The sequence below is a fragment of the Pseudomonas sp. rhizo66 genome, from assembly GCF_031931925.1.
In the GTDB taxonomy this organism is placed as follows: Bacteria; Pseudomonadota; Gammaproteobacteria; order Pseudomonadales; family Pseudomonadaceae; genus Aquipseudomonas.
Map to the genome: position 1 here is coordinate 230,687 of NZ_JAUJWZ010000008.1, position 41,590 is coordinate 272,276.

Sequence of the window (41,590 nt, forward strand, 5' to 3'; positions counted from 1 at the left end):
TTGCGGCGGGGCTGAACATTGCGCACTTCAAGGAATACCCGCATTCGAATCGGGAAGAGGTGTATGACCGGTATCTGAATCGAGAGGCGCAGATGCCGATGTGTTTTACCCTCATCGCCACCAAGGCCTGATATTTATCGTTGCTGCCACTGGCCTCATCGCTGGCAAGCCAGCTCCCACAGGATTTTGTGTCGTACACAAATAAGCGGTACACCGCAAAACCCTGTGGGAGCTGGCTTGCCAGCGATGGCGGCCTTAAACACGCCACACATCTCAGAACTGGATCAAGCCTGCGCCGCCGCGCTCACCACCGGCCGCCCCGGTTTACGCAGCGGCTCCAGCCGTGACCCGTCATAGCGTGTTTCCCGGAAAAACTTCCAGCGGCCAAACAGGCAATACACGTGCATCACACGCCCCTGCTCGTGATAACCCATGCGGATATGCAGCTTCAGCGCCGGAATATTGTGCGTCTCGCACACGTCCACCACCTTGTCGCAGCCCTGCGCTGCCATGGCTTCCCACAGCGCCACCTGCACATCCACGGACAGGCTGCTGCCGAAATAAGCGCGGGTCATCTCACCGCCAAACTCAAAGAACTCACCGGGTTTGACCGGGAAGGTGCAGCCGTAATAGTGGCGGTCGTGATAATCACGAATGCTGCCCCAGATAAACCCGACCGCATGCCCGTCAGCATCGAGGTACATGTGCCCGGTGTGGCCCTCGGTCGCCAGCTCCGCCATGGTCTCCACGCGGTCACCAAAATGCTTGGCGAAGGCAATGGCGTTCTCCGGCGTGATGTCGACTTTGCGCAATCCGTCGTAAGGCCGCAGCTTGTGCGGCGGCACCGGGCTGACCAGGTCGCGCTCCATCCACAGCAGCTCCCAGTGGAAGAACACGTAGCGTTTCCACAACGTGCCGAAGGTGCGGCCGAGGCCTTTTTGCCGGATGCGTTCTTGTAGTTTTTCGATGATGCTCATACTGCCCTCCGTGGCCGAAGCCCGGGTGTTGTGGATGGTGCTTTTGTGGGTATAGATCAGCCTTGCCAATTCATTTCAAAGTGCCATCTTGGAAAGTATTGCAAGGTATGTAAGTCAATCGAGCGCCGTGGCACCGCGTAGAAAATCCTTGTTCAGATCAGCGTATGAAACCCGAGCGATGCCCATCAGCCGCTGCTCTAGTACGCGGCTCAGGGACTCATCCGGATTGAGATAGGCGTCACCAAAGTCGGCGCCGAGTTGCGTCGGGTGGGCGACGATTTCCAGCACGCCGTCGGTCGGCGCGCTATCGTTGCGCAGGTCTATCGGCGTGCACACATAGTCAGCGGTAACCCCCGCCAGACGCTGCAAACGCCAATTGAGCAAACCCTTGAACACGCGCTTGGGCAGATTGAGGTTTTGCCCCAGATTGCGCGCCAACCGAATCGGCACCCCTTGATGCGCGGCAAATCGCGCGACGATCTCGCCGATCGGCCAGATGTTGTGCACGTGCTGATGCGAATCGATGTGGCTGGGACGCAGGCCGTGATCGACGCAGCCCTGCCACTGCGCCTGCAACTCTTCGCGCACCGCCTCGCGATCCTCGCGGCCCAGCCAGAAACTGTGGCGCGGCAGGCTGAGGTCGAACACGCCGAAGTCATCGCAGAAAGTACGGCGGGCCAGAATTGCCTGGCTCAGCGGTCGTCCGTAAGTCAGGTTGAAGTGCAGGCCCACCCGGCCTTGCAGGGTCGCATGCCGCGCCATGGCACACGCCGCTTCAAACGCCGGCATGTTGGCCATCGCCGTGGCAGAACTGATGACCCCAGCCTGAAACGCGGCGAAGATCACCGAATTTTCGTTCGGGCTGAGGCCGAAATCGTCAGCGTTGACTATGACTTGGCGAGGCATGTTCGCCCTCCGTGGTGATCGCGACAGGTTTCAGTGGTGGTTTCGCTGGCTCGGCACGTCGTGCCCGCCATGCTTGCACATGCGGTTTGAGTCGATGCCACAGACGCAAACCCAGACCGAGGAGGAGGCCACTCGGGCGCCAGGAATAAAAACTCCAGCGCCAGTGCTCCAGTTGTCCGGTCATGCGTTCGTGCAATTGATGGCTGGAGTTTTCCAGACTGACCCGCGAGGCATCGATCCAGCGCCAGTTGTCGTCCAGGCCCCAGCGAATCCATTCCTCCAGCAACACCCGGCCGCTGCCCAGATCGGCGTATTGCGGCAGGAACGCGAGGTTGTAATCGTAGAGCCGACCCTGTTCGAGCAGGCCGAGGCGATAGCTGATGCAGCGGCCGTTCAGTTCCAGCGTCACCACCCGCACCAGGCCTTGGCCGGCGAGGGCAGTGAAGGCACGTTCGATCAACTGGCGGCTGCGTTCGCCGGCGAAAATCCCCACACCTTCATCACCTTTCCAGCTCACCGCTTCGACTTCGCTGATGACCTGCAGCAGCGGCCCCATGCTCAGCGCATCGGGAATGATCCGCCGCACTTCGGCACCGCACGCGGCAATCCGTTTTCGCGCCCGGCGCAGCTTGTAACGCGGATCGCCGGAGACTTCCTGATGATCCGCCTCGCTGATCAGATGCACCGGCACCCGACAACTCAAGCGTCGCTCACCGGTGGAGCTGCGCGCAATCCATTCGGTCAGCGTGCTTTCTTCACCGGTAGTTTCGGACAATTCATTGAGTTGCAGCAGCGCATGGGGCACTCGTTGACGAATCAGTAGCAAGGCTTTGCGCATGTCTTCGCCGCCAAGCAAAGACAACAGCGCCAAGCGATCCGCCAGCGGATAACCCAAGTGATGCAACACCCGAAAGGGCACACCGGCAAAGCGCTCGTGACTCGCCACCAATGGCAGGCACAGACGCAATTCGTCCGCCTCCCACCCCAGCAGGATGTGCAAATGCTCACTCTCGCCAAGGGCCTGCTCGGCCGCGCACAACCAACCAAGGTGGTTGAACGGCGTGTGATCCGTCACCCGCAGGCGCAGCGTTTCATAGGCTGCTTCCGGGAAATTGGCGGCGCACAATGAAGTGCGCCATTCAAATCGCGTCACCATAGGCTCAGGTCGCCGTTGCTGTTACGGGTGGACGGGAAGGTTTGCGCAGCGCTTCCAGACGCGAACCGCTGTAACGGCTTTCGCGATAGAAACGCCAGCGACCGAACAGGGTGTACACATTCATGATTCGGTTTTGCTCGGTGTAGCCCATGCGCAGGTGCAGTTTGAGCGCCGGGATATTGTGGAACTCGCAGACGTCGACAACCTTGTCGCAGCCTTGCGCAGCCATGGCTTTCCACAGCTCCAGTTGCAGATCCACCGACAGTTCGGTGCCCCAATAGGCGCGGGTCAGTTCGCCGCCGAACTCGAAGAACTCGCCGGGTTTCACCGGGAACAGGCAGCCGTAATAGTGCCGGTCGAAATAGTCCCGCGAACTGCCCCAGATAAACGCCACCGCGTCGCCCTGATCGTCCAGGTGCATGTGCCCGGTGTGACCCTCATTGGCGAGTTCGGCCATGGTGCCGACGCGATCGCCGAAGTAGCGGGCGAAGGCGCTGGCGTTGTCCGCCGTGATCTTCACCACCCGCAGCAGCGGGTAGGGCTTGAGACTGTGTGGCGGTACCGGGCTGACGAGGTCGCGCTCCATCCACAGCAGTTCCTGATGGGAAAAGATGTAGTGCTTCCATGCCTTCTTGACGGTGGCAGTGAGTCCTTTCTGCCGCAGGTGTCCAGTCAGTTTATTGAGCATGTTCATGGTGTTCACTCCTGATGACGAGGCATCGCGCGGCCACAGGCCTGCGCGGCTGAACATCAACGGACGGTTCATGAAGCGCTCCAGCTAAGGGAGAAGAGGGTCTGCCCCGGCAGCTCGAAACGCACGCGCCCGTTCTCGCAGGCAAACGGCGCGTCGCGGCTGCGGTTGTCGGCACCGAAGTAGCGCAGGGCGCCGTTGTTCAGCGGGCACTTGGCACCGGCCAGGTCCACATGTTGTAGCCGGTTGCCTTTGTTTACCCCAAGCAGGCCGCGCTGATCGTCGCCGGCCATCGCCAGCACATCGACTTCAAAGGCATCGTTCTCGAGCCACAGCACCCGATGCAGCCAGTGTTGGGCTATGAATTGCTGGGCCAGGCCCACCGGTTTCAATTCGAAGCGTTGCTCATCCGCCGAGACGCGCAGCATGCCCTTGGGATACTGCGGTTCATCGGCCGCCTGGAACCAGTTGAGCATGCTCAGCAAACCGTCCTGCGAGGCGTTGATCACCACCGACGCCCACCACAGCGAAGCGTAGTGGGTTTCCTGATCGTAGGGGCTGAGGCTGGACCCGCTGGACAGGTTGGTCTGGTCGAGCAGCAAGGCCTTGCGTGGCTGACCCTTATCGTCGAAGCCGACCAGCTCGGCCGCGCGCCGCACGCTGTCGCGATACACGCGGGTGGCGAGCAAATCGCGGATCATCCATTCGTGCCACGCCAGCGCGTCGACCTGATCGCCCGATTCGCTGAGCAGACGCCGTGCCCAATCGATGCCGCGCTTGTCCGCCGCGTTATTGGCGAATGGCCCGTTGACCAGTCGCGAACTGGCCGGCATGGCAATGCGTACGCCAGCCTTGGCATTCTCCGGATCACTGAGCACCTGGCGGGCCATGCTGGCGAAAATCGCCTGATACTGCGCGTAACTGGAGTAGTTGAGGTTCGGCTCGTCGGCAAAACCGATGTAGTGCGTGCCTTTGCCACCGAGCGCGCGGGTGCCGGCCAGCCACGCATCAAGCCCACCGTTGCTTTGCACATCGGCGCGCAGATCGGCCTGGCGCTGACTGCCGGCCAGCAGGGTGATGTCCTGCCTGATGCCGAAACGCTCCTGATACACCTGACGGAAAGCATCTTCGAACTGCGGATTCTTCGCCGTCACGTCGACAAAACTGTAGTAACTCGCCGCCGTCGGTTTCAGCGCATCCAGCGCGGCATGACTGGCGGGCGGCGGCATCACGTAGGGCAGGGCGATACCAAGATCCGGCGTGCGTCCGAGGACTTTGTCGTGCAACACCAGACGCGTCTGGCCAGCGTCTTCACGCAGCGGTTTCAATTGCTGTGGTGTCTGGGCGAAAAGATTGGCCGTGCCATCGAGCCAGAAAGCTGCCTTGCCGCTGCCTTGCAGAAGCAAGCGCCAGACTTGCTCGCGCTCGCTGACCGGCAGGGCAACCTGATCGAACTGCCAATAGGCACGATAGGGTTTCAGCGCCAGCGTCAGTTGCTGCTCATCACTGACCCGCTGCGCCTGCAAGCCGCTGACGCCGCCATGAAACTTGCCGGCCAGCACCGCGTGTTCACCCGGCGCGACTTTGAAATACAACTCGTCGCCATTGCGGGTGTCGACGCTGAAATGCACTTTCGCTGGGGCGAATAAAGCGACCGTGCGCTCGTCATGTTCGACGCGATAATTGCGAAAGCTGTAGCCGGGAATTTCCAGCCGATAACTGCTCGCGCCGGGCAGCAATGGCCAGCTCTGACTGCCGCGAATTTCGCTGGCCGTGATGAACCGATCGCCCGCCAGTTTGCCTTTACCGTCGAGCAGGTACAGATGTTCTTCGTTGGCATCGGCCTGCCACGCCGGCGTCCAGCGCACAGTCACCGTATCCGAGCGATCGGCTTGCAGATACAGACTGCCGTCGCGGATCTCGCCCCAACGCATGGACGCGGCAAAGGCGTCCAGCGACAGGCCGAGACCGAGCAGCATGGCCAGGCCTTTCATGCGGTTTTCCGGCGTTGCAACATCAGCCACATCGGCGTGAAGTCGCGGGGCAAGATGATCAGCGTTTGCCAGAACGGCACGCCGCTCAAACGGCAGTAAAGCACCAGCATCGCCACAGTCACTGCCAGATAGGCAATCGACGACGCCGCCGCTGCGCCGACGATGCCGTAGGCGGGAATCATCACCAGGTTCAATGCCAGATTGAGCAGCGCACCCAGGCCCATCAGTAACGACACCGTGCCGGGACGATTCTTGCCGAGCAGATCCAGGCGCAAGATACTCGCGTAGCACAGGCCCAACAGCCCCGGCAGCAATGCCAGCAGCGCCGGATACGCCGGTTGGTACACCGCACCAAACAAGGTGACGATCAGCCATTCGCCAATCACCGCCATGGTCAGGCACGCGCCGAGCATCACCGTGGCGGTCAGGCGCAGGGCCAGCGGTGTGACCTTGTCCATGCCTTCGTCTTGCTGCAGCAGACGTTTCATCAGCGGTGTGGTGACCGCTTCCGGGACGATCAGCAGCAGTTCGGCGGCAGCACTGGCCATCGCGTAATGACCGAGCGCGGTACTGCCGAGCAGGGCGCCGATAAACAGGTAATCCGAGCGCAGAATCACTTGCTGGAACAGCAAATCCGGATGACTGCGCGCACTGTAGCGCAGCAGTTCTTTCTGGCTGGCGCGGTCCCATTGCAACTGTAACGGTTGCGCACGTTTGAGCCAGACCCAACCGACCAGCACCACCAGACTGATACCGGCCAGCCAACTGATCAGCGCCGCTTCGAGGGCGGCGCTTTGCCACATCCAGAACAATGCGAGAAACAGCAACAGCGGAGCCAACGACTCGACCAGACGCAAGGCGTTGAACGCGACCACGCCACCGGAGGCGTTGTGCAGCGTTAGCAAGCCACTTTTCAGTACGGTCAGCGGCACCGCCAGCAGCAACAACCAGGCAAGCAAACCGAGCTGCATCGTCACATCCAGTTCACTGCCAAACTCACGCACCAGCGCCACCACCAGCAAGGTCAACAACGCTGCGAGTAAACAGCCGAACACCAACACCTGACTGAGCAGCAAGCCCATCGGCCGTTGCTTGGCAGCCTGATAACCCACCGCCGAATTCAAGCCGCCGCTGGTCGCCGCGCTGATCAAGTCCGGCAGGGTGCTGAGCAACGCAAACAGCCCGCGCTCACTGGGTCCGAGAATCCGCGCCAGCAGCACATTGCGCAGCAAACGCAGGGCGATCATCGCCAGCTTGGTGCCCATGCTCAGCGCTAGATGCTTGATGTAGTTGCTTCGGCTCATGGCCGTGCCCCGCGATAGATCCGCCACGACAGCAGTTCTGGATTGCGCGCGCTGCGCTGACTGACGCCGAAACGTGGCAGGTTCAGCGGATCACCTTCGCCGCGATAAATACCGGTGCCGGTGCCGAGCGCGAAAGGGTAATCATGATTGGCAATCTGTTCGCGCACGCGCTCATCGTTGTCGCCATTGGGGTAGCAATACACCGGCAGGGGGCGGTTGCAGCCGTTGTGCAGGGCATCGCGACTGCGGCTGATTTCTTCGCTCAGGCGCACATCGTCCAAGCCAGTGAGGATCGCGTGACTGGCGCCGTGGGGGCCGAAACGCACCAGCCCGGAAGCCTCGAGTGCGCGCACCTGATGCCAGTCCAGCGCTTGCGGTAGCGAGTCTTGCGGACACTCATCGGTCAGGCGCTCCAGCTCCTGCGGGTCAATCGACTTCAGCCCTTGCAGGTAATGCAGCAGCGCCAGGCTGCGGCGCTCGACATCGATGTCATCCAGCAGCACCGGCAACGGGTGACGCATGGCGTGCAGACATTCGATCAAATGCATCCGCGCCTTGTCGCCGTGGCTGCCCCACAGGGTTTCGCCGAGGCTTTCCCACCAGAAGCGCTGACGGCTGCCGATGAAATCGGTTGAGAGGAAAATGCTCGCCGGCACCTGATGTTTCTGCAGCAACGGGAAGGCGTTGACCGCGTTGTCGCGCCAACCGTCATCGAAGGTCAGCGCCACCCGTGGGCGCTCTGTGCGCAGCGAGTTGGGCTGGAGGATTTCCATCAGCGGTACGCAATCGAAATGTTTGCGCAGCCATACCAGCAAATGCTCGAAAGCTTTCGGCCCGACGCACAGTTCGTTGCGGTGCGGCAGATCGGCGGCGCGGTCGTTCGACAGCACCCGGTGCAGCATCAGAATCACCCCGGCGCCGTGCAGCTGGTTGCGGCCCATGGACGAGTTGAGATAGAGCCAGCCACTGGTGCGTTTGAATAATTGTTTGATCGCCATGGCTTCAGTCCTCTTAACGGTTCTGTTCAGGATTCCACTGGGCATACCGCTGACCGCGCAGGAACTGCCACAGGCCGAGACTCATTCCGGCGAGGGTGACCAGCAGAAACGCGGCGAGGCGAAAGGGCTTGGGCAAGCGGTGTTGCGAATCGAGCAGGCCGGCGATCGCGATGGCGTAGCCGAACAACTGCGCTATCAAGGCCAGGCGATAGAAACCATGGTCGTCCCACAGCCAGAAATTGCTCAGCAACAACGGCAGCAACAGGATCGGCGCGAGACGGCGGATCAGTTTGTGGCTGATCAACGCGATCGAATACAGGCCATATTTCAGCGGATTGAGCAGTTCGCGGCGCTGGGCGAGGCTTTGCAGACCGCCGACGGTGACGCGCTGACGGCGGCGGAACTGCTTGTCCGCCTCATCGACCCCGTGGTCGATCACTTGCGCTTGCGGCACGTAAACGATGCGTTTGTGCGCCACCGGCGCGCAGGTGCTGATAAAGAAATCGTCATTGACCTCGGCCGGCACGTTCTGGAACAACTCGCGACGCAGGGCGAGCAGGGCGCCGTCGGCGGAAACCATGCAGCCGGTGCGGTTTTCCACGCGGCGCAGCCAGCCTTCGTAATGCCGATAGAGGCTGTCGCCAACGCTCAACCCGCCGCCGGTGACCGGAATCACCATGTGCCCGGCACAGCCGCCGACTTGCGGATCATTCAGCGGCGCAAGCAAGTAGCCGAGGGTTTCGCGCGACCATTGGTTGTCGGCATCGGTGAACACCAGAATGTCACCGGTACTCAGCGCCACGCCGGCATTCAGCGTCGCCGCTTTGCCTTGACGTGGCAGGTCGAGCACGGTGATGCGCGGGTCAACGATTTTGTGCGCACAGGCCACGGTGTCATCGGTCGAACCGTCACTGGCCAGAATGATCTGCAGAGAGGCCGGCTGATAATCCTGGGCCAGCAGCGTGCGCAATTTGTGCTCGATGTGCCGCGCCTCGTTGTGCGCGGCAATCACGATGCTGACGTTCAACGGCGGTGCTGGCGTGTGCCGCCAGGCTGGAAACAGTGGCGCCACGATCGTTAATAGCAGCGGGTAGCCCACGTAGGCGTAGACCGGCAGCAACAGGCACATCCAGAAAATGAATTCAGCCACGGGCAGGCCTCCTGGCGTTCCAATGACACAGACTCAAAATGAACGCGGCCCCGGCCAGGTGCAGACGCACCCAGTGCAGGCCCCACAGTTGCAGGGTCAGACCGATGTTCCGATGTTTGAAGCTTTGGCGCAGGCTGAGCACCAGCCCTGGCAGCAATGTCAGGCTGACCATGATGATCGCGTGATGCGGAAAGCCGTCGAGCAGCGCTGAAATCGCCAGAAAATCCAGCAACCACACCAGCAGCGACAGCATCGGAAAACGCAGCAGGCGAAGGCTGAAACCGTGGGTGCGCAGCAATTGCAGATGGCTGCCCTGACGCCACAGTTCCTTACCCATCCACTCGCGCCAGTTCATTTCGTAACCCCAGTGCAGGGCGACGTTGTCATTGATCGACAGCAACCGCGCACCCTGTTCGTGCAGGCGCAGGGTGAATTCCTTGTCCTCGCCGGTGCGCAGGCTTTCGTTGAAACCGCCGACCTTGTCGAACCAGCGTCGGCGCATCAGCAGGTTGGCACTGGGCAGCCAGTCAACGACGTGTGAGGTCTGCGACGACACGCGCAAGGTGCGGCGTTGCCAGGCGGTGGCGTACCACGGCGCTTCGGTAGGAGTGTGCAGATCAAGGCCGAAGACATCGGCCTGGCCGCTGCCTTCAATGTCGAATAACGGCTTGAGCCAGCTCTCCGGCAGTTCAATGTCGGCATCGATAAACGCCAGCCATTCACCCGTGGCGACGGCCGTGCCGCGATTGCGCAACGCGCCGATCAATAACCCCGGCAGCACCAACACCTGCGCGCCGAACTGGCGGGCGATCTGCGGACCCTGATCGCTCGAGCCGTTGTCGACCACAATCAGTTCGCACTCGACATTGGCCGCGTGTGCCGCTTTTTGCGCGGCGAGCAAGGTGCGGCCAATGTGCCGGGCCTCGTTGAACATCGGAATGACGATACTGATGCGACTCATGCCCTGGCCTCCGTGGTCAGTGGCGCCTGCTCGGCTTTCAGGCGCAGGACGCTGGTCATGGCAAGCATGATCCACACGTATTTCTGGTTCGGTGCACTGAGGAACATCAGGAACAGCGTCAGCGACAGAAAGCTCACACCGAGGTGGGTCATCATGTCGGCCTGATGCCATTCGCGACGCAGCATCCACGCCGCCCGTGCGCGGATCAGGTTATACAGGCCGAGGCCGAGCATACCGACGAACAACAGCCCGGCAGGCACGCCAAGTTCACTGAATATTTCCAGATACGTGTTGTGCGCCCGGCGATAGAGGTCGCCGATCTTGCGGTTGGCCGAAAACGCCTTGGCGTAACCGGTGGTTGCGTAGTGCAGCGGGAAGGTGCCGGGACCGGAGCCGAGCAGCGGGTTCTCGCGGATCATCTGGCTGCCAACCACGATGTACGAAGCGCGGCGGCCGAGGGATTCGTCCTGAGCCTTGGAACCGGCGCTGAGGATACTCAGGGACTGGATGCGCGCCATATAACCGGCCGGCATTGCGTAGATCGCCAGCGGAATCACGATCGCCGCGCCGAGCATGGCGAAGCCCAGATGCCGAGGGCGAATCCGTGTCAGTTGCGTGCGGTAATGCCAGCAGCCGATCAGCAGGCTCAGCGCCAATACCACCAGACCGGAGCGCGATTCGGTTTTGGTCATGCCGCCCAACAGCAGCAGACAGCAACCGCCCCAGAACAACCGGTGCAGCAGGTTCGGGCTGCGGATCACCAGTAGCAGCCCCATCGGAATGGCAAAGGCTATCAGCATGGCGAACGCGTTGGGGTCTTCGAGCAGACCGGCGGCGCGCCCCTGATCCTGGAATTTGGCCGAGAACATCGCCATCGCACAGGTGGTGCTGACGGCGAGGGTGACGAGGCGGGCGAACAGGTCAAGGTTCAGCTCACGGCCGATCAGCAAGGTGATGACAAACAGGATCAAACCGACGCTCAGTTCGCGCAGATGGCCGAGCGACATGCCCAGGTCATCGGTATTGAGCAGGCTCAGAAAGTACAGAACCATGAACCACACGAGGTAGCGCCAGATATTACTGCGCAGGCGCTCCGAGGGAATCTGGTGCAACGCCAGTTGCAGCATCAGGATCACCGCCAGCGAAGCACCGATCAGCTTGCTGCCGGAGAACGACGTGTCCTTGAAAAAACCTTCGAACGGCACCAGTGCGGCAATGCCGAGCAGGCCCCAGGTCGGTTTGCGGTACAACACCGCAAAACCCACCAGGCCCAGCACCGCCCCCGGCGCCAGAAACGGATAAGGGCTGGCCAGCAAACCGATGCAGACCAGACCGAGCAGACTGACGATCGAGAGCGGGAAAATCATACGCGTGCCTCCCGTGCAGTGCGGATGTACAGCTGCGACCAGCGTTCGGCCAAAGCCTTGAGGTCGTAGCGATCCTGTTGCGTGCGTTTTGCGTTGTCGCGCAGTTGTCGGGCCAGTTTCGGCTCGCTCAGCAACGTGTCGAGCTGACGTGCGAGGGCGGCGCAGTCGGCCGGTGTGGCGAGTAAGCCGTTGTGCCGGTGTTCGAGCACATCGGGAATGCCGCCAACGCCGAACGCCACCACCGGCACCCCGGCCTGCATTGCTTCGAGCAAAATCATTGGTGTCCCTTCGGTGCGCGAGCTGATCACCAGCGCATCGAGTTGCTGCCACCACGGTTGCATGGCGATCTGGTAACCGGGCAAACGGATGCGTTGCGACAAACCGGCGTTGTCGATCCGCGCCTGCAACGCCTCGCGTTCCGGGCCATCGCCGAGCATCACCGCATCCAGTTGCGGATGCTGATGACACAGGGGGATCAAGGCATCGAGAAACAGATCCGGGCCTTTCTCGCTGCTCAACCGGCCGACATAACCAGCCAGCCAGCGTTGCCGATCCGCGTCCGGCACCAGCGACGCAGCGGCCGGCAAACCGTTAGGGATCACTTGCAATTTATCTGCCCGTACGCTGGCCTGACGGTGCAGCGTGGCGATGCTTTCCGCCACGCATACCACCCGGTCCACCGACGCCGTGCGGCACAGTTGCAGGCTCAGCCAGGTGTAGAACTTCTGCTTGCGACTGCGCGGCGTGAAACCGTGCTGGGTGATCACCAGCGGCAGGCGCAACAGGGTTGCGCTGACCCAACCGAACAACAGCCCTTTGAAGTTGTGCGTATTGATCAGCGGTTTGTCCCCGCGACGCTGACGCAAGTGGCGCAGCAACTCCCCAAGCCCGGCACAACCGCGACAGTCGACCCCGGCCGCGCGAAAGCGTTGGATCAGTTCTGGCGGCGCGTCGAGAAACAGCACCTGATGCTGCCCCGGCGTCGCCAGACAATGATCCAGCAACATGCGCTCGGCCCCATAGAAGCCGCCGCTGCTGAGCAAATGAATGATCGGCAGCGCGGCAGTCGGGGAGGATGCGGTGCTCAATTGCGCACCCAGTGCAGGAAGCTTGGCACTGTCCAGTTCTTGTGCGGATTGCTCGGCAGCGCGTTCTGGTCGTTGATCACCAACAGCACCGGCAGACCCAGTTCGTGGCTGATTTGCGCCGGGTGTTTGAAGCGATGATCGAAGAACTCACGTACGTAGACCAGAGCAATCGCCAGCAGCAACCCGGTGAACAAACCGAACGGAATGATCAGGCCCGGTTTCGGGAACGCCGCTTCGGTCGGTTCGAACGGCGGGCTGAGCACCCGGGCATTGGACAGATCGTCGTTGAGCGCGCCGGTGGTGCTGCTTTCGGCGAAACGCTGGGCGTAGGTCGAGAACGCGGCATGCAGCGCATCGATTTCGGTGTCCATCTGCCGCAGCTTGCTTTGGGTCTGCTGCAACTCGTGGATGCGGTTCTTGAACTCGGCAATGCGCGCGGTTTTCTGCTCGATCACCTGCTTGACCACGGCCAGATCGGCGGTGCGTTCCTGGATGCGGTTGCTCACCACTTTGAGGAACTGCTGACGGGTGCGGGCGATCTGCTCGCGGGTCAGCAGCATCGGTTCGCTGCCGGGCTGGAACACCGCCAGGTCATTCATGTAGCGGCTGACCTGAGTGGTCAGTTGCTCGCCCATCTGTTTGATTTCCCGATCCTCGAACGCCACGTTGTCGACGGTGGTGGTGAAGGTGAATGGGAAGGTGTAGTCGTTGAGCTTGCTGTTGGTGGCCGCCGCCATCGCGGTTTTCAGGTATTCGAGCCAGCGCTGGCTCTGCAACAGGCGATCCTGATACAGGTTCAGGGCTTGCTCTTCGGTGTTGATCGCGTTGAGGCGGAAGGTGATTTCTTCTTTCGGATCCGACGAGCCGACGCTTTCCAGCAATGCCTGACGGTTACCTTCCAGGCCATCGAGGCGCACTTGATAGAGGTGCTTCTTCGACTCGTAGAAGGACTGCGGGAGGTCGATCGACTGCAAGGCCTGACGGCTGACAAGATAGTTCTGCAGCAAGGCTGCGACAAACGTCGTGCCTTGGTGCGGATCGGGGAAGCTGTAGACGATCGAGATCACGTTGGAACCGGGCAACGTCTCGATTTTCAGGCTGTCGATGGCTTGCTGGGTGAAGGCGTCGAGCGCGGTGTCACGCACCGGATCGGTTTCCAGTCCGAGCACGTTGCGCACCGGGTTGATCACGTACTGACGCAGCGGCGAGCTGATGTAGCGCTTGAACGGCTCGGCCACCAGTTTGCTGAAGATGCCCGGCGAAGGTGTGTATTCACCTTTATCGCGCAGTTCGCTGATGGTCTGGCGGATCAGTGCCGGCGAACGGAGGATGTTGCTTTCCGTTTCCATATCCGCCAGCGACGGCGGAATGAACGTGGCGTTGTCCACCGTGAGCGACGTGGTGGCGTCACCCTGGGAGAGTTTTTTCGACTGCACGATCACCTGCGCGGTGATATCGAAGCTCTGTTTGAGCACCAGCGGCAGGAGCAGGGCGATGACTGCAAAGATCAGGAAGACCCGTTTCACCAGTTGCTTGTTGGCGAAGAAGATCCTGAAGAACTCATGCAGGTAGTTTTCCTTTGGATTCATGTCGGTCACCTGAGAGTCAGTTGTTGTTGCTGTCTTTGTTGTCGACGCGGTAGCCGAAGCTGAACCCGACGCCCTGGAACAGCACCACGTCAGCCAATTGGCGGGCGAGTTCGCCGGCGCTGGCCAGTTTGGTTTTCGGCACGTAGAGCATGTCGTCCGGTTGCAGATACGCGATCTGCGAAGCATCGCCGGACAAGGCCTTCTCGACGTCGTAGCGCACTGCCTGCACCTGATTGCCGTTGCGGCGCATGATCACCACCGAATCCAGGCGAGCCTTGACGTTGGTACCACGGGCCAGGGTCAGTGCTTCAAGCACCGATACCGGCCGGCGGATCGGGTAGGAACCCGGCTGGCCGACTTCGCCGAGCACGTAGATCTCGTTGCCGGCGGTGGATTTCAGCAGTACGTCCACGGTCATGCGGCCGGGCAGTTGCGCGTACTTCTTGTTGAGGAAGGTTTCCAGTTGATTGACGGTCATGCCTTGCAGCGGCACGGCGCCGATTTCCGGGAAACTCGCGTAGCCGTCGGTGCCGACAGTGATCTCACGGCTCATGCCGGTGGCCGGGTGGTTCAGCGCGCTTTTCAGATTCTGCTCGTTGGTCAGCGGGCTGATGATCTGCACGGTCAACTGATTGCGGTTTGGCTGGAACAGCTGCTTGCGTTGATAGGCACGCTGGATTTCTTCGCGCGCCTGATCACTGGTCAGCCCGGCGATTTTCACCGAGGTGTTGGCGCCCGGCAGTTCGATGGTGCCGTCGGGCAGCACCAGCTGATTGCCGTTGAGCTGGCTGGCGGCGGTGAAGTTCAGACCGATCTGGTCACCCGATTGCACGCGGTAGGCGTCCGAGCCGCTGGTGCTGATATGGAAGATCACGTCGAGCACATCCTGCGGGCGCAGAGTCTGCTCGATCTTCGGCATATCAGTCGCCTGGGCGTTGGCCGGGGTGGCGGTGAGGATATTCACCGGCATGTTCTGGGTTTCGGAGGTGCTCGAGCAGCCTGCAAGCGGCAGCATCAGCAGCACAAGAATCTTGGCGTTCATGGCGTCATCCTTCGCGTTCGCTTAGAGGTTTTGGTAAAGCCATTTGGGCATGTAGTACTTGCGTCGGTTGAACACGCTGCCAACCACTTTTGCCCCGGCCTGGGTCAGGCGTTGCACGGCGGCCTGGGCGACTTCCCAGCGGGTGTCTTCGGCGCGCACGACAAACACCACGCCATCGACCTGAGTGCTGATGACCAGGGTGTCGGCGGCGGAATACACCGCGTCGCCGTCGATCACCACGAAGCGGTACTGACTGCCCAATTGATCGAGCAACGGGCTCAGGCGCTCGGCGGTCAGGTGTTCCATGGTGCGGATTGGCCGGCCATTGGGCAGCACGTGGAACGGCAGGCTCGACACCTGCACCACACAGTCCTGCAACAGCGGCGGGTTGTCCGGGTTGAACAGCAAGTCGCGCAGGCCGCGTTCCTTGCTCAGGTTCAGTTGCTGCGTGAGGTTGCTCGCCGACTGGCTGGCGTCGACCAGCAGCACCTGGCCGCTGCTCATTTGCGCCAGTTGGCTGGCCAGCGCCAGCGCACTGGTGGTGGTGCCGGCGCCGGGGTTGGCGGCGGTCAGGAACAGGATCCGCAGATCGAGATCCAGCACGGTCGAGGTCAGGTTCGATTCGCTGGGGTTGGCGATGCTCAGGCTTTTGTTGGTTGAACCGTCCATTAGCTTGCTCCGTGGCCGCTGAATACTTTGAAGGGGGTTTTCAACAGAATCTTCAGATCAAGCAGAAGGCTCTGCTCGGCGATGTAGCTGAGGTCCAACTCAACGCGCTGGTCGAAGTCGATATTGCTGCGTCCGGAGATCTGCCACAGGCCGGTCATGCCGGGGTAGATCGCCAGACGGGCAAGGTGGTTGTCCTTGTAGCGGTAGGCGTTGAACGAGGTCGGACGCGGGCCGACCAGGCGCATGTCGCCGGTCACTACGTTGATCAGGTTGGGCAATTCATCGAGGCTGGTGCGCCGCAGGAAACCGCCAATGCGGGTGATGCGCGGGTCCCGGTCAATCTTGAAGTCGATGGCGTCGGCACCGTGTTTGTTCAGGTGACGCAGCGACTCTTTCAATTCTTCGGCGTTGGCCACCATGGTGCGAAATTTGTACATGCCGAACTTGCGGCCGCGATAGCCGGTGCGTTTCTGCACGAACATCACCGGCCCGGGGCTGCTGAACTTGATGGCCAGTGCCAGCCCCAGCAACAGCGGCGAGATCAGCACGAGGATCAGCAACGCGCCAAGGCAGGCGACCACGCGGTTGGTGCGTGACAGTTGCCAAGGACGACCGCCATCGCGGCCGGTGAACCAACCGCGACCCTGGCGATGGATCGCCGCGTCGAGACGCATTCGGTGCTCGGGGTCAACGCGCTTGTCACGGCGCATTTCCTGGATCGGCACACCTTTCTCATGTCCAGTCATGGAGTCCTCCGCATTAATTCAGCCGCGAGCGGCGCGTGGGCGATAGGCAGTGGGGTAGTAGTCGCGGAACCAGGCGATGAAACGTCCCAGTCCCTCATCCAACTCAATCCGGGGCTGAAATCCGGTGGCCTGGGCCAGATCGCTGGCCTCGGCGCAGGTGTTGAGCACGTCGCCCGGTTGCAGCGGCAGCAGCTCGACAATGGCTTTCTGGCCAAGGTGTTTTTCCATCAGCGCCAGATAGGTTTTCAGCGCCACCGGGTGCTGCCCGCCGATGTTGAACAGGCGCCACGGCGCCATGCTGCTGGCCGGGTCGGGCTGCTCGCGATCCCAGTGCGGGTCGGCGTGCGGTGGGCGTTCGGTGAGGCGGGCGATGCTTTCGATGATGTCGTCGATGTAGGTGAAATCGCGCTGGTGCTCGCCATAATTGAACAGCTTCAGCGGCTCGCCTTCGCTGATCGCCCGGGCAAACTGGATCGGCGACATGTCCGGCCGCCCCCATGGCCCGTACACAGTGAAAAAACGCAGGCCGGTGCAGGGAATGCCGAACAGGTGGCTGTAACTGTGCGCCATCAGCTCGTTGGCTTTCTTGGTTGCGGCGTACAGCGACAGCGGGTGATTGACGCCGTCTTTCACGGAGTAGGGCGTGTGCTGATTAGCGCCGTACACCGAACTCGATGACGCGTAGATCAGATGCTCGACCGGGTGATGCCGGCAGCTCTCGAGAATGTTGAGGAAACCGTTGAGGTTGCTGTCCAGATACGCCTTGGGATTGTCCAGCGAGTAACGCACCCCGGCTTGCGCGGCGAGGTGGATCACCACTTGCGGGCGTTCGCGGACAAACAGCGCGTCGATGGCCGCTGCATCGGCCAGGTCAACCGTGGCGACCTGGAAATCGCCGGCCTGCTCGCGCACCCACTGCACGCGGTCGCGCTTGAGTTGCGGGTCGTAGTAGGCGTTGAAATTGTCCAGACCGACCACCGAATGCCCGTCACGCATTAACCGCAACACGCAATGGGCACCAATGAAACCGGCCGCACCGGTGACCAGGACCTTCACGGCCGCAGTCCTTCGGGAGCGATGTGACGCAGACCGATGCCGCTGTAGTGCAGGCCGGCGGCCGCCACTTGTTCCGGGTTGTACAGATTGCGACCGTCGATGATCACCTTGGAGCGCAGCTTATCGGCGAGCAGTTCGAAATCGACCACGCGGAAGTTTTTCCACTCGGTGCAGATCACCAGCGCATCGGCGTCTTCCAGGGTGTCGTCGCGAGTGGCGCACAGGTGCAGATCGTTGCGGTAACCATAGAGGCGACGGCATTCGGACATCGCTTCCGGGTCGTAGGCCTGCACGCTGGCGCCTTCGGCCCACAGTGCATCCATCAGATAACGGCTCGGTGCTTCACGCATGTCATCGGTATTGGGCTTGAAGGCCAGGCCCCAGATCGCGATGGATTTGCCAGCCAGACCTTGCGGGAACTGTGCTTTGAGTTTGCTGAAGAGGATGTGCCGCTGCAGGTCGTTGACGTCGGTGACGCTGCGCAACAATTTCAACGGCATGCCGTTGTGTTCGGCGGTGTGCAGCAGGGCGCGCAGATCCTTGGGAAAGCACGAGCCACCGAAGCCGCAGCCCGGATAGATGAAGTGGTAACCGATGCGCGGATCAGAACCGATGCCTTTGCGCACCGCTTCGATGTCGGCGCCGAGCAGTTCAGTGAGATTGGCCAGTTCGTTCATGAAGCTGATGCGCGTGGCGAGCATCGCGTTGGCGGCGTACTTGGTCAGTTCGGCGCTGCGGTTGTCCATGAACATCAGTTTTTCGTGGTTGCGGCAGAATGGCGCGTACAGCTCGCTCATTTGTTCGCGGGCGGCGTCGTCGCGAGTGCCGACGATGATCCGGTCCGGGCGCATGCAGTCGGCGAGGGCGCTGCCTTCCTTGAGGAATTCCGGGTTGGAGACCACCCGTACGGTCAGCCCGGTCTTGTCGCGGCGCTGCAATTCGCTGTTGGCGGTCGCCAGCACCTGATCCGCCGTGCCCACCGGCACCGTGGATTTGATGATCAGCGTGCGGTCGGCCTCCATGTGCGAGGCGATTTGCCGGGCGACGTTGAGCACGTGGCTGAGATCGGCAGAGCCGTCCTCATCGGCGGGGGTGCCGACGGCGATGAAGATCAGCTCGGCATGCTCGACCGCATCACTGGCTTGGGTGCTGAACAGCAGACGGCCGGCCTTGATGTTCTCTTCAAGAGTACTGGACAAACCTGGCTCGCTAATTGGCGGCACCGCTTGTTGCAGTTGTTTAATCTTGTTTGGGTCAATATCTACGCATAAAACGCGATGACCTACATCTGCAAGTGCGGCGGCTTGTATTAATCCAACATAGCCCGTGCCAAATACGCTCACGTCCATCTGCGCACCCTCGATAGAGCGAAAAGAAGAAGTTCGGAAGAAAACTGTAAATGGGGTATAGCGCAGGGTTCGCAAAGCGTGTCAGCAAAATGACATGTTGCATCTGTATAACACTTGAGCATTTTTTGGCGATTGGCCATCAAGTCATTGCTACCATTGAGATTGTTGCTTCTTTGCAGATTTGTTCAGATTCAAAATAAGCGATAAGCGGTCGTAAGCCTTTAATTTAAAGGCTTCTGGCGGCGCAGGTGTGTCAGATTTGAGTCACCGTTTTTTTGACGCTTTATCCAAAAAGCAGTCAATTCTTGCGCTTTGATAGCCGGGTGCTAGTGTCAGGTTCTGACTGACAAACCTTTGACTTCCAGCCGTTTTGCACGACCGGTATCGCCATGTTCAGATATGCGAAAGAATTGTTTTTAATTATTTATTTACTGCTTTATGCCCAATATTACATAGAGCGGTTAAATGCTATCGGCCTCGGTTTTGCTGTACTTCTTTTTGGCGCGATGTTTTTGGCGCTTACTTTAGCGTTATATCTAACAGCGTATATACGGCAGACTCTCATCCGGCATGCATTCGCATTGGTGATGTTCGCCTCTGCGGTGTTTTTCGATGTCTACACCCGGGTCACGGCGGATTACCTGAGCTACAGCAGCTTCGTCTCGCTGGTGTATTCCGGCGGTTTCATCCAGGAAGCGGCGTACCAGTACCGGGACGCCATCCTGCATGGCGTGCTTAGCGGTTTACTGTTGTTGTTCGGCATCGGTCTGAAACCCCGCCACGGCCTGGCGATTCCCAACGCGTTGCGTGTGGCGGCGCCGCTGTGCGGCGTGTTGCTGCTCAGTGCGGTGTTGTTTTTGCGTGCGGGTGAGGGCGCCCGGGGTTTGCCGATCATGTACACGCCGCTGGCCTACCTCAACCTGTTTGCCTACGAAGCGCTGCACAACACCGTCGGCCCGCGTGAACCGGTGACACTGGCGCGCACTTCGCAAGCGGTCGGCCATGACATCGTGCTGATCATCGACGAAAGCATTTCCGGCAACTATCTGGATATCAACGCGCCGTTCGGTGTGCACAGCAACCTCAAGCAGGCGCATGCCGGTGTCGACATCTTCAATTACGGCTACGCCGCGTCCATCGCCAATTGCAGCGCCGACACCAACGTGACCCTGCGCTACGGCGGCACCCGCGCCGACTATATGCGCATCAACACGACGTTGCCGTCGATCTGGCAGTACGCGAAAAAGGCCGGGCTGCGCACGGTATACATCGATGCCCAGCGCACCGCTGGCAATCTACAGAACCTGATGACTGACACCGAGAAGAAGGACATCGACCAGTTCGTGCAATTCGACCAGACCAGCGTGCGCGATCGCGACATGGCAGCAGCGGCGAAGCTGATCGAACTGCTCAACGACGACAAGCCGGAGCTGGTGGTGATCAACAAGGTCGGCGCGCACTTTCCGGTGCATGACAAATACCCGGATGCGTTCATGGCCTACCGCCCGACCCTGCCGCGCGGGCAGTTCACCGAGGTGGCCGATACCGGCGAACGCAACGGCTTCAATGGTCAGCCGGATGACTGGGTGCTGTACCGCAATGCCTACAAGAACACGCTGTTGTGGAACGTCGGCGAGTTTTTCGCGCGAGTGTTCGCCCAAGGCAATCTGAACAATGCGCTGCTGATCTACACGTCTGATCATGGCCAGGATCTACACGAACGCGGTAATCCGGGCTTGAACACCCATTGCGGTGGCGATCCGGTGGAGGAGGAAGGGCTGGTGCCGCTGGTGGTGATTCAGGGCAGCGGGTTGAAGACGCTGGACTGGTCTGCGTACCTTGCGGCGAACAAGGATCACTCCAGCCACTACAACATCTTCCCGACACTGCTGCAGGTGATGGGCTATGACCTGGCGGGGATCGAGGCTGTTTATGGCAAGCCACTGAGTGTCGCGACGGCGGATGAATTCACCTTCAACTACCGCTTCAATGCGCGGTTGGGGGCCAAGCCTGAGTGGAAGTACATTGATCTGGGCAGTATTGTCACGCCAGCGCAGGCGCAGACGCGTGTGGCGGCCGGTCAATAAGTGTTGGGCTGGTTTACTGGCCTGATCGCTGGCAAGCCAGCTCCCACAGTGTTCTAGAGTGAATTCAATATCGTGAACAACCTCAATTCCTGTGGGAGCTGGCTTGCCAGCGATGAGGCCGTTTACTTCAACGCGAGATTCAAGTCTGTCATCGCCATCCGCTATCCTTGCCCCACACTGACCGATCAGGTGGCGGCATGCTTCGTGTTGAAAACGTCTTCAAAAGCTATCTCACCCCGCAAGGTTCATTGCCGGTGCTGCAAGGCGTCGACCTGACGCTGGAGTCCGGCAGCAGTCTGGCGCTGATGGGCGAATCCGGCAGCGGCAAAAGCACTTTGCTGCACCTGGTGGCCGGCCTCGACAAAGTCGACAGCGGCAGCATTCGCAGCGGCGAGCATCGGCTGGAAAACATGAACGAAGCGCAACTGGCGAACTGGCGGCGGACGGAAATCGGTCTGGTTTTCCAGCAGTTCAACCTGATCGGCAGTTTGCGCGTCGAGGACAACCTGGCGTTTCAGGCACGCCTGGCCGGGCGCCATGAGCCGCGTTGGCAGGCACATCTGGTGCAGCGTCTGGGCCTGGGTGATTTGCTCAAGCGTTATCCCGAGCAACTTTCCGGTGGCCAGCAGCAGCGGGTCGCCTTGGGCCGGGCATTGGCCTCGCAGCCGAAATTGCTGCTGGCCGACGAACCCACCGGCAGCCTCGACGAAGCGACCAGTGATGAAGTGCTGCGCCTGTTGTTGGAATTGCTTGATGACACCCCGACCACCTTGTTGATGGTCACTCACAGCCCGCGCGTCGCGGCGCGCCTGGCGCAGCGAGTGGTGTTGTCCAGCGGGCGGCTGACGTGAGCGTTTTCCGGCAGACCCTGCATGCGCTGCTCAGCCATTGGCGGCGTCATCCGGTGCAGTTCTTCAGCGTGCTGACCGGCTTGTGGCTGGCCACCAGTCTGCTCACCGGCGTCGAAGCGTTGAACAGTCAGGCGCGTGACAGCTACGCACGGGCCAGTCAGTTGATCGGCGGCGAACCCCAGGCCAGTCTCAGTACGCCGAACGGTGCGACGTTCGCGCAGCAATGGTTCGTTGACCTGCGCCGACAAGGCTGGCCGGTGTCACCGCTGCTGCAGGGCCGGTTGTTGCTCAAGGACCATGAAGAGCAGCGCTTGCAACTGATGGGCATCGAGCCGGTGTCATTACCGGCCGATTCTGCGGTGGCCGGACAGGCGTTGCCGATTGAGCGTGTCGTCGAGTTCTTCACGCCACCGGGCAGTACGTGGGTTTCACCGGAAACCCTGCAGGCGCTGAACCTGCGTGAAGGCGACACACCGCAAACACTCAACGGCTTAAAACTGCCACCGTTGCTCGCGCAAAAGGACATGGCCCCCGGCGTATTGCTGGTCGACATCGGCGTCGCGCAAACCCTGCTGGAACAACCCGGACAATTGTCGCGGCTATTGCTGCCCAAGGATTTTCACGCCGAGTTGCCCGCCGCGTTCAAAGGTCAGTTGCAGCTCAAAAGCAGCGGCGAGGAAAACAATCTGGCGCGACTGACCGAGAGCTTTCACCTGAATCTCGATGCCTTGGGTTTTTTGTCATTCGTGGTGGGCTTGTTCATCGTCCACGCCGCGATTGGCCTGGCTCTTGAGCAACGGCGCGGACTGCTGCGTACGTTGCGCGCTTGCGGGGTCAGCGCGCGGATGTTGATCGTGTGCCTGATCGTTGAACTGGGTGTGCTGGCGCTGATCGGCGGATTGTTCGGTGTGCTCAGCGGCTATTGGCTGGCGAGTGTCTTGCTGCCGGACGTCGCCGCCAGCCTGCGCGGTTTATATGGCGCGGAAGTGGCGGGGCAGTTACGCCTCAGTCCCTGGTGGTGGTTCAGCGGCATCGGTTTGAGCCTGCTCGGCGCCTTGCTCGCCGGGTCCAACAGTCTGCTGCGCGCTGCCCGTTTGCCGTTGTTGGCCGTGGCGGACCCGCAAGCCTGGCATCAGCAATACGCGCGCTGGTTGCGCCGGCAGGGTTGGCTGGCAGCGCTGCTGGGTTTGCTGGCCTTGGTGGCGTTGATCTGGGGTGACAGTCTGGCCAGCGGTTTTGTCCTGATGGCCGGGTTGCTGATCGGCGCCGCATTGGCGCTGCCGGTGTTGCTCAGCGCGCTGTTGAATCAGTTGCTCGGGCGCAGTCGTTCGGTGCTGGGGCAATGGTTTCTCGCCGACTGCCGTCAGCAATTGCCGGCACTCAGCCTGGCGCTGATGGCATTGCTTCTGGCGCTCGCCGCCAACATCGGTGCCGGCAGCATGACCGCCGGTTTTCGCCAGACCTTCGATGACTGGCTCGAACAACGCCTGAGCGCCGAGCTGTATATCAACCCGAGCAATCCGGCACAGTCGCGGGAAATGTACAGCTGGCTGAAGCAGCAGCCGAACATCGCGGCGATCCTGCCCAACTGGCAGGTCGCGGTGACGTTGCAGGGCTGGCCTGCGGAGGTGTTCGGCATCATCGATCACGCCCATTATCGTCAGCACTGGCCGCTGCTCGATGCGATTGCCGGCGACCCGTGGGCGCATCTGGCCACGGACGATGCGGTGATGCTCAGCGAGCAAATCGCCCGGCGCCTGAAATTGCACGTGGGTGAACACGTGGCAATTGCGACACCCAACGGCCCATGGTCGCCGCGCATCGTTGGCATCTACGCCGACTACGGCAATCCCAAGGGGCACTTGCTGGTTAGCATCCACCACCTGTTGCGCGGCTGGCCGCAACTGACGCCGAACCGTTTCAATCTGCGCATCGATCCGGCGAACATCCCGACCTTGTTGAACACCTTGCAGGCGCGCTTTCAACTGGATGACAGCCGCATTGTCGAGCAGGCGCGGCTCAAGGGCTGGTCGGTGCAGGTCTTCGAACGCACCTTTGCGGCGACGGCGGCGTTGAACAGCCTGACCCTGGCGGTGGCGGGTGTGGCGCTGTTCATCAGCCTGCTGACGCAAAGCCAGAGTCGCCTCGGCCAACTCGCACCGCTGTGGGCGTTGGGCGTCACGCGGCGGCAATTGATGCTGCTCAATCTCGGTCAGACCTGGCTGTTGGCGGTGCTGACATTAGTGTTGGCGTTGCCGCTGGGAATCGCATTGGCGTGGTGTCTGGACGCGGTGATCAACGTTCAGGCGTTTGGCTGGCGGTTGCCCTTGCGGTTGTTTCCGTGGCAACTGCTGCAACTGATGGGGCTGGCACTGCTGGCGACGTTACTGGCGTCGGCATGGCCGCTGTATTCGCTGTACCGCACGCAACCGGCGGACCTGTTGAGGACGTTTGCCCATGAGGATTAACCTCGTTTTGCTCACGGTTTTGCTGCTGCTCGGCGGTTGCGATCAATCGGCACCGGAGCAGAAGGGCTTCGCCGGAATGGGCGATCAGGCGTTGGCGTTTACGCCGGTGGTGCCGGGGCGGGTGTTCAGCTTCCCGGCAGATCACGCTGCCCACGCGGGTTTTCGCATCGAGTGGTGGTACGTCACCGCCAATCTTGAGGATCAGCAGGGCAACGAGTTCGGCGTGCAGTGGACGCTGTTCCGCAGCGCGCTGAAACCCGTGGCGGAGCAGGCCGGGTGGGCTGATCAGACAATCTGGCTGGGGCATGCGGCGGTGACTTCCAGCACGGTGCATCACGCCGCCGAACGTTACGCCCGAGGCGGGGTGGGGCAGGCGGGCGTGCGGCTGGCGCCGTTCGAGGCGTGGATTGATGACTGGCGGTTCGCCAGTCAGGCGCAGGATCCCTTGAGCGATATGCAACTCAGCGCTCGCGACAAGGACTTCGCCTATCAATTGCACCTCACCTCCAGTCGTCCATTGGTATTGCAGGGCGACAAGGGCTTCAGCCAGAAATCCGAAGAAGGTCAGGCGTCGTACTACTACAGTCAGCCGTTTTTTCAGGCCAGCGGAACGTTGCAGATCGACGGCCAGACCTACACCGTCAGCGGCCCGGCATGGCTTGATCGCGAATGGAGCAGCCAGCCGCTGACCGCCAATCAAACCGGTTGGGACTGGTTTTCCCTGCATCTGGACAGCGGCGAACACGTGATGCTCTACCGCATGCGCCAGAAGGACGGCGCGCCGTATCTCACTGGCACGTGGATCGCTGCCGACGGTCAGACGCAAACCCTGAGCAGCTCGCAGATCCGGCTCACCCCGCAAACCACGGCCAAGGTCGCCGGCCGGGCGATGCCGGTCAAATGGTCGATCAGCATCCCCGACAAACACCTCGACATCACCCTCGACGCGCTCAATCCCAATGCCTGGATGAACCTGCGCATTCCGTACTGGGAAGGCCCGGTGCACATCAGCGGCAGCCATCCCGGCCAAGGTTATCTGGAAATGACCGGGTACTGAAAAGTACCCACGAATCCCCGTAGGAGCTGCCGAAGGCTGCGATCTTTTGATCTTGTTTTTTAAAAGCAAAATCAAAAGATCGCAGCCTTCGGCAGCTCCTGCAATGGATCGGTTTGAACTTGGGTTGGTGTGTTGTCCTCTACAGAAAAATCTGCCGAGGATTAGCCATGAGCGACGACCTGCAACCCCCGGACATGACCACCTGGCAGCGCCTGTTCGATGACCAGACCTACTGGCAGCAATCCCCCGATGCGCATTACTTCGATCTGCAACGTATTGCCGACGACCTGCTCGGCCAAGGCGTTATCGACCTGGAGCAATGGCAGATCCTGCGCGCCAAAGCCGATGACCTGCACAAGGATTCACCCGCGATCAACGTCGCCCGTGAACTCGACGACCCCGAAGCCTGAGGAAAACCCCATGAAACCCGTCAGCTCCAGCGAACACCCCGACGAACCCCGTCCAGCGGGCGAGACCGAACGCGATAACGACGCCCTGCGCCCCACCGACCCGAAACAGCGTGAACAGACGGGCAAAGGCACGCCCAGTGGCGAATCCACCGCGCAGGACACCGCCAGGCAACAAACCTCGCCGTCACAAACCAAAGCCAAGCCCTGAACAGCGTCTATGCTCAGTGGCACGCTCGTCGCCGAAGTCGCTTCGGCGTCGGGCGCTGCCATTCATCACAGGGAAAGTATTGATTATGAAGCTCGACGCACTGGCCAAAGCCATCACCCTCGCAACCGTATTGTCCGCCACCAGCTTCGGGGCATTTGCCGCTGATATTCCGCTGTCCGCCACCATCGAAGCGGATCAGGTCACCACAAAAGTGCTCTCCGTCGATGCCGCCAACCATCAGGTCGTGCTTGAAGGCGCCGAAGGTCGTCAGGTCCACGTTCAGCTCAGCGACAAGGCAAAAAACCTCGCAAATCTGAAGGTCGGCGATCTGGTTAAAGTCGAAGTGCAGCGCTCCGTCGCCGCTTACCTCGATACCGATGTGGATAAAGGTCTGCCTGGCACCACCGAACGTACCGGTGAGTTGCGTAAGGCCCCGGGCAGCGATAACCCCGGCGGCGAGGCGTATCGTCAGGTTCAGGTGCAGTTGAAAATCACCAAAATTGATTTGAAAACAAATCAGGTGACCCTGCAAAACCCGGCGGGCGTGTCGAAAGTTCTCGACGTGAAAAAGCCTGAAATTCAAGCCAGGCTGAAAGATCTGAAAGAAGGGCAGAGCGTTATTGTCACTTACACCGATATCTTAAAAGTGACCAGTCAACACGAAAGTTGAGCTTTAACTCTACAAGTTGGCTGCTCCTGTACAGTTTTTGTATGAGAGTAGTCATACTATTAGTGTGATCTACCTTCGTTGAAAGTTTCATGAAAGGAATCGTCGATAAATATCTATTAACGTTTCCGTACATAAATTTCATATTCAAGAATGAGGACATAAGCGCCAGGTTCTATTAAAATCCACCCGTTCGCCCAGTGTCAGGGCTCTTTACCGGTGCATGGATTGCCAGGCCATTACACTGGGCGAACACCTCTTCGGAGTGGATGTATACAATTTCGGCAAACAAAAAGGGCGACTTTATAGTCGCCCTTTTTGTTTGCCGTGAATTAAACCGAGGCGTGCGCTTCAGCTTTCTCTTGCTGCCCTTGAAAGCGCTTCAGCGTGGCCTGATACATTTTTGTCCTGCGGTGATTTTTCCCGTAGGTGCCTGCTGCGGCGACGGTTCCTGACTGGATGTGATCCAGATAACTGAAAATCTTGCGTGGCGACAGGAACTTGATGCCATAGCCCAAACCGCTCATTCGATCTTGCAGCGTATAACCGGGCACGCGGTCATCCATACAGAAGTGCAGGCCATGTGACTTCATCAAACGCGCATTCCACAAAGTGCAAAAACTTTTAAGATGAGTTTCCTTGTACGGCCTTGGCATTTTCGAACGCAGACCAAGACGCACTTTTGCTTTGCGAACATAGTGCTTGCAGAACCGCGAAGTTAAACGCCAGGTGTCACGCACAATCCCGCGATTGAGTTGCTCGACACAACCGACTGCGGCCATGTTCGCGGTTTTCGTGCATTCGCGCATCATCATGGCAAACACTTCTTTGTCATAGACAAAGGTGTCGGTGTGCAACAGAAACAGATAATCGGTGTCGACTTTTTCCAGCGCCAGATCCAGTGCCTTGCCATGCGCAATATGGCCGACTTCCTTGCCCGGGGAAGGGCGCTCGATCAAGTTGATCCAGTCGAGCGAGCGCAAGTAATCAAGACTGGCATCCGCCGAATCGTTATCCACCACCCACACCGGAATGCGTTGTTCCTGGACATGCTCACGCAAGAGCTCAAGGCACATACGGGTGATGTCCGGGGTTTTGTAATTTACCAAGACAAGGCTGAAATTCGACGCTGGCTGGGCTGGTAAATCAAACGCTTTCATGTCGGGAGGACTCATCTGCGATTCAAGGGCGACAGGGTTTCGTGGCTGCGATCGTAGCGAGGCAACCTTAGTCGAACCTTAATTTACGTATGTGACGGTAAATGTGTGCCGAAGAGAGGCTGCTGGTCTTATGAAATGCATGGGGTGCTGCCGGTCATAAGCGGATAAAATGCGCGCCCCTCTCACGATTCAAGGAAGAAACGGCGGACGCCGTTGTGTCACGGATGAAACCACTTTCCCTCTACCACCCGGCCTTGTACTGGCTGCGCGTGTGGCAAAAAAGACTGTTCCGCCAGATCGCCTGGCGCTGTTCCAGCAAACGCTATGCACGCCCCGTCGCCACGGCCGAGCGCCTGCCTTATCGCTACCTCAAACACACCTCGAAACTCATCCGCAAACTCGGCGACTCCGACCTCGCCCTGCAACACAACAAAGTCATCAACCTCAAACTCGCCGTCGCCGCCATCGACGGCGTCATCATCGCCCCCGGCGAACACTTCTCCTTCTGCCGCCTCGTCGGCCGCCCGACTGTGAAGCGCGGCTACGTTGAAGGCATGGAACTGTCCTTCGGCGAGGCACGACGCGGGGTAGGCGGTGGCATTTGCCAACTGAGCAACCTGATTCACTGGATGGCCATTCATTCACCGCTGGTGGTGGTCGAACGCTCCAACCACAGCTTCGACCCGTTTCCGGATGAGGGGCGGGTACTGCCGTTCGGGTCAGGGGCAGCGATTTTCTATAACTACGTTGATCTGGTGCTGCACAACCCGACGGATCGGCACTTTCAACTGAAGTTGAACGTCGGCGAGACGCAACTCGAAGGGGAGTTGTTGTGTGATCGGGTGAGGGAATATCGCTATCACGTGTTTCAAGAGGCGCATCGGTTTGTGCGGGAGGGTGTGCGGGTGTATCGGGAGAATGAGATTTGGCGGGAGGTGCGGGAGAAGGGGCAGGTTGGGGAGTTGGTGGAGAGGGTGAGGTTGTATCGGAATCGGGTGGTGGTTAAGTACGACGTGGACGAGCGGATGTTCGAAGCGAGCTAGTATTTTGCGCAAGGTTTTCGTTGGATTTTTTAAGCTACAAGGAAGTAACAAATGATCAAGCGTTTCAAAACTGTCGGTACGGCAAGCACTGCACTTTTTTCAATGTTCATCGCCTGTAATACGTGGGCACAAGCGCCGCGTGATTACTACGACGGCATGAAGGCAGGGAAGTGTGCGCCAAATTCTGAGCGGCTGCATGAACAAGCGATCGCAGGTGATCTTGACGCACAGACGCAGTTTGGCAAAGCCATTCAAGAGAACCTCTGCGGGGTGGTTGAGCAGTGGTCACCGGGCATGCCGGAAGTGTGGTTTCGCAAAGCTGCAGAGCAAGGTAATGCTGAAGCGCAAGTCGGATTGGCTGAGGAACTTCGTTGGGATCGAAGCGTTGAGGGTGAAGACGCAAGTGTTTACTGGGATTTGAAAGCTGCGGAGCAGGGGAACGCCAAGGCCCAGTTCAGTTTGGCGCAGATTTACCATCGCGGTGGCCGATCGATCAAAAATCTCAAGGACATGGACAAAGCATTAGCGTACTACCACCAATCCGCCGAAGGCGGATATCCCTCAGCCTACATGCTGCTGGCAAGCCTTTATGAGAAAGGGGACGGAGTTACACAGGATGATGTTGTTGCCGCTCAGTGGTATCGCAAACTGGCTGAAACCGGTGACGACTACGGTCAGCTTCATCTCGCGGAAATGATCGCCGCTGGACGAGGTGTGGACAAGGATGAAGCTCTGGCATTTTCCTGGTTTGGCAAGTCGGCTGCGCTCGGCAATAAGTACGCGCAGTATGAAATGGCGCAAATGCTTGAACAGGGGCGAGGCACCGTAAAAAACCAACGTGAAGCGGCCAAGCTTTACCGCAAGTCTGCGGATGCCGATTTTGGCAACGCGCAGTTGGCGCTTGGGAAAATGTACGCGCAAGGATGTGGCGGTTTGCCAAAAAGCAAATCCAAGGCCGAGTACTGGATGCTCAAAGCAATTGATCGCGGTGCTCCGGAAGCTAAAGAAGAGCTGCAAAAGCTTTGATTTAAACGGGGAGAACATATTGATTTGAAAGAGGGCGATTATGGGGTCGCCCACTTTTTATACTAGAAAAGGGGACAGATTTATTTTCAGTTTGTAGAAAATAAATCTGTCCCCTTTTTGGTCACCTTTTTACAGTGGGTTCCGTCGAAAGAATTAGAGGCTCTCTATATTGGTTGGGCCGCCGTCATCAATGAGTTTTCTCATGCGGCGATTATAGAGTTCAAGGTCTTGAACATCATTGTTGGCTTCGATTGTTTTTCTCAGAAAGGTCATGATATGTGAAATTTTCTGTTTCTCACTATCAGTAGCGTCGCGTACAAGATCAAATCCATCTTTTGACAAGAAAGGATGTTTATTTCTTAGGTAGTAATAGCAGCCAATGTTTTCAAGCAGGTCGCTGGCGTCATTTTTTGTAAACTCAACCGAGTTTAAGTATACGCTAAATGCATTCCTCAATATTTCGATCGAGCTTTCTAGCGATTTTAAATAGCCGCATAGTCCTTGCCAATTTATGATATGCAACTGGGTTCCCCAGTCGGGGTCTCTTGTGAAATATTGGCCATTACCTCTGAAGTAGTCAGGGAGTTCATTTTTTTTCAAAGCTATTTCAAAGTTGGTTGTCATTGAAGTTGTTCCCAGTCGTCAAATTGGCTTAGAAGCTTGTTCATGTCGGCGCCGTGGTCGATTTTTTCAGAGCCAATAAGAAAAGGGGACAGATTTATTTTCTTCAGTTTGTAGAAAATAAATCTGTCCCCTTTTTTCCGTTTTCCGAACTCGAGTTAGTCAAAATAATATTGTATCTACGTTGCCAATGTGTGCTGTTAATTTTTCACGGAAATCCGTTTCGCTGGTGAAGCTAGTGTTGTCAATCATGTTGAGGAACCAAGTCACATCTAGATCTGTGAATATTTCAAGCCATTCTGGTCTTTTAGCTTTCGATTCAGGCATGTCGTTCGCGGCAAAGCCGTTGCCTTTGCCTTCGGATAAGTAAAAATAGTTATCTGCGAAGGAATAGCCTATAACCTTTGGCCAGTTTGAGCTATGCAGGAGGTTTGGCTCCATATCTTTATTAGCAATCACATAAAAAGTTCTCATTTTTTTCCGGAAGTACGTCGAATGAAGAAAAGAGACAGATTTATTTTCAGTGGGTAGAAAATAAATCTGTCTCTTTTTAGTCCATTTTTTGTATTCCCCCCTTCTTTCACGGTTGAAAGTTAAGTTCTGAGTTTGACGTATTCCTCAAAGAATGAATAGAAGTTTTCCGCTATTTTCTTAGACGGTTTGCGCTTAAATAGATCGTAGCTAATGACCTGTCCATTTCCCGTGGGACCGCAATCAATTGCCCAGCAAACTTCGTCGTCTTTTAAATAAATGACGGCAAAGTGACTAGGTAGCTCAAACTCCGAACGGCAGTACATGGTGCTGTAATTTACAGTTCCGCCATTATCTAGAGTTGCATCATTGTTTTCAACTCCGCATATTTCTGAGTCTGCTGCACCACCACCACCGCATACACTCAAGAAGTCAACGAAATCTTCAGGTAGCTTTATGCCTAGAATATTCTCGAGTTTTTTAACTTGCTCGGCAGTGGCGCGGCCGAGCCAAAATGTTTCTTCGTCGGAGTTATCGAGTTTCGTTATCAAGTCTTGGTATTTATGCAAGGTTCTGCTCACTCAAAGTCTTTGGCTCGTTCTTTTCAATATGCTTTCCTAAATTTGAGAAAAGGAGGCGGATTTATTTTTAGTTTGTAGAAAATAAATCTGTCCCTTTTGTCTAACCATCATGCTTTGTAATAATGATCAGTAGAGGACTGAAGAATCCTCCATTGAGGATAAACTACCTCCGATAGGTGACACGATCCTAAGCTGACTATTTTTGCGCGTTGTTTTACTCAGTCCACAAATTAACAAAATCATCAAAATTGTTAACGGCGAAGTCGGTTTTACTTGAGTTTTGATCAAATATTTCAACAGCAACCGAGGGTGTGTTGAAATTTAGGCAAATCAGATAACCACCCGCATCCCTTGCTATAGGGATCATTTGTTTGGGAAGCCCTGAGGGGGTTCCCGCCCCTGAGTACCATGAGATGGTATACGGGGCCACATCAGGCGAGAAAGAAAAGAATTCGCTTATGCAAGTCACTTCGTTGCCATATGGAACTGAAGATATCTCTGGAGATGCCTCATCGGAATATGTGACCAAGTCCAAATATGACTTTGGAAAACTTACGCTAAGTAGTTTTTCCACTTGGAAAATCGTATTGGTATCCACCGAGGATCCCTGTTCAATCCCAAAAGAACTCCAGTCAAATTTTATATCAGGCATACATAGCGAAAAGGGGATAGATTTGTTTCAATTACTTTTGGATCATGTGTGGAAAATACATCTGCCCCATTTATCGCTGCGCGACTTTAACTTTAATGTTTCTGACTCTTTGATCAAGCTGCGCCGATGGCGTCTTAATGCCAGGGCTTAAACGGTTTATGGATAAGAAGTGGGGAAAATTTATTTTTAGCGTGTAGAAAATAAATCTGTCCCCTTTTTAGTCCCCTTTTTAGTTCGTGCCCTATTTAGCCCATCAGGAAAGCAGACGCGTGGCCTGCCCCGGCTTGATTGGGAGTGATGATTAAGAAGATGATTCGCTAAAATCAATTTCTCCTTCGCTACTAATGCAGCCGATGAAGCTTAGGCTTTCCGAGAAGAAGTAAGTATGTTGAGGGATGTCCGCGAAAATCGCTAGAGCGCATTCTAAATTTGCTGTGCTTATTTTGTATGCTTTATCTGTAAGAGAGTCGCCAATGAATATAATCTCGGAAGCGTTGAGGGTCGTTATTCTTTTTGAAATGTCAATAAAAGCTTGGTTGGCCTCTTTTTTTACGTAATTCATGCTGTTGGGGAGGGTGTTCCAAGTTATTTTAGATCCACTAAATGGAAATTTTTTATTGATGCTAGATACAAAGCTATCATGTACTTCGGGTTTCAATTTTTCGAAAGTAATGTTGGAGTTTGATAGGTCTTTTTCAAGCTCGTCGTCGAAATAACTCATTTTTTAAATGCCCTGAGTAGTTTTAATACTGTTTTTTCACTTGCGTTGAAGAGGTAATGTGGGGCAGGTTTTTTTCCTGACCAGACGTTTATGTGAGCGCCACTTCTTTCATCGTATTCTATTCGGTAACCAGTCTTTCCATCAGCAGTTTGCATACCTACGTTCTTTCCTGCGTTTGTACCAAACTTGCCAATCGTTGGCTTCTCAGCCTTGAATCCATTGCTTTCAAGCCACTCAAGTGCTTTATTGCGAGCTTGCTCGAAGTGTTCGAACTCTAATGTTTCTCCCACTTCAGGAGGTGCTGTTTTCTGCGGAGGTTTTTTTGGGGTAGAACCGTTTGTTTGCTTGCAAACCAACCCTAAGGGGTCTATCCAGCCCGTGGGATTTGGCACGTACTGGTAGTTGTTCAAGCCACCCGCAAGCCTGATCGGATCTGACGTTAGAAAACGTCCAGTGCTCGGATTGTAGTAGCGATGCCGGTTGTAGTGTAGGCCTGTCTCCGTATCGAAGTACTGTCCCTGGAAGCGCAGCGGATTATTGATTCCGCTGACGTCCAGTGCAACAAGGTTGCCGTAGGCGCGGTATTTGGCCGACCACATGATCTCGCCGCTGTAATCAGTGAGTTCCTGCGGTGTGCCGAGGTGGTCGAGTTGGTAGTAGAACGGCGTGGCTTTGCGCGGGCCTTCTCCGTCGAGCATAGCCAGCGGGCGGAAGCTGCCGGGCTCGTAAATGTAGCTGCGATAATGATTGTCGGCGCTTTCTGCGATCAGACGTTCGCCTTGCCACAGAAATTCGGTGGTATGGCCGTCTACGGTTTTTTCGATTCGGCGGCCGAAGGCGTCGTACTTGTAGCTGGCGTTGCTGCCGCCGGGCAGGCTAACGCCGATGAGGCGGTGCTGGCAGTCGTAGCGGTATTCGGTGACCAGTTTCTGGCCGGCGCCACGGCGTTCGCGAATGAGGTTGCCATAGGCATCGTAGTCATAGTGGCGGTCGCCCTGCATGAGCAGGCGGTTGCCTTTGACGTTGGCGAGGTTTGCCGTACCTTCGTTATTCTGACCCAGTAGGTTGCCCGCCGGGTCGTGGGCGAAGCTTTCCGGTGTGGCGCCGCGTACGCTGATCAGGCGATCGAGTGGATCGTAGTGATAGCTACGGCTACCTTTGCGGCTGTCGTCGATACCGGCAAGGTTGCCGTTGGCGTCGTAGTTGTAACGGCGCTGGAGCAGATTCTTGTCTCGTTGACCGACGGTGTGTGCTTGCAGGCGGCCCTGTTCGTCGTACTGGTATTGGCTGAGCAACAGGCCTTGTTGGCGTTGTTGCTCGCGACCGGCGCTGAATTGATGCGAAGTCAGGCGTGACCCATTGAGGTCAATGCTGCTCAGACGTCCGCCGGACAGGTGACGGTAATCGAGCGTACTGCCATCCGGCAGGCGGCAGTGATTCAATTGGCCGACGGTGTCGTACTCATAGCGCGTCGTACCCCAGCCTTGGTGCTCGGTGATCAAGCGGTCCTGCACGTCGTATTCGTAAGCAAGTGGCCAGTTACCGTCGTCGACGTTGACAAGGCGACCTAGAGCGTCGTAGCTGTAGTGGATTTCCTCGCCGTCGGGCAAGGTCTTCACCAACAGACGACCGTAGGCATCGCGCTGGTACTCGCTGACCAGTTCACTGCCGTCATCGCCGAACTCGGTTTTCTTCAGCAACTGACCGTTGAGGTCGTACTCATACGCGGTGCGGCGACCGTCAAAACCAGTTTCCTGCTGGATCAGGCCATTCGAGTAGTAGTCGAGTTGGTAGCGTTCGCCGCGCTCGTTCTCGATTTCGGTGAGGTTGAGTTGCGAGTTGTCGTAGCGATAACGCAGTTGGCTGCCGTCAGGATTAATGCGGCGGCTGACCAGGTGCAGGTTGTCGGCGTACTCGTAACGAGTGATTCGCCCAAGCTCGTCGCGTTCGGCGGTGACGCGGCCATATGGGTTGTAGCTGAAGGCGCGGGTGGCGCCGCCGGGCAGGGTTACTTGGGTCAGACGATCAACTGCATCCCATTGGTATTGGGTGATAGCACCGAATTCGTCCTGACGGGTAATTTGTCGACCGAGCGCGTCATAGCGGTATTTGCGCTGACCGCCATCTGGCAGGCGCTCTTCCAGCAACTGACCCAGGTTGTTCCAGCCGAGTTGACATCGGCTGCCGTCTGAGTGGTGAGTCTCTAACAGACGCTGTTGTCGATCATAGCTGTAAAGCGTGGTGTTGCAGTCCGAAGAAAGGGGACAAATTTATTTTCTAAAAAAAGGGCTGGTTTCTCTTGAGTGCAGCAAATGAAACTGTCCAATTTTCAGTTGAGCTTTTATAATTTTTATTATTGTAACGATAAGCGGTAAATAGGCCTAAAGTTTTCGGGAGTGGTGTTTTTTACGAAAGGTCTATTTTACGCCTGCGTAAAGATTAAGGTTTTTTTATTTTATTCAGAGTGTGATCTAACGCTCTTTCAAGTTCAGTCCAAGTTTTCGCGCTTTCGCTGTGCGTGGGCGACTCCCAGTTTTGATCTGAAATTAGCGAGATTCTAAAGGAGCCATTTTCGCTGAATTCTGGGTACCATCCAATATCAATTATTTGTTCGAGTGGCAGTGATGCCTGTAATAGATCTTCTTTTAAATCGTCGGTAATAAGTTTGATGTCGCTTCCAACTAATGTGGAGAGATCATCGAAAGTAATTGTTCCGCCGAGCGTTATTATTTTATCAATGTTCATCGATTATTTTTTCTTCTTGGTTAGTTTTTTGAAGGCTTCTTCAGATATCGGATGTCCATGTATGGTGTTCGCACTCAATTCCACCCTCATGTACCGGGTTTCTTTTCCGTCGTTAGCACCGATAGTTTTTCCCATATCAATGACTTTCCATGGTTTTCCATTATTGACATCTTGTCCGTTTGCAAACGCGTGCCGTTCTAATGCTTCTATATCTGTGCCCGGCACATATTTCGCTGCACCTCCATTGGCAGTGGATTTTACGACAGAAGGCCAAGGAGCCTTAGGGGCCACATGTTTATTTCCATGGTTTGTCCACTGAACGTCTGGAGGAGGCGGGGATCCATCGCTAACCTTGGCTTTTTGCTCTGGAGGCTCGGCACCTTGGCCAGGAATGCATTTATCCCCACCAGGGCAAGTGTTTAGACCAAGCGGATCCACCCACCCCGTAGGGTTAGGCACGTACTGGTAGCTGTTCAACCCACCCGCAAGCTTGATCGGATCCGGCGTCAAAAACCGTCCAGTTCCCGGATTGTAGTAGCGGTGCCGGTTGTAATGTAACCCTGTCTCGGCATCGAAATACTGACCTTGGAAGCGCAACGGGTTATCGATTTCGCTGACGTCCAACGCCGCGAGGTTGCCGTAGGCTCGGTACTTCGCCGACCACATTATTTCACCGCTGTAGTCGGTAAGCTCTTGCGGGGTGCCGAGGTGGTCGAGTTGGTAGTAGAACGGTGTGGCCTTGCGTGGGCCTTCGCCGTCGAGCATTGCCAACGGGCGGAAGGTGCCCGGTTCGTAGATATAGCTGCGGTAGCGGTTCTCAGCGCTCTCGGCAATCAGTCTTTCGCCTTGCCAGAGGAATTCGGTGATGTGGCCGTCGACGGTTTTTTCTATACGTCGACCGAAGGCGTCGTACTTGTAGGTTGCAATGCTGCCGCCCGGCAAGCTGACGCCGATCAGGCGGTGCTGGCAGTCGTAGCGATATTCGGTGACGAGTTTCTGTCCTGTGCCACGGCGTTCGCGACTCAGGTTGCCGTACGCGTCGTACTCGTAGTGACGATCACCCTGCATCAGCAGGCGGTTGCCTTTGACGTTGGCGAGGTTTGCTGTGCCTTCATTGCTTTGGCCCAGCAGGTTGCCCGCCGGGTCATGGGCGAAGCTTTCCGGAGTAGCACCGCGCACGCTGATGAGTCGATCGAGCGGGTCGTAGTGGTAGCTGCGGTTGCCTTTGCGGCTGTCGTCGATACCGGCGAGGTTGCCGTTGGCATCGTAGTTATAACGACGCTGAAACAGGCTCTTGTCTCGCTGGCCGACGGTGTGTGCTTGCAGGCGGCCTTGTTCGTCGTACTGGTATTGGCTGAGCAGCAGACCTTGCTGACGCTGTTGTTCGCTACCGGCGCTGAACTGGTGAGAGGTCAGATGTGAGCCGTTAAGATCGATGCTGCTAAGTTGCCCGCCGGGTTGGTGACGGTAGTCGAGTTTGCTGCCGTCAGGCAGGCGGCAGTGTTTGAGCTGGCCGACGCTGTCGTACTCATAGCGCAGGGTGCCCCAACCTTGGTGTTCTTCGATGAGGCGGTCTTGCAGGTCGTATTTGTAGGCGAGCGGCCAGTTGCCGTCATCGACGTTTACGAGGCGACCGAGGGCGTCGTAGCTGTAGTGGATTTCTTCGCCATCGGCCAGGGTTTTCACCAGCAGCCGGCCAGCAGCATCGCGCTGATACTCAGTGACCAGTTCGCTGCCATCGTCGCCGAACTCGGTTTTCTTCAGCAGTTGCCCGTTGAGGTCATACTCGTAAGCCGTGCGACGACCGTCGAAGCCTGTTTCCTGCTGGATCAGGCCGTTTGCGTAGTAGTCGAGGTGGTATTGCTCGCCGCGCTCGTTTTCGATTTCAGTCAGCAGCAGACGAGAGTTGTCATAGCGATAGCGAAGTTGGCTGCCGTCCGGATTGATGCGGCGGCTGACCAGATGCAGGTTGTCGGCGTATTCGTACCGAGTGATGCGGCCGAGTTCATCGCGTTCAGCGGTGACATTACCGTAAGCGTTATAGGTAAACGCACGGGTAGCGCCGCCCGGCAGTGTGACTTGGGCGAGACGATTAGCGGCGTCCCACTGGTATTGGGTAACGGCGCCGGACTCTTCCTGGCGGGTGATCTGCCGACCCAAAGCATCGTAGCGATACTTGCGCTGGCCGCCATCGGGCAGGCGCTCTTCCAGCAACTGGCCGAGGTTGTTCCAGCCGAGTTGATGACGGCTGCCGTCCGGGTGGCGAATCTCTAGCAGACGCCCTTGGCCGTCGTAGCTGTATAGCGTGGTATTGCCGTCCGGATCGATTTGCTGGGTGATATCGCCCTGTCGGTTGCGTTGGTACTTCCAACTGGCTTTGCCGCGATGAACATCACTCACGAAGCCGTTGATGTATTCGTACGTTGTGGCTTCTTCTTCCGGCGGGATAACGGCAGTCATCAAGCCGTTGTCGTTGTAGCGGTACTCGGTGACGGCACCCAACGGATCCTTTTCCGCGATCAATTGGCCTTTGTCGTTGTAGGCCTTGAGATGCTCGGCACCGTCCGGGTCGATCTTGCTGATCAGTCGTGCCTGATCATCGTGGGTGTACACCTCTTCGCTGCCGTCGGCATTGGTGACGGTCACGCTGCCTTTGTCATCCCAGGCGTAGTGCGCTTCCATCTGCGAGAAGTTGGCCCAGTGATGAGTGCAACGAGACAGTTTGCCTTCGTTCTCCCACTCCCAGTAGAACGCAGCGCCGCCCGCCAGTTGCCGCTCGAGAATGACGTGCTGTTCGTTGTAGCGATAATGTTCGGCTTCGCCGGCTGCGTTCTTTGCTTCGATCAGACGATGCTGGGCGTCGTAGGTGTAGGTGACCAGCGTCTGGACCGTATTCCAGGCGTCCTCCAGATTGTCCGCGGGCAGGAACTGCTGATAGTCGACCGCGATAATGTGTTTGCGGTCGTAACGTAGAAGCAGGGCGCGACCGGCGCCGTTGTCGAGGCGTTTGATACGACCATGGATATCGCGTGTGACGTGCAGTCGATTGCCATAGCTGTCGCTAATGGCAATCAGGGTGGCGCCTTTGCTGTTAAAGCGGAAGTGGTAGAACGATGGACGCTTGCCGGCTTGGGCGAGAATCAGTTCCGATGGATCGTCACCGAGGAAAATGGCGGCTTTTGAAAGGCTATTGGTGATGGCTGGACGTTGCTCACTTGGCACAGGGAAAGGCGTTGCGCGGTTTTCGTGGTCGGTCCAGATGACTTCATCGCCATTGATTTCGATGCGATGAGCCAAGGCATGGCTCCAGCCATAACCCAAGCCGCAGTCGATTTCCACCGCGCTGGTTCTGTAGAGACGTGTCCATTCAAAGGGCAACAGGCCGTCGAGTTGACCATCGGTCAGCGTCAAAAGTTCTTCACCGGTCACCATTGAAACCGGGCAACCGTTAGTGCAAGTATCGGCGGCGGGCTCTGCACTTTTGTCGGCAGGTGTCTTCGCCTGTTTGGAAGCGTCGTCAGCTATTTTGCCTTCAGCGAGTTTGGCGTTTTTCTTCCCATCAAAACGCAACTCGGAAATACCGTTTCTAACTTTGGCCGTCACACCACGCGCCGCAACAGCGGTGTATTTCGCGACGTATTCCATAAAGCCATTGATGATCTTGAACAGCGACTTTACAAAGCCGATGACGGCGTTGAGGACAAGCTCACCGTACTTCTTCAGACGGGCGGCGAGGTAGATAACCCCGGTACCTTCAGCCGCGATGGTCAATACCACACCAATCACGATATCGATGGCGATACCAACGACCATTGCCGTGGTGGTTTTCGCTATGTCGCCCGCCATCTTCATCGGCGGCAAGCCCGCCAGCCAGATCACGGCGCTGCGTACCAACAGGAACAAAGCAGCTTCGTCACTGGCCAGCAACATGGCCTTTTTCATGACGTCCGGCGAGCTTTTGGCAACTTTGATCAGTTCATCCGCACCGGCGCCAAGATCTTTCGCAAATTTGCCCGGATCCTGCAGGATGTCGAGCACCTGATTGATGCCATCCCACACACCCTTGATGGCCTCCCAGCCACCTTCAAGAATGCCGGTGCCAATCGCCATTGCAGTGCCCGAGGTGGAAAGGTTCGACCATTGCGGTTTGAAACCTGCCCACTCCTTACGCAGAAAACCTTCCAGGTCAGCTGTCACGCCGCTGTAGGAGCTGAACAGCGCATCGATCTGCGCCGGCGTCACTTCGTTATGAACGCGGATCTCGTAGAACTTGCCCGGGACGCCACCGGTCCAGGCGGCTTTGCCTTGTGCGTCGAGTTTGACCTTGCTGACGGCACCACCTTCCACAGCGACGATTTCGACTTCGATATCGCCTACCGGAATGTCGTACACCGACTCGAATTTACTCTCGATCAGCAACGGTCCCTTGAGCGGGCACTGAGCCACGTTCGAAGTGAAATTACCGTCGGTCATGCTCACCGCTTTGCTGGTGTCGCCAACTTTGATCACTCGCTCCATACCCAGCAGAGAGGGCAGGTCAGCGGCGCGACTGGCCTTGTCGGCAGCCCTTGCATACCAGGTTTTGGTTTGTTCCTGATACAGCTTCAGACTGTCCTTGAAGGTGTTCAGTTGGTTGTCAACAAAGGCAACGCGATCCATCAGCCTTGCTCCAGAATCAGGTGGTTTAACAGTGCTTCTTTAAGGTTTTTCGGTGCGTCCGGACGGCGCACGAAACGGCTGATTTTCAGCTTCAGGTTGTTTTCGGGCCAAGCGGTGTAAATGTCCGGACGGTCTTCTTCCAGCCACTGCATCAAGTTGCTGATTAGCGTCGTCGGACTTTCCTTGGCCAAGCCATCCAGCAACGGCTTCGGCACCTCCCACCACGGCCAATCCTTCACCCTCGGCACAACCCGAGTCCCAACCTCCAGCGACTGCCCATTAATCAGATAACGCTCAAACACCGGCATCACTTCCCCGGCCTTCTCCCCCAGCCCATGCAGAATCGGGTAGATATGCCGCCCATCCCAAAACCGGAAAAACACCTCGGTCCCGTCCGGCATCTTCACCTGTGTCAGGCTGCGCAAGTGCTCGAACACGTCGTTCGGCTCCGAGCGCGACACCGCCAGCCAGCCCCAATCGAGGGCGTCGGTTTCAGCGATCCACGGCAGGAACGCGGAATTGGCTTTGAGTTCGGTGACGTAGGGCATCACCGGTTGCCAGGTGGAGTAGGGCGTGCCGCCCCAGATCGGGATGAGCTGGGCGGTGGGTTCGGTGAGGTACAGGTTTTTCAGCGCGTCGGAATCACTCGCCGCGCTAATGACCAGATACAAGCGCTCGTCAGTCTGCAACGGCTGTTGCGCCAGCCAATCCTTGGGCGTAATTCGATCAGATGGCACAGGCACCTGCCTTGCATTTTTCGCATTCTTCGCAGAATGGCGCGTTACGTTTGAGGGTGTTGATCTGGGCCGGGGTGAGGACCTGGCCGGCCTTGTCGGCGTCGGCTTGTTTCAGCACGCCGGGCATCAGCGGGGCGGCGCCCGTGCCGCTCCCCGGACTACCCCCCGAGTTCATATTGATCACCGGCCCACTCATCGTCACGCCACCAGCATCAATCTTGATAAAGCTGCCGCCGCCGATCAGGGTCAGCTCTGCGCCTGCTTCCATCACCACTTTCATGCCGCTGCTGAGGTGGATTTCCTGGCCTGCGTCGATGAACTGGCCGGTCCCGATCTTGATGTGTTGGTTCACACCGACGGTGAGGTGGTCGTTGGCGCGGGTT

General features: G+C 57.7%; 36 protein-coding genes and 2 pseudogenes (1 of these 38 only partly in view). 10 read left to right on the forward strand and 28 right to left on the reverse strand.

The features are described from left to right. Positions 1–131, forward strand: the final stretch of a protein-coding gene (locus QZR14_RS12370) for a class I SAM-dependent methyltransferase (protein ID WP_311996698.1). Its footprint begins 667 nt before the window's first position; 131 of the gene's 798 nt are visible here — the last part of the coding sequence; its start codon lies beyond the left edge, outside the window; it ends in the stop codon at positions 129–131. A 153-nt stretch (positions 132–284) separates the two neighbouring features. Here the strand turns inward: QZR14_RS12370 and QZR14_RS12375 are convergent, their stop codons facing one another. From QZR14_RS12375 to QZR14_RS12455, 17 genes are all read right to left on the reverse strand, one after another. Then, complete coding sequence (locus QZR14_RS12375) at positions 285–977, reverse strand: N-acetyltransferase (RefSeq protein WP_311996699.1); 693 nt, start codon at positions 975–977, stop codon at positions 285–287. A gap of 114 nt (positions 978–1,091) precedes the next feature. Beyond that, positions 1,092–1,883 (reverse strand): ChbG/HpnK family deacetylase, encoded by a 792-nt coding sequence (locus tag QZR14_RS12380; protein WP_311996700.1) that lies wholly within the window; start codon positions 1,881–1,883, stop codon positions 1,092–1,094. Next, positions 1,855–3,039, reverse strand: coding sequence for a GNAT family N-acetyltransferase (locus tag QZR14_RS12385; RefSeq protein WP_311996701.1), 1,185 nt, complete (start codon positions 3,037–3,039; stop codon positions 1,855–1,857). Before QZR14_RS12385 ends, QZR14_RS12380 begins: the two co-directional genes overlap by 29 nt. A 4-nt stretch (positions 3,040–3,043) precedes the next feature. Continuing rightward, positions 3,044–3,733, reverse strand: coding sequence for an N-acetyltransferase (locus QZR14_RS12390; RefSeq protein ID WP_311996722.1), 690 nt, complete (start codon positions 3,731–3,733; stop codon positions 3,044–3,046). Positions 3,734–3,801: 68 nt separating this feature from the next. After that, on the reverse strand, positions 3,802–5,724 hold the full coding sequence (locus tag QZR14_RS12395; protein ID WP_311996702.1) for a hypothetical protein: 1,923 nt from the start codon (positions 5,722–5,724) through the stop codon (positions 3,802–3,804). Then, complete coding sequence (locus QZR14_RS12400) at positions 5,721–7,028, reverse strand: lipopolysaccharide biosynthesis protein (protein WP_250606854.1); 1,308 nt, start codon at positions 7,026–7,028, stop codon at positions 5,721–5,723. Before QZR14_RS12400 ends, QZR14_RS12395 begins: the two co-directional genes overlap by 4 nt. Next, positions 7,025–8,026 carry a polysaccharide deacetylase family protein gene (locus QZR14_RS12405; protein ID WP_311996703.1) on the reverse strand — a complete coding sequence of 334 codons (1,002 nt, stop codon included), beginning with the start codon at positions 8,024–8,026 and terminating at the stop codon, positions 7,025–7,027. The genes QZR14_RS12400 and QZR14_RS12405 overlap by 4 nt, the downstream gene beginning before the upstream one ends. 13 nt (positions 8,027–8,039) lie before the next feature. Then, positions 8,040–9,176 carry a glycosyltransferase gene (locus tag QZR14_RS12410; RefSeq protein ID WP_250606852.1) on the reverse strand — a complete coding sequence of 379 codons (1,137 nt, stop codon included), beginning with the start codon at positions 9,174–9,176 and terminating at the stop codon, positions 8,040–8,042. After that, positions 9,169–10,137 (reverse strand): glycosyltransferase, encoded by a 969-nt coding sequence (locus tag QZR14_RS12415; RefSeq protein ID WP_311996704.1) that lies wholly within the window; start codon positions 10,135–10,137, stop codon positions 9,169–9,171. Before QZR14_RS12415 ends, QZR14_RS12410 begins: the two co-directional genes overlap by 8 nt. Continuing rightward, on the reverse strand, positions 10,134–11,504 hold the full coding sequence (locus QZR14_RS12420; RefSeq protein ID WP_311996705.1) for an O-antigen ligase family protein: 1,371 nt from the start codon (positions 11,502–11,504) through the stop codon (positions 10,134–10,136). The genes QZR14_RS12415 and QZR14_RS12420 overlap by 4 nt, the downstream gene beginning before the upstream one ends. After that, a complete protein-coding gene (locus tag QZR14_RS12425; protein ID WP_311996706.1) occupies positions 11,501–12,592 on the reverse strand; it encodes a glycosyltransferase family 4 protein in 1,092 nt (363 codons plus the stop codon). Before QZR14_RS12425 ends, QZR14_RS12420 begins: the two co-directional genes overlap by 4 nt. Continuing rightward, positions 12,589–14,181, reverse strand: coding sequence for a GumC family protein (locus QZR14_RS12430; RefSeq protein ID WP_311996707.1), 1,593 nt, complete (start codon positions 14,179–14,181; stop codon positions 12,589–12,591). Before QZR14_RS12430 ends, QZR14_RS12425 begins: the two co-directional genes overlap by 4 nt. Before the next feature lie 16 nt (positions 14,182–14,197). Then, a complete protein-coding gene (locus QZR14_RS12435) occupies positions 14,198–15,223 on the reverse strand; it encodes a polysaccharide biosynthesis/export family protein (RefSeq protein WP_064120077.1) in 1,026 nt (341 codons plus the stop codon). 21 nt (positions 15,224–15,244) lie between these two features. Continuing rightward, a complete protein-coding gene (locus QZR14_RS12440) occupies positions 15,245–15,892 on the reverse strand; it encodes a CpsD/CapB family tyrosine-protein kinase (RefSeq protein WP_250606847.1) in 648 nt (215 codons plus the stop codon). Then, on the reverse strand, positions 15,892–16,638 hold the full coding sequence (locus QZR14_RS12445) for a sugar transferase (protein ID WP_250606846.1): 747 nt from the start codon (positions 16,636–16,638) through the stop codon (positions 15,892–15,894). The genes QZR14_RS12440 and QZR14_RS12445 overlap by 1 nt, the downstream gene beginning before the upstream one ends. Before the next feature lie 18 nt (positions 16,639–16,656). Continuing rightward, a complete protein-coding gene (locus QZR14_RS12450) occupies positions 16,657–17,694 on the reverse strand; it encodes an NAD-dependent epimerase/dehydratase family protein (protein ID WP_250606845.1) in 1,038 nt (345 codons plus the stop codon). Further along, positions 17,691–19,043 carry a UDP-glucose dehydrogenase family protein gene (locus QZR14_RS12455; protein ID WP_250606844.1) on the reverse strand — a complete coding sequence of 451 codons (1,353 nt, stop codon included), beginning with the start codon at positions 19,041–19,043 and terminating at the stop codon, positions 17,691–17,693. The genes QZR14_RS12450 and QZR14_RS12455 overlap by 4 nt, the downstream gene beginning before the upstream one ends. Before the next feature lie 389 nt (positions 19,044–19,432). On the opposite strand from QZR14_RS12455, the gene QZR14_RS12460 reads away from it, so the two are divergent. The 7 genes from QZR14_RS12460 to QZR14_RS12490 all read left to right on the forward strand — a co-directional run bounded on the left by QZR14_RS12460 (position 19,433) and on the right by QZR14_RS12490 (position 26,794). Then, positions 19,433–21,130, forward strand: a complete 1,698-nt coding sequence (locus QZR14_RS12460) for a sulfatase-like hydrolase/transferase (RefSeq protein WP_311996708.1) — start codon at positions 19,433–19,435, stop codon at positions 21,128–21,130. Positions 21,131–21,327: 197 nt separating this feature from the next. Further along, complete coding sequence (locus tag QZR14_RS12465) at positions 21,328–21,981, forward strand: ABC transporter ATP-binding protein (protein ID WP_250606842.1); 654 nt, start codon at positions 21,328–21,330, stop codon at positions 21,979–21,981. Then, entirely contained in the window at positions 21,978–24,449 is a 2,472-nt protein-coding gene (locus QZR14_RS12470; protein WP_311996709.1) for an ABC transporter permease, read from the forward strand. Before QZR14_RS12465 ends, QZR14_RS12470 begins: the two co-directional genes overlap by 4 nt. Then, complete coding sequence (locus QZR14_RS12475; RefSeq protein ID WP_250606840.1) at positions 24,439–25,506, forward strand: lipocalin-like domain-containing protein; 1,068 nt, start codon at positions 24,439–24,441, stop codon at positions 25,504–25,506. The genes QZR14_RS12470 and QZR14_RS12475 overlap by 11 nt, the downstream gene beginning before the upstream one ends. A 167-nt stretch (positions 25,507–25,673) precedes the next feature. Continuing rightward, entirely contained in the window at positions 25,674–25,916 is a 243-nt protein-coding gene (locus tag QZR14_RS12480) for a hypothetical protein (protein ID WP_311996710.1), read from the forward strand. 10 nt (positions 25,917–25,926) lie between these two features. Continuing rightward, positions 25,927–26,124, forward strand: coding sequence for a hypothetical protein (locus QZR14_RS12485; protein WP_311996711.1), 198 nt, complete (start codon positions 25,927–25,929; stop codon positions 26,122–26,124). 85 nt (positions 26,125–26,209) lie between these two features. Continuing rightward, complete coding sequence (locus tag QZR14_RS12490; protein WP_311996723.1) at positions 26,210–26,794, forward strand: hypothetical protein; 585 nt, start codon at positions 26,210–26,212, stop codon at positions 26,792–26,794. Positions 26,795–27,123: 329 nt separating this feature from the next. On the opposite strand, the gene QZR14_RS12495 is transcribed toward QZR14_RS12490, so the two are convergent. Beyond that, positions 27,124–27,951, reverse strand: a complete 828-nt coding sequence (locus QZR14_RS12495) for a glycosyltransferase family 2 protein (protein WP_250606837.1) — start codon at positions 27,949–27,951, stop codon at positions 27,124–27,126. Between the two features lie 224 nt (positions 27,952–28,175). Between QZR14_RS12495 and QZR14_RS12500 the strand changes: the two genes are divergently transcribed. Further along, positions 28,176–28,994, forward strand: a complete 819-nt coding sequence (locus QZR14_RS12500; protein ID WP_311996712.1) for a VanW family protein — start codon at positions 28,176–28,178, stop codon at positions 28,992–28,994. Positions 28,995–29,045: 51 nt separating this feature from the next. Continuing rightward, on the forward strand, positions 29,046–30,020 hold the full coding sequence (locus tag QZR14_RS12505) for a tetratricopeptide repeat protein (protein ID WP_311996713.1): 975 nt from the start codon (positions 29,046–29,048) through the stop codon (positions 30,018–30,020). Between the two features lie 153 nt (positions 30,021–30,173). On the opposite strand, the gene QZR14_RS12510 is transcribed toward QZR14_RS12505, so the two are convergent. The 10 genes and pseudogenes from QZR14_RS12510 to QZR14_RS12555 form a co-directional block, all read right to left on the reverse strand. Next, the gene (locus QZR14_RS12510) at positions 30,174–30,644 is read right to left on the reverse strand and encodes a hypothetical protein (protein ID WP_311996714.1); all 471 of its coding nucleotides are present in this window, start codon (positions 30,642–30,644) and stop codon (positions 30,174–30,176) included. 159 nt (positions 30,645–30,803) lie between these two features. Beyond that, entirely contained in the window at positions 30,804–31,115 is a 312-nt protein-coding gene (locus QZR14_RS12515; RefSeq protein ID WP_110721076.1) for a hypothetical protein, read from the reverse strand. A gap of 119 nt (positions 31,116–31,234) precedes the next feature. Beyond that, the gene (locus QZR14_RS12520) at positions 31,235–31,681 is read right to left on the reverse strand and encodes an SMI1/KNR4 family protein (protein ID WP_311996715.1); all 447 of its coding nucleotides are present in this window, start codon (positions 31,679–31,681) and stop codon (positions 31,235–31,237) included. Positions 31,682–31,907: 226 nt separating this feature from the next. After that, entirely contained in the window at positions 31,908–32,291 is a 384-nt protein-coding gene (locus QZR14_RS12525; protein WP_311996716.1) for an SMI1/KNR4 family protein, read from the reverse strand. A 355-nt stretch (positions 32,292–32,646) separates the two neighbouring features. Continuing rightward, complete coding sequence (locus QZR14_RS12530) at positions 32,647–33,066, reverse strand: hypothetical protein (protein ID WP_311996717.1); 420 nt, start codon at positions 33,064–33,066, stop codon at positions 32,647–32,649. After that, positions 33,063–35,318, reverse strand: a pseudogene (locus tag QZR14_RS12535) (RHS repeat-associated core domain-containing protein); the annotation flags it as partial. The pseudogene QZR14_RS12535 and the gene QZR14_RS12530, both read right to left, overlap by 4 nt. A 187-nt stretch (positions 35,319–35,505) precedes the next feature. Further along, the gene (locus tag QZR14_RS12540; RefSeq protein ID WP_034152547.1) at positions 35,506–35,811 is read right to left on the reverse strand and encodes a hypothetical protein; all 306 of its coding nucleotides are present in this window, start codon (positions 35,809–35,811) and stop codon (positions 35,506–35,508) included. Positions 35,812–35,814: 3 nt separating this feature from the next. Continuing rightward, on the reverse strand, positions 35,815–40,470 hold the full coding sequence (locus tag QZR14_RS12545; RefSeq protein WP_311996718.1) for an RHS repeat-associated core domain-containing protein: 4,656 nt from the start codon (positions 40,468–40,470) through the stop codon (positions 35,815–35,817). Beyond that, the gene (locus QZR14_RS12550) at positions 40,470–41,207 is read right to left on the reverse strand and encodes a DUF4123 domain-containing protein (RefSeq protein ID WP_311996719.1); all 738 of its coding nucleotides are present in this window, start codon (positions 41,205–41,207) and stop codon (positions 40,470–40,472) included. The genes QZR14_RS12545 and QZR14_RS12550 overlap by 1 nt, the downstream gene beginning before the upstream one ends. Continuing rightward, a pseudogene (locus QZR14_RS12555) lies at positions 41,197–41,590 on the reverse strand (type VI secretion system tip protein VgrG); the annotation flags it as partial. The gene QZR14_RS12550 and the pseudogene QZR14_RS12555, both read right to left, overlap by 11 nt.

Excerpts from the sequence above, each read along its gene's own strand:
- QZR14_RS12390 (WP_311996722.1), bottom strand. The coding sequence starts at position 3,733 with ATGAACATGCTCAATAAACTGACTGGACACCTGCGGCAGAAAGGACTC.
- QZR14_RS12485 (WP_311996711.1), top strand. The coding sequence starts at position 25,927 with ATGAAACCCGTCAGCTCCAGCGAACACCCCGACGAACCCCGTCCAGCG.
- QZR14_RS12480 (WP_311996710.1), top strand. The coding sequence starts at position 25,674 with ATGAGCGACGACCTGCAACCCCCGGACATGACCACCTGGCAGCGCCTG.
- QZR14_RS12455 (WP_250606844.1), bottom strand. The coding sequence starts at position 19,043 with ATGGACGTGAGCGTATTTGGCACGGGCTATGTTGGATTAATACAAGCC.
- QZR14_RS12420 (WP_311996705.1), bottom strand. The coding sequence starts at position 11,504 with ATGATTTTCCCGCTCTCGATCGTCAGTCTGCTCGGTCTGGTCTGCATC.
- QZR14_RS12435 (WP_064120077.1), bottom strand. The coding sequence starts at position 15,223 with ATGAACGCCAAGATTCTTGTGCTGCTGATGCTGCCGCTTGCAGGCTGC.
- QZR14_RS12415 (WP_311996704.1), bottom strand. The coding sequence starts at position 10,137 with ATGAGTCGCATCAGTATCGTCATTCCGATGTTCAACGAGGCCCGGCAC.
- QZR14_RS12385 (WP_311996701.1), bottom strand. The coding sequence starts at position 3,039 with ATGGTGACGCGATTTGAATGGCGCACTTCATTGTGCGCCGCCAATTTC.
- QZR14_RS12400 (WP_250606854.1), bottom strand. The coding sequence starts at position 7,028 with ATGAGCCGAAGCAACTACATCAAGCATCTAGCGCTGAGCATGGGCACC.
- QZR14_RS12545 (WP_311996718.1), bottom strand. The coding sequence starts at position 40,470 with ATGGATCGCGTTGCCTTTGTTGACAACCAACTGAACACCTTCAAGGAC.
- QZR14_RS12495 (WP_250606837.1), bottom strand. The coding sequence starts at position 27,951 with ATGAAAGCGTTTGATTTACCAGCCCAGCCAGCGTCGAATTTCAGCCTT.
- QZR14_RS12440 (WP_250606847.1), bottom strand. The coding sequence starts at position 15,892 with ATGGACGGTTCAACCAACAAAAGCCTGAGCATCGCCAACCCCAGCGAA.
- QZR14_RS12460 (WP_311996708.1), top strand. The coding sequence starts at position 19,433 with ATGTTCAGATATGCGAAAGAATTGTTTTTAATTATTTATTTACTGCTT.
- QZR14_RS12515 (WP_110721076.1), bottom strand. The coding sequence starts at position 31,115 with ATGAGAACTTTTTATGTGATTGCTAATAAAGATATGGAGCCAAACCTC.
- QZR14_RS12375 (WP_311996699.1), bottom strand. The coding sequence starts at position 977 with ATGAGCATCATCGAAAAACTACAAGAACGCATCCGGCAAAAAGGCCTC.
- QZR14_RS12505 (WP_311996713.1), top strand. The coding sequence starts at position 29,046 with ATGATCAAGCGTTTCAAAACTGTCGGTACGGCAAGCACTGCACTTTTT.
- QZR14_RS12540 (WP_034152547.1), bottom strand. The coding sequence starts at position 35,811 with ATGAACATTGATAAAATAATAACGCTCGGCGGAACAATTACTTTCGAT.
- QZR14_RS12405 (WP_311996703.1), bottom strand. The coding sequence starts at position 8,026 with ATGGCGATCAAACAATTATTCAAACGCACCAGTGGCTGGCTCTATCTC.
- QZR14_RS12500 (WP_311996712.1), top strand. The coding sequence starts at position 28,176 with ATGAAACCACTTTCCCTCTACCACCCGGCCTTGTACTGGCTGCGCGTG.
- QZR14_RS12465 (WP_250606842.1), top strand. The coding sequence starts at position 21,328 with ATGCTTCGTGTTGAAAACGTCTTCAAAAGCTATCTCACCCCGCAAGGT.
- QZR14_RS12380 (WP_311996700.1), bottom strand. The coding sequence starts at position 1,883 with ATGCCTCGCCAAGTCATAGTCAACGCTGACGATTTCGGCCTCAGCCCG.
- QZR14_RS12395 (WP_311996702.1), bottom strand. The coding sequence starts at position 5,724 with ATGAAAGGCCTGGCCATGCTGCTCGGTCTCGGCCTGTCGCTGGACGCC.
- QZR14_RS12475 (WP_250606840.1), top strand. The coding sequence starts at position 24,439 with ATGAGGATTAACCTCGTTTTGCTCACGGTTTTGCTGCTGCTCGGCGGT.
- QZR14_RS12530 (WP_311996717.1), bottom strand. The coding sequence starts at position 33,066 with ATGAGTTATTTCGACGACGAGCTTGAAAAAGACCTATCAAACTCCAAC.
- QZR14_RS12430 (WP_311996707.1), bottom strand. The coding sequence starts at position 14,181 with ATGAATCCAAAGGAAAACTACCTGCATGAGTTCTTCAGGATCTTCTTC.
- QZR14_RS12445 (WP_250606846.1), bottom strand. The coding sequence starts at position 16,638 with ATGACTGGACATGAGAAAGGTGTGCCGATCCAGGAAATGCGCCGTGAC.
- QZR14_RS12490 (WP_311996723.1), top strand. The coding sequence starts at position 26,210 with ATGAAGCTCGACGCACTGGCCAAAGCCATCACCCTCGCAACCGTATTG.
- QZR14_RS12510 (WP_311996714.1), bottom strand. The coding sequence starts at position 30,644 with ATGACAACCAACTTTGAAATAGCTTTGAAAAAAAATGAACTCCCTGAC.